This is a genomic window from Stenotrophomonas sp. YJH_SMC_4, assembly GCF_059371575.1.
In genome coordinates this window covers 1-56152 of the sequence record NZ_JCAFUR010000012.1, presented here as the reverse complement: position 1 = coordinate 56152, position 56152 = coordinate 1, and the positions used below count along the sequence as shown (strand labels likewise).

Genomic DNA, 56152 nt, shown 5'->3' with positions numbered 1-56152 from the left:
CAGTGCGGTGGCAGCTGCTGCTGCGGGTTCTCGGCCAGCACGATCCAGCACAGTGCAGCTTCGATCGCGCCTGACGCACCCAGCGTATGGCCGGTCAGGGGCTTGGTCGAACTGGCCCGAATGCCGTTGCCCAGCACCTGCGAAACCGCCAGGCTTTCCATCGCATCGTTGTGCCCGGTGGCGGTGCCATGCAGGTTCACGTAGTCCACTTCATCGGCCGCCCAGCCGGCGCGCTGCAGCGCCTGCTGCAGGGCATCGATGGCACCCAGGCCCTGCGGATCGGGGGCGGACATATGGTGAGCGTCGGCCGATTCGCCCCACCCGGCCAGGCACACCGGACCCGGCTCGCGGGTGAGCAGGAACAGCGCGGCGCCCTCGCCGATGTTGATACCGGAGCGGTGCTGCGAGAACGGATTGCAGCGCAGGGCCGACACCGATTCCAGCGCGCTGAAGCCGGCCACGGTGAAGCGGCACAGCGAGTCCGCGCCGCCTGCGATCACGGCGTCGACGATACCGGCTCGCAGCATGCGTGCAGCCGACATCAGCGCCTTGGCACTGGACGAGCAGGCGGTGGACAGGGTCCACGCGGGCCCCTGAGCGCCGCTGCGCTGGCGCACGAACTGCGCGGCAGTACCCATTTCCTGCTGGGCGTAATCGAAGCCCTGCGGCCACTGGCCCTGTTCGGCGTGGGTGCGCAGGGCCTGCTCGGATTCACCGATGCCCGAGGTGCTGGTGCCCAGCACCACCGCCACGCGCTCGGCGCCATGGCGGGTGATCGCGGCGGCCACCGCCGGAGCGATCTGCGCCAGTGCCACGTCCAGCAGGGCATTGTTGCGGCCGCGCAGGGCCACCGGCAGTTCCTCCAGCGCCGGCAGTGGCGTGCGTACTTCTCCCAGCGCCAGGGTGCGCCCCGGCAACAGGCTGTCGTTGTCACTGAGCCCGCCCGGCACGTCGGCGAACATCGCCGACGCGACAGCGGCGCGGCCATCGCCGAGCGCGCAGACCACGCCCAGGTCGTTCAGGTAGATCGGTGCACTCATCGGTCCTGTCCGGCCATGTCGATCGATTCGATGCGCAGCGCATAGCCTTCGGCACGGTTGTCCAGCTGCACGCTGCCATCGTCCAGGCGCTGCAGTTGCAGCCACACCGTGCCATCGCGCGACAGGCTGCGCTGCTGGCCGTCGTCGCTGACCTGCCAGTCGGACGGCAGCGCGGCGGCGATGGCCGCGGTCGGCCACAGCGCGAACTGCAGGTCATCCAGCACACGCTCGGCACGTACCTGCGGCGGCAGCCACGGCGCGCGCTGCTGGGTCAGCTGCTGGCCGTCCCACTGCAGGCGCACGCCGGTCTGGCCCATCGCCTGCACCGCCAGCTGCACCTGCTGCGCGTCGGCCTCCAGCAGCGCGTCGAGGTCGCGCTCATGGCTGCCGAAGCGGAAATGCAGCTGCTGTTGCAGGGCCAGCGGCGCCGGCAGGCTGGCCGGCGACAGCCGCAGCGGCGGCAGCTCCACCTGGGGCTTGGGCATGCGCCCGGCACAGGCGGCCAGCAGCAGGCACAGCAGCAGGGCCGCAGTACGGAAGATCAGGCGCTGCACAATTCCTCCAGCACGCGCATGCGGCGACCACTTTCATCGGCCACATACGGATTCTTGGTGTCCCAGGCGTAACCGGCCAGGATGGAGCTGATCATGTCGCGCACTTCGGGTTGCTGCTGCGGGTGGTAGATGATCTTCTGGAAGCCGCCCTGGTACCAGCTTTCCACGAAGCGGCGGAAGGTCTTCACGCCGGCGCGCAGCGGGATCGAGAATTCAGCTTCCCAGTCGACGGTTTGGCCGGCATAACGGCGCTTGAGGCACTCGCTGGCCAGCTGCGCGGACTTGAAGGCAATGGTCACACCGGACGAGAACACCGGGTCGAGGAACTCGCCGGCGTTGCCCAGCAACGCGTAGCCGGGGCCCCACAGCGAGCTGACATTGGCCGAGTAACCCGTGATGCGGCGCACCGGCAGCACCGCCCATTCGGCATTGGCCAGCAGGCGGGTCAGGTTGGGGTCCTCGCCGACGATGGCCTGCAGCTTCTGCAGGTCGTCGCCTTCGTAGCGCTCGAAGAACGACGGCTCGGCGACCACGCCCAGCGAGCAGCAGCCGTTGGAGAATGGAATCGTCCAGTACCAGACGTCGATGTGTTCGGGATGGGTGGTGATCAGGATCTTGTTGCGGTCGAAGTCGGCTTCGGCCGGAATGTTGTCGCGCACGTGGCAGAAGATCGCGCCGCGCACCGGGAAATTGGATGGCGATTCGAGCTGCAGCAGGCGCGGCAGCAGGCGCGCGAAGCCCGATGCGTCGAGGATGAAATCGGCCTCGATGCGGTATTCGCTGCCATCCGGGCGGCGCACGCTCACCGCAGGCTGTTCACCGGGTTCGACCGACAGCACTTCATCACCGAAACGCAGCGTGGTTCCCATGCGCTCGGCGCCGCGTGCCAACACGTTGTCGAAGTCGGCGCGCTGCACCTGGTAGGTGGTACCCCAGCCCGGCGAGAACTTCTTCCGGAAGTCGAAGGCAGTACGCGCTTCACCGTGCACGAAGGCCGCGCCGTTCTTGTACTGGAAGCCAGCCTCGACCACATCCTGCAGCAGCCCGGCTGCTTCGATGTACTCCATGCTCTGCGGCAGCAGGCTTTCGCCGATGGAGAAGCGCGGGAACTGCTGGCGCTCCAGCATCAGCACCTGTCGGCCCTGCTGGCGCAGCATCGCCGCGGCCACGGAGCCGGCCGGGCCTGCGCCGATGATCAGGATTTCAGTGCGTTCGACAGCATCCACAGCAGTACTCATCGGGGCGTCCTTGTTGCTCGATCAGGGGAAAGAAGAAAAGCGGAAGGCGGACTCAGGCCGGCGGCAGGTCATGCGGTGGCGGCCGGAACAGTGGCGAGATCAGCCAGACCAGGCCGATGCCGAACAGCAGGGTCAGGCCGAACGCGCGCAGCGCCGGGGTCTGCGACAGGCCCAGCAGGCCGAACGACAGCCAGGTGCTGGCCGCACCCACGCAGACCGCCAGCCATGCGCTGGCATCGCCACGGTGTTCGATCAGGAAGATGCCGTAGTCGATGCCCATGCCCAGCAGCAGCATCAGCGCCAGCACGTTGAACAGCTGCAGCGGCTGGCCGAACAGGCCCAGCAGGCCCAGGGTCAGTGCGCCGGCAATCAGGGTGGGGGCAAATACGCGCCAGGCCTGGCGGCGGTAGCGCAGCCACAGCGCACCGAACACCAGTGCGATGCCGACCAGCAGCAGCCCGCCCATCAGCTTGCGGTAGTGGCCCAGCAGCTTGGAGAAATCGGAGGTGCGGTCTACCCAGCGCACGCCGGGCAGGCCTTCGGCGGCACCCTCCAGCGTGGCCAGGGCATCGGCGCGCGACAGGTCATCGACCATCACCACGCTGATCATCTGCCCACCGACTTCACCCACCCACAGGTGGCGGAACGGCTGCGAGGCCGGCGAGGCAAGGAAGGCTTCGGCGGTGAGCGGCGCGGCGGCGAACTGCGGTCGCTGCAGCGGCTCGCCCACCGCCTCGGACACGGCCGACAGCACGCCGGGTTCCACCTTCGCGGTCAGCGCAGCATCGGCCTGCTGGCGCGCCGGCGACGGCAGCCAATCGCTGATCGCGCGATAGCCACCAATGCGCTTGTCGGTGGCCAATACACGCAGGCGCTCGGTCAGTGCTTCCTCGCGCTGCAGCAGCTGCGCCGCATCGGCGCCCTGCACCAGGTAGAACTGTGCCGGGCTGGGCATGCCCAGCAACTGGCTCAGGCGGATCTGCTGCGCCATCAACGCCGGCGGCGAGGACTGCAGGCTGCGCAGGTCGTCGTTGCTCTGCAGGCGCACGATGCCGATGGCAGACAGTGCCAGCGCGACCACCACGAAGACCGTCACCGCGCGGCGGCCATGCAGCCGCGGGAAACGCTCCAGCGTATTGCCCAGCCACTGCGAGAAGCGGGTCTGGCGGATCTCGCCACCGTCGAGCCACGGGAACCAGAAGATCACCGTGAGGAAAGCTGCGGCCAGGCCCACCACCGAGAACAGTGCCATCTGGCGCAGGCCGGGGAACGGGGCCAGGCCCAATGCCAGGTAGGCCAGCGCACTGGTCAGCAGGGCCAGCCACAGGCCGGGCAGCAGATGCCGCAGCAGTTTCCAGCGACGATCGGCCGGTTCGGCCTGGCGCGAGGCGAACCAGTGAATGCCGTAATCCTCGGCCACGCCCACCAGCGACGCACCAAACACCAGGGTCAGCACGTGCACCTTGCCGAACACCAGCACGGTCACCGCCAGCGCCACGCCACAGCCGATCAGCAGCGAGGCGGCCACCAGCAGGATCGGGCGCAGCGAGCGGAATGCCAGCCACACCAGCAGCAGCACCGCCGCCAGCGACCCCCAACCGATGGTGTTGATCTCCTGGTTGGCCTGCACCGCGGCGGCCTCGGCATGCAGCGGCACGCCGGCATGCAGGATTTCAAGCTCAGGCGCCGCCGCCGTGGCGGCCTGCCCGGCACGTTCCAGCAGGCCATCGAGGTGGCGCTCGCCATCCAGCTGGAACGCCGAGCCGGGCGTATCGAACTGCAGCACGGCCCAATGCCTGCCCTCGGCTTCAAGCAGGCCGTCATCGCCCAACCGCAGGCCCGAACCCTGCGCCTGCTGCTGCCACCACTGCGGCCACAGCGACAACGGATCCTGGCGCCATTCAGTCAATCGCGGCGCACCCATCGGGCCATACAGCGCAGCCAGCGCCTGCTCGGCCAACACGCCCGGTTCGCTGCCCTGCAACTGCTCGCGCTGGGCCGGTGTCAGCAGGCGGTCGCGGTACGGCGCGTAGAACGCGCGCGCCTCGTCAAACCAGCCTTCGATCGAGCCGCTGGGTACCAGCAAGGCGTGGTCGGCATCCTTGGCCATGGCCGCCGCAAAGGCCGCCTGCGCGCGCTTGGCAGCCGCGCTGTCCTTGCTGCCGAGCAGCACCACGACCTGCCGCGAACTGCCATCGGCAATGCGCCGGGTGACGTCGCTCAACAGGCGGTCGTGCGCATCCTGCGGCAGCAGGGCGAGGATGTCGGTGTCGATCCGCGATTGCTGGCTCCACAGCTGCCACTGCTGTGCGCCCAGCGCCAGCAGCACCAGCAGCCAGGCAATGCCCAGCCAGTGCCACCAGCGCCGCAACCGGTCCGGTGCGTTCGATGCCACGGCCTCACTCAAAGCGGCGGGCCTCGTCGGCATTGAGCGTGGCCGGCGCCTCGCTCAACGCGCTGAACTGGATCTGCGTGCGGTCCTTGTTGGCCTCGACGATCTCGACCTGGCGCACGTAGCGGTCGCCCTGCAGGGTCAGCGATTCGAAGGCCTTGGCCAGCATCGCCGACTTCGGCGTCAGGCGCAGCCGCCAGCCCTGCCCTTCACGGCTGGCCGCCACGTTGAACTGGCTGGACAGTGCCTGCACGTCGCCACTCATCAACGCGAACATGATCGCATTCACCGAACGCATCGCCGGCTGCTGCCGCGCGTCCAGTTCGACGCGGGTGCTGCCATCACGCTGCCGGCTGAGGATGCGATCGGCGGTGACCACTACTTCCGAGGGGAACGGCTTGAGCGTGGTCCAGATCACGCCGCGCTGGCGCGCGACCACGAACCGGCCCTGCGAGCGCAGCGGGTTCATGAAGCCACTCACCTGCTTTTCCTGGCTGAACTGGCCACGCAGCACATCCGGCCGCGCCACCGCCTGGGTAATCGCATCGATGGCGGGGTCGGCCGCCTGCACGCGCGGCGCGGCAACGAGCATCAGCGCGCACAGCAGCACGCTCGGAAAACGGGCAAGCATAGTCACGGCGCAGGCACTCCCAGGCGTTCCCACAGTACCGGCGGGCACTGGTACAGCATTTCCTTGCTGGCCGCGTCCACCGCGACCTGGATGGTCATCGCCCGGGTCAGCACCTGGCCGCTTTCCGCATCGAGGATTTCGTACTCGATCTTCAGCCGGTTCTCCCATTCCACGATGCGCGCGACCACGCGCAGCGCCTGGTTGAACAGCAGCGGGCGCACGTACTTCACCCGCGCATCGACCACCGGCCACAGGTAGCCCGATTCGAGCATCTGCGGGTAGTCGTAGTCGTAGCGACCGAGCAGCGCGCAGCGCGCGATCTCGAAGTACTTGAAGTAGTTGCCATGCCAGACCACGTTCATCGGATCGCAGTCATGGAAGGCGGGGGTCAACGCAATCTCGCCAACCCGTTCGATAGCCTCATTCACCGGCATACAGCTCCCAACGTTGCGCGCGGATCTCCACCAGCAGTTCCCGCAGTTCGCGATCCAGCGCGCGGTCTTCCTCGACCAGGGCGATGCGCTGCCCCAGGTCGGCGTACATGTCGGCCAGACTGCCATGCAGCTGCGCATTCAGGCCAACCCGTTCGCGCAGGGCCAGGCCCTGGCGCGCGGCGATCAGCATTGCCGCCACCACCTGTTCGGTCAGCTCGATCACCCGCAGGCAGTCGCGCGCGGCGATGGTGCCCATGCTGACCTTGTCCTGGTTGTGGCATTCGGTGGAACGCGAGAACACGCTGGCCGGCATGGTCTGCTTCAGCGCTTCGGCAGTCCAGGCCGACACGCTGATCTGCAGTGCCTTCAGGCCATGGTTGATGGCCGCGCGCGGACCGGTGGCCGCCGACAGGTTGGCCGGCAGGCCATGGTTGTAACGGGCGTCCACCACCAGCGCCAGCTGCCGGTCGAGCAGATCGGCAACGTTGGCCACGGTGTTCTTCAGGGTGTCCATCGCCAGCGCGATGTGGCCCCCGTAGAAGTGGCCGCCATGCAGGATGCGCTCGCCGTCGGCGTCGATCAGCGGGTTGTCGTTGGCGCTGTTCAGTTCGGTCTCGATCAGCTGGCGCAGGAACGGCAGGCTGTCCTCCAGCACGCCGATCACATGCGGTGCGCAGCGCAGCGAGTAGCGATCCTGCAGGCGCTGTTCATTGCGCGGCGGGCGCTCGCTGTGCAGGTCGCTGCGCAGGCGCGCGGCGATGCGGCCCTGGCCCGGGTGCGGCTTGGCGGCGAACAGGGTTTCGTCGAAGTGGTGCGCGTTGCCGTCGCTGGCCAGCACGTTGAACGCGGTCAGGCGCGTAGCCATGCGTGCCAGGTAGTCGGCGCGCTGCCAGGCCAGGCAGGCCAGGCCGGTCATCACCGCGGTGCCGTTCATGATCGCCAGGCCTTCCTTCGGCCGCAGCTTCAGCGGGGTCATGCCGATCTTCGCCAGCACGTCCGCCGCCGGCTGCACGCGGCCGTCGTGCAGCACCTCGCGCTCGCCGCACAGCACCGCCGCCACGTAGGACAGCGGCGTCAGGTCGCCACTGGCACCGACCGAGCCTTCGGCCGGAATCATCGGCAGCACGTCGTGCCGCAGCAGCGTGGCCAGGCCTTCCAGCAACGGCAGGCTCACACCGGACATGCCGCGCACCAGAGAGGCCAGGCGCGCCGCCAGCACCGCACGGGTCTCGACCGGGTCCAGGTAACGGCCCAGGCCGCAGCCATGGTAGGTGTACAGGTGGTGCGGCAGTTCAGCCACCAGTGCCGGTGGGATGTTCACCGTGCACGAATCGCCATAGCCGGTGGTCACACCGTAGATCACGCCATCCTCGCGCAGCAGGCGGTCGAGGAAGTCGGCACCACGCTGGATGTGGGCGCGGAATGCCGGCGCGTCGCTCAGTGCGGCCTCGCACTGGCGCTGGGCCAGGGCAACCACGTCTTCGATGGTCAACGGTGCATCGCCAAAGCGGCACGCGGGTACGGCGTCAGTCGTCATGCGGAGCCTGATCCCAGAAGGGGAAGAAATTGAACCAGTCCAACGGGGACTGGATGACCTGGAGTTCCAGCCAGCGCGCGAAGCGCTGTGCCTGTTCGGCCAGTGCCGCATCGCGTGAGCCGCGCGGCAGCACGATGCGTTCGGCGAACTGTTCGAATGCCACGCGGTAGCCCTCGCCCTGGTGCAGGCAGGCCATGGTGTAGACCGGGCAGCCCAGTGCGGCGGCGAGCACATAGGCACCGATCGGGAACGGGGCGCGGTGGCCAAGGAACTCGGCGGTGACGCTGCGTCCGCCCTGCACCGGCGTGCGGTCGCCGACGATGGCGACGAAGCCCCCCGCCGCGACGCGCTCGGCCAGCATCACTGCCGTGGCCGGGCCCATTTCGGTTACCTGCACCAGTTCCACCGCCGCCAGCGGGTCCAGCCGTTGCAGCAGGCGGTTGAAGCGCTGCGCATGCGCGGTGTGCACCAGCACGGTGATGCGGAACCCCGGCACCTGTTCGGCCAGCACCTGGCACAGTTCCAGGCAGCCGATGTGCGCGGTCAGGATCAGCCCGCCTTCGCGGCGCGCGATCTTCTCCAGCACCAGGTCGCGATGCAGGTGGATGCGTTCGGCCGGATAGCGCCCGCCCAGGCCGAGGATCTTGTCCAGCATCGTGTCGGCGAAGGCGAAGAAGTGGCGCAGGCTGTCGCGCCGGGTCGGCGCACGGCCCAGCACACCGCTGTGTGCCTGCAGGCGCTGGAGGTACTGCATGGAGGCCTGGCGGCCGACGCGGTTGCCCAGCCAGTGGCAGGCCACCACCGGCCACACGCACAGTCGGAACGGCCAGCGCCCGAACCAGCGGTGCACCCAGCACAGGAACAACACGCCGGCCACCGACGTCGATTCGCCGATGTCGGCCCAGTGCGGAGCGCCCTGCGCGGCCGCCATCTCAGCGCTGCCCCCGCAGGCGGCGCCACAGCAGGCGCGGCGCGCGCCAGAGCATGCCGAAGAACAGGCGGGTATGCATGCGGCTGATGCGCACGTTGTCACGCCACACATCGAAGTGCGACACGCCATCGGCGGGATAGGTCACGCGCGTGGCCAGGTGCTCGACCGGCAGCTGTCGCCAGTACAGGCGCACCATCACCTCGGTATCGAAATCCATGCGGCGGCCGATGGTCTCTTCACCGATCAGGCGCAGCACCGGCGGCAGCGGATACACGCGGAAGCCGCACATGGTGTCGCGCAGGTGCAGCGACAGCGTGTTGATCCAGACCCAGATATGGGTCGCGTAGCGTCCGTACAGGCGCGCCTTCGGAACACTGGCGTCGTAGGCCGGGATGCCGCAGATCACCGCACCCGGGTGCGTACGCGCCGCCTCGACGAAACGCGGCAGGTCGGCGGTATCGTGCTGGCCGTCGGCATCGATCTGCAGCACGTGGCTGTAGCCACGCGCAGCGGCCTCGGCAAAGCCGGCCAGCATCGCCCCACCCTTGCCCTGGTTGATGTCCAGGCGCAGCAGGTCGACGCCCTGGCGCTGTGCCAGCGAACGCAGCACCGTCGCGCACGGTTCATGCGAGCCATCGTCGACCAGCAGGCACGGCAGCCCGGCGGCCTGCACGCCGTCGACCACCGCCGCGATGGCGTGCTCGTGGTCATAGACGGGAATCACCACCAGTGGCGCGAACGCGGCACCGGCAACGGCCGGGTCAGTCCGCATCGGCGAAAACCACCTTGCCGCTGGCATGCACACCGTGGCTGGAGGTGTAGCGGAAGGCCAGCACATTGCGCGTGGCATCCCAGTCCAGCTGCAGGGTCAGCTCATCGCCCGGGCGGGCCACGTGCTGGAACTTCACCGCATCCATGCGCAGGAATCCGGCCGGCATGCTGAACGCCTGGCGGCCAAAACGCACGGCCCAGTCCAGCTGCGCCACGCCGGGCAGGATCGCCGCCTGCGGGAAGTGGCCCTGGAACGGCCTCAGCGCCGGGTCGAGGGTCATGCGCAACGTAGCGCTGGCAGCATCGCGCTGAACCCAGACCGGCACCGGCATGAGCGGCTGGAACAGCGCCGCCAGTGCCGCCTGGGTGACCTTACCTTGTGCATTGATCGGCAGCGCCTTCACCAGGCGCCAGCGGCGCGGCCGGGTGACCGCGTCATGCGCCTGTGCCAGGCGCGCGCCAAGGCGCTGGCCCAGCGCGCGGCGCGCGGCGTCACCGCCCTCCAGCAGCGCCAGGCTGGCCGGTACCACCACCGCTGCCAGCTGCTCACGCTGTCCTGGCAGGACCAGTACTCTCACATCGTCCACTTCGGTGTCTTCGCGCAGCGCGCGTTCCAGCGCATCCAGCGAAACGCGGCGCTCCTCGATCTTGACGATGCGGTCGGCACGGCCCAGCAGGCGGAAGCGGCCATCGGCCAACGCTTCCACGCGGTCCTGGGTGCGCCACCAGTCGAGGGTTTCCAGATGCGCCGAGGCGACGGCCAGGCAGCCATCCTCGATGCGCCACTGCACGCCCGGCAACGGCTGCCACGGTGGCAGGTCGGTATCCCAGCGGCGCCAGGCGATACCCCCGGTTTCGCTGCTGCCGTAAACCTCGGTCGGTGCCACGCCCAGCCATTGCCGTACCTGGCGTGCGGCTTCTTCGGGCAGCGGGCCACCGGAGGAGAACACCGCGCGCAGGCGGCCGTGCAGGCTGGCCCAGTCGAGCTGCTCGGGCAGGCGCTTGAGGTGGGCTGGCGTCGCCACCAGCACCGTGTCGGTACCGGCCAGCGCGCCCACCAGGTCTTCGTGGAAGAACCGGCGCGGATGGATCAGGCGGCCGGCGGCCAGCGGCCACAGCACCCGGAACAGCAGGCCGTAGATGTGCTGGTGGGACACCGTGCCATGCACCTGCACGCCTTCCAGCTGCGCGCCGAACGCAGCCTGCAGCGCATCCACCTCGCGCGCCAGCTGGTCCATGCGCTTGTTGATCGCACTGGGCTGGCCCGTGCTGCCGGAGGTGAACACGCACAGCTCGCAGGCGCGCTCGTCCAGCACCTGCAGTTCGCCGTCCACGCCAACGGTGGGGGCAACCAGCGCTCGGTAGTCGGCGGAAACATCGCCGGCAAAACCGCTCACCTGTGGCTGCAGCGCCTGCAGCGTGGCCGGCAGGTTGTCGGCAGCCAGGAACACCCGCTTGCCGGCATGCCAGGCGCCGAACAGCGCAGCAGCGAAGGCCACCGCATCATCGAAGTACAGGGCCCAGTCACGGCCATCGGCAGCAGCAAAGGCCGCACGCCAGGCCAGCACCCGCTGGCGGAAGCGGGCATGGTCGATCACCTCGCCATCGCACACGCCGATGCTGCGCTGCGGCTGCGGGTCCACCAGCAGCCGGTCCAGGGCAATCCACTCAGCCATGCGCGTGCGCTGCCTTGACCCGACGCCGCACCAGCCACTCACCTGCAAACAACACGCCCATCATCACGTACGCCAACAATCCGTTGTAGAGCATCCAGACCCGGTCCGACGCGTAAAGCGCGGTCAGCAGGGCCAGGCTGCCGTTGAGAACGAAGAAGCCACACCACACCTGGGTGACGCGGCGGGTATAGGCCACCGCGAACGCCGGCAGGTCCGGCTCCTGCAACCGCGCCAGGCGTTCCACCAGCGGCGGGCCGAAGCGCAGGCTGGTGCCGAACACCGCCAGCATCACCATGTTGACCAGCGCCGGATACAGCTTCAGCGGCAGGGCCTGGTTCAGCACGGTGGCCAACACGGCCAGCAGGCCGGTTCCCGCGGCGGCGGCCCACCACAGCGGCTGGCGCGTACTCAGCGCACGCAGCAAGGCCAGGGTGAACAGCAGCAGCGACAGCCAGCGTGGCTCGAAACGGCCCATCGCCAGGTACACCAGCACCGGGTAGGCCAGCGAGATCGCAGCCACCACGACCGTGCGTGCGCGTGCCATGGCGGAGCCGCCGGCGCTGCGGTCAGGCGGCTGCCTGGTCCGGCAGCAACCCATGCACGACATCGACGATGTCCTGCACGGTGCGCACGGCCTTGAACGCTTCCGGCTGCAGATTGCGGCCCAGCAGCGGCTTGAGCTGCACGATCAGGTCGACCGCATCGATGCTGTCGATATCCAGGTCGTCGTACAGGCGTGCCTCGGGGGTGATCCGAGCGGTTTCGATCTCGAAGCTGTCGGTCAGGATGCTGACGATGCGTTCGAACAGTTCATTCTTGGTCATGGCAATTCCTGGCGCCGTTACGACTGGCGGGCGGCGACGAACTCGCCGAGCGCGCGCACGCTGGAGAAATGGCGACGGGTTTCTTCCGAATCGGCCGAGAGGCTGACACCGTACTTCTTCTGCAGCGCCAGGCCCAACTCCAGCGCGTCGATCGAATCCAGGCCGAGGCCCTCGACGAACAGCGGCGCGGTCGGATCGATGTCCTCCGGCGTGATGTCCTCCAGCGAAAGGGAGGAAATGATCAATTCCTTGATCTCGTGCTCAAGTGCTTGCACGGGGCGGCTCTCCAGACAGGTCGAAATAACGAGAAAGGTGCTCGGTAACGCGGCGTGCCGCCAAGGCATCCCCCCTTGGCGAGTCGTCTTCGGCCAAGAAAGGCGCGATCGGGATATCTTCGCCGATCTGCAGCCGAACGTGAAAGCGACGTGAGGGGACACGATACCACTTCTGTCCCTTGGTCAGGGTTGGCGGGCTGCAGGTGATCCGCACCGGGGTGACGTCGATGCGGCCCCGTACGGCGATGTTGGCGGCCCCGCGCTGCAGGCGCGGCGGCTGCCCGGGCACGCTGCGGGTGCCCTCCGGGAAGATGACCAGGGTGCCGCCGGCATGCACCGCGGCCACGCAGTCATCGACCAGGCCGGCGCCATCGTCATTGGAAATGTAGCCGGCGGCCCGTACCGGACCGCGCATGAACGGGTTGCAGGCCACGGCCCGCTTGACCACGCAGTCGGCGTTGGGAAGCAGCGAGATCAGGCAGACCACGTCGATCAGGGTCGGGTGGTTGGCCAGCACCAGCAGGCCGTCACGCTGCAGGCGTTCACCGCCCTCGATCTCGTAGGTCATCACCCCCAGCCCGCGCATCAGTCGCAGATGGCTGGCGAACGCGACCTGGACCACGCGCCGGGCGCGCCGGCGACGGGCCACCGGGTCCCGCATCAGCAGCAGTACCGGCATCACCAGGACGCCGAGCAGCAGCCCGCCCAGGCCAAACGCAACAAAGCTCAGGCCGGTGCCAAACACCCGCCAGGCGTGGTCGAGGCGGCGCGGCAGCTCACTCACGGCGGCCCCAGCGCCAGCGCTGGCCATGGGCCACGTGCTCCAGCGCTGGCGCGCCGGACAACAGGAAGCGATGCAGGTCCAGCGCGTGCGGCAGCAGGCCGGGCACAGTGCTGGCCTGGCCGTCGGCCGGCTGCCACTGCAGCGCCAGCGTCGGCCGGCCCTCTGCTGGCGCGGTCAAACGCCAGCACCAGGCGAAGAACGGGTCGGGTTCGTCGGCGAACGTCGCGTAAACCTCCGGTAGCGGCGACTCGTAGACCACCACCCGTACCTCGCGGGCGCCATCGGCAAGCAGGGCGACGGCCTCCAGGCACGCGGCTTCGACCGTTGCCTGGCCAGCAGCCAATGCCAGGTAGTTGCCGCGATGGCCGCGGGCGATTGAATACAGCGCGGCGATCGCGTTGTGCACCGACAGGCCAAATCCGGTGGGCGACAACGGCTGGTCGCCGACCAGCGCCCCCAGCAGGTCCATCGAACGTGCGACGTCGCCATGGCGGCTGGCGAACACCAGCGGCACGTCGCTGTCGGCCCCCTGCCCGTCCTCGCACCAGCACGCGGTCTGGATCGCCATGCGGCCCAACCGCTCGATGCGACGGCGTTGCATTGCCGGAACCTCTGCCAGTGCCGGCGTATCCCCGCCGTGCGGCAGGTACGGCGCTTCGGCCCAGCCCAGCCACTGGCTACGCTCGCTCAGGCCGGGCGCCCACGCGGCCCAGTCGACGATGGAGAATTCAATCATTTAGCGTTGGTGCTTCAACGGGAGAACGATAGGCACGAGCCATTACGGCGACGCGCGGCGGCCCCCCATTCCTGCAGCCGTGCGTCCGTCCAGGACGTCGCCGGCTGCCCCCCTGGCTGCCGGAAAGGAGCGCACGCTAGCACGTCCCGCCCGGGGTGTGCAGGTTTCACATTCCCCAACACGGGGCCCGGCACCGGCGGGCCCCGCCTTCAACCCATCAGTGGTAACCGGTGTCGGCGTGCACCTTGCCGCGGAACACCCGGTACGACCACGCCGTATAGCCGAGGATGACCGGCAGCAGAATGACCAGCCCGACCAGGGTGAAGCCCAGCGAGGAGGCCGGCGCGGCGGCCTGCCACAGGGTCATCGACGGCGGCAGCAGGTACGGCCACATGCCCAGCACCAGGCCAAGGAAACCAAGCACGAACAGCGCCAGGCTGAGCAGGAACGGCGGCAGGTCGCGGCGCGGATGGGTCGCACTGCGCCACAGCGCGGCGGCCACCGCCAGGGTCAACAGCGGCACCGGCGACAGCCACCAGAAGTTGCCGTCGCTGAACCAGCGCGCCATCAGCCGCGAATCGAGGAACGGCAGCCAGCTGCTGACCAGGCCCATCGCTGCGATCACCGCCACCACCAGCGGCCGGGTCATCTGCCGTGCCAGCGCCTGCACGCGGCCTTCGGTCTTCAGGATCAGCCAGGTGCTGCCCAGCAGTGCATAGCCGGCCACCAGCGCAGCACCGGTCAGCATCGCGAACGGGCTGAACCAGGCGAACGGCCCGCCCTGATAGACACCGTCCACCAGCGGGATGCCCTGCACCAGGGTGCCGAGTATCACGCCCTGGGCAAACGTGGCCAGCAGCGAACCGAGGCCGAACGCCACGCTCCACAGCCGGCGCGATCGATGCGCCTTGAAGCGGAACTCGAACGCCACGCCGCGGAACACCAGCGCCACCACCAGCAGCAGCACCGGCAGGTACAGCGCCGACAGCAGCACCGCATAGGCCTTCGGGAACGCCGCCAGCAGGCCGGCGCCACCCAGCACCAGCCAGGTCTCGTTGCCGTCCCAGATCGGCGCGGCGGTGTTCATCATCAGGTCCAACTGTTCCTCGTCCTCGGCGAACGGGGCGAGGATGCCGATGCCGAGCACGAAACCGTCCAGCACCACGTACATCAGCACGCCGAAGCCGATCACCGCGAACCACGCCACCGGCAGCCAGGTCATCAGGTCCATGTCAGCGCTCCTCCAGCGGTTCGTCTGCCGCCGACAGCGGGCGTGCCGGGGTGTGGCTGCCGTGGTCCAGCGACGGCCCATCATCATGTGGCCGCGGTCCGTGGCGCAGGATCTTCACCAGGTACCAGATGCCCCAGCCGAACACGAAGGCGTAGCCGACCACGTAGACACCCAGCGACAGCGCGGTCATCCACGCGCTCTGCGGGCCGACCGCATCAGCAGTGCGCAGCACGCCATACACCACCCACGGCTGGCGGCCCATCTCGGTGACGAACCACCCGGACAGCAGCGCGATGAAGCCGCTGGGCAGCATCCAGTTCCAGCCGCGCAGCAGCCACGGCGAATCCAGCAGCTTCCTGCGCCACAACTGGAACGCCGACACCCAGGCCAGCAGCAGCATCAGCGTGCCCAGCCCGACCATGATCCGGAAGGCGAAGAACACCGGCGTCACCGGCGGCCGCTCGCTGGACGGTACCGAAGTGAGCGGGTCGAAGGTGCCGTCCAGGCTGTGGGTGAGGATCACGCTGCCCAGCTTCGGAATGGCAACTTCGAAATCATTGCGCTCTTCCTTCTCGTTCGGCAGCGCGAACACCACCAGCGGTACGCCCTCGCCCTCCTTGGTTTCATGCCAGTGCGCTTCCATCGCCGCGATCTTCATCGGCTGGTGCTTGAGCGTGTTCAGGCCATGCATGTCGCCGACGAAAATCTGCACCGGCACGGTCAGTGCCGCGAACGCCACCGCTGCGATCAACATGCGCCGGCCCGCTTCCACGTGCGTGCCCTTGCGCAGGTACCACGCGCCGACGCCACCGATCACGAAACAGGTGGTGATGAACGAACCCAGCGCCATGTGCGCCAGCCGGTACGGGAACGAAGGATTGAACACCACCTGCCACCAGTCCACCGGATGCACCACGCCGTTGACCATCTCGTAGCCGGCCGGCGTATGCAGCCAGCTGTTGGACGACAGGATCCAGAACGTGGAGAACAGCGTGCCCAGCGCCACCATGCAGGTGGACAGGAAATGCAGGCGCGGCGAGACGCGGCCCCAGCCGAACATCATCACGCCGAGGAAGCTGGCTTCCAGGAAGAACGCGGTCAGCACTTCGTAGGTCAGCAGCGGGCCGATGACCGTGCCGGCCACCTCGCTCAGCCGTGGCCAGTTGGTTCCGAACTGGAAGGCCATGACGATGCCGCTGACCACGCCCATGCCGAACGACACCGCGAAGATCTTCTGCCAGAAGAAATACAGCTCGCGCCACACGGGCAACTTCGTGCGCAGCCAGCGCCATTCGATGAAGGCCAGCCAGCTGGCCGTGCCAATGGTGAAGGCGGGGAACAGCACATGGAAACTGATGACGAATCCGAACTGGATCCGGGACAACAACAACGCGTCCAAGGGACGCCTCCTGCCTGTGACCGGTGGGATACCGGACCACTTTAGGAGGATTTCGTTAAGACGGGATGCGACCGGGTGACGCGCTGCTTCACTTTGTCGCAGGTGAAGCTGGGTGACAGGATGAATGGGCTACAGGGGCTTCAGCAGGGTCAAGGGCGGCTCCTTGGCGATTCGCAGGGCCCGGGGTACCAGTGCAGTCAAGCAGGCCGCCATCACCAGCACGACAGCGCTCGATATCGAGAACCACGGTGAACCGGTGATGCCGTCCTGCGGCGACCCTACCCACTGCAACGACAACGCGCCGAGCAGGGTGCCCAGCGTGGTGAACAGTGAAACCTCGAACATGATTTCGGCAAAGATCACGGATCCGCGAGCACCCAATGTCCGTCGAACCCCAATGGAGTGCCGGCGCTGATCAAGCCACGCGCCCACAACTCCAGAAACGCCGGCCATCAGCACACCGAGAACAACGGCGGTCATGACCGCGAGCACGGTCGTAGCGAAGCGATCAGCTTTGACGTAGGCGTCGCGATAACCCGCCAGCGTCTCGACACCGGCTGGATGCATGATCCGATAAGGCCGCTGCAGCGCATCGGCGGTGCGATCAAGCGATGAGCGATCAACCTCCGACTTCCACTTCGCCAGATGATAGCGACTGGCGCCCATGGGAAGGCCCGGGAGCAGCACCCACTGCGAGTCCCGCTCATTGCCGCCTGGCGCCGGTCCAGCAACAGACGCAAATACGCCCACGATGACCCGGCTGCTGCCGGGGCCGAAATACAGGTGGCGGCCAACAGCATTCTCCGTTCCGAACAGATGGGCAGCCAGCGATTCACTGATCAGCACCACCGGAGCGCCTTCAACCATGTCCTCCTCCATGGCATCGCGCCCCATGACGATTCCCGCGCCCAGCATCGCCAGCAAGCCAGAGCTTGCAGTTACAACGGGAACGCGATCACATCCAGCAACGTCTGCCGTGCCCGCGTTCATCGAATGCACCATGGCCGACTCACTGGTGCATACGCCGTATCGATGGGCTCTTCCCCCGAACGGAACAGCGTCGCTCACAACCGTGTTCTGAACACCGGGCAGCCGGATCGCGGACAGGTCTGCCCGCAGCACTGCCGCATCCGCGCCGTCTTCGACATCAGAGACTCTGACCACACCAATCGATGCTGCCTCCCGGATGCTCCCGGCGTTCAATCTGGCGAAGCTGTCCAGCGCAGATTGCAGTGCGAACGCACATGCCAGGCTTGCAAGCGCTGCCTGCACTGCAAGCAGTGCGGCGCTTCCCAAATGTCGTCGGGTCTCCCTCATCGAGTCGAACATTTCAGGCAGCCCCCTTCGCGAAGGCACTCGACAGGGAGCTGACCCTGCAGATTTCAAACGACGGGACCAATGAACAGAGCAACGTCGTGACGACTCCCAGGCCAGCGGCCATCAGCATTGCCCCAGCATGCATCGCCGTTATCGCGCTGGGCAGAACGTCTCCCGCAGCAACCACCCGGATTCCCAGCGTGTAGGTGACGACAGCGAGCACACTGCTTGCGGCTCCCGCCGCGATGGATTCCCACATGAGCTGGATGAACACGTCCCGACGTCGCGCTCCCAGTGCACGTCGTATCGCGAGCTCCCGCCGACGGCGCCCCAGACTGAAGCTCAGCAGCGCCGCCGCGTTGACGATGCACACACCGAGAAGGATCAGTGACAGCCGAAGCTGCATCCTGGCCCGCTCCGGAACCAATCCCAGCCTGTCCAGCCACTCCATCAACGGCCAGAGTGCCACCTGCTGGGTGCCTGGTTCGATCCGAAGGCCCTTTGTCTGTGCATAGGCATCCAGATTCGCCCGGTAGGCGGCGACATCATCCGCGGTGGGCAGCCACGCCCACAATTGAAGCCATGACACGTTGGCTCCTGCAGGGTCCGTGTCCTGGTCACCCCCCCAGATCGCCGTCCCGTCCACAACAGTCAGCCTGTCCGCGATTGCGGTCTCAACCGGCAGGTAGATCTCGTCAGGTTCCACAAACGGCCGCCGTGTGAGATCTCCCTGAAACATCGGCACCGGATGCCAGTCCTCCGCGACACCCACAACAGTGTAGGTGCGCCTGCCCAGTTCCAACCGATGACCAACACAGTCCTGCGCACACTCGCGCTCGGCGAGCGCACGCGACAGGACCACTATACGACTCGCAGCATGCCCCTCCTCGGCGGTCCATGCGCGCCCTTCAACAACAGCAATGCCAAGAACACTGAACACTTCGGACGTTGCGAACCTCGCACGCAGCCTTGCGCTGGCGGCTCCCGGCCGGGAGAGCGTCACCGCCCCGCCCGCCATGGCGGCCTGCTTCCACGACCTCCCCTGGCCCAGAAGCGCCTTCGCATCCGGCCAGGTCAGTGCCTGTCCCGGATCCGGGGAACCACTGCGCAGAGCATCTGGACGCGCATCAAGGTACGGGCGGAACAATGCGGAGCTCCGGCCTGGCGCGGGATCCGACGATGCCTGGAGAACAATGGAGAGCATCACGGTCGTGATCCCCACCCCCGCACCCAGCATGAGAGCGATTGCCAGATGAGTGCCGATCCGTTGCTTGAATCGGATCAACGACATCCTGATGTAATAACCGTGCACGTACCCTCCTTGGCTTTTGCAGAGCCCTCAACTTCAACTCGACGGAACTCCCCGTAGAAGAAGTTGCTCTCCTTCTTTCAGCTCACCTATTCCAGCCATGTATGGACTGCAGGCGCAGAAGGTGAGGCTTTCGTCCTCTTGGTACACCAAGATCTCGCCCATCCTGCTGTCGAAAAGCTCCCGGCATGCATGAACAAGGGCTGGAAAATCCCCAAGATCCACCTTGGGTCGCCCCCTTGGGAAACTCAATGCGAACGCTTCTCCGTGATAACTACATACTATTGGGATGCCTTGCGGCTGTTCGACGAAGAACGGATGCCACTGCTGCTCCCCTTCTGCGACATCAGAATCACCATTCCACCGGAAGTAGGACCAGACTGACTTCTGTACGGATTTTTCCAGACGCGACATATCAGGCATTCGATGACCGAACCCAAAAGCGAACCGTGGCGTTCTGACGTCTGGGATACGCTCGGAAAGAAGCTTCCACTGCACATTCAAGGGGAGAAGTGATCTACTCACTCCGCGAGGGCCAATTCCGTGTGCCAGTGCGTGCGCTCGCGACAGAACCGAACCCAAAGCCGTGTGTGCCCAGTTCTCATGCAGCCCGAACGCACGAAGACGCTTTCCAATCTCGGTGCAAGAGAGATCGAAGACTCTGTTGATGATATAGGCGGACCACATGTTAGGAATCGATTTTTCCACTACAGGTTCAATGATCTCAGCCTCCTGAACGCACCAACTTCGAGTCAGCTCATCCAGATGGATCACACTTACACCCTGGACATCTCTCAGCACGGCTGCGACGACGTCCTCCGGATCGGAATGGATGACAATGGTTGGAATCTTCATGCGACGCTCTCCAGCGTATCCCTTAGCACTTTCTGACTGTACTTGTCCCTGATCTCATCCTGAATTTCATCCACGACCGCCATCAGCTGCATCGAAGGTGGGGACTCCAGTACAAATAGCGTCGATATCTTCCGTTCGATGAAGAATCCTCCTGCCACTTGCATCAGTCGTCGCTTCATTCTCCTCCCTGCCTCTTCTCCAATCCCAGCACCGAGGCCAACCAACCTGCCGAGAAGATGATGGATGGCGTAGTAGACAAAGACCGCGTGCGCCAGTGAATGGTTCGGAATGAAGTTACCTGACCATGGCGAAACCGGGCGAACTCTGATTGCACCTGACATGAACTTCCCATGCACCTCTTCATAGGCGGAGAGGTACGAGTGGATGGACTCATGAAGAATTGCCTCTGCACAAATATCCACGGTCATTTCCGGCCTGTGGACATTGAGGATTCGGATACAACCTGCATGAATCGGCCGATACTCGGATCCAAGATTCAGAGGTGAGGCCTGATCACCCCACTCGATCGACTTCCTCACGAACACACGCCTTGTGAATGTTCGAATCAGGAGACCCAGATGTGGAGTGGCTTCGTCCACCAGCCTTATGGCTGCTTCCAGCTTCTCTTGGATTACGGCAAGCTCTTCTGATGAGATGCTCAGGAATGGATTGCAGAAGGTTCCGCTCTCTGGCTCGTGTCGACGCGCCAGCCCACTATCCACGTCCAGAGCGATCACATCTCCCACCTTTGCGCGCTCGACCTTCTCTAATCCGGATTCATGCCGCCTGAGCACCCACTCCCCAAGGGGGCTTTCAACTCCCTTCCCTTGGTGACGTTCGCCCATTTCGCTATGGATGGGAGCAACTGGACACTCCGCCATTGCGGCGAGCTGAAGCGCTTCGATGGTCGTGACAGGCCTTCCATCTGCATCTTCATGGGAGACTCCATGTGGATCATCCATGAATCCAGAAACCCACGGGGAGCCAAGCAACCTTCTTCTCGCCGCTGGATCCAACTGCTTGAATGTTCTTTCAAAATCCTCAACACGCTCTTGATTCTCAAGCCGCTCATCTCTGAATTTTGAAAGATCCTCGCCCAAACGACGCGGAGTCATTTCAAACCATGCGTCCAGCAGCACCGAGCAAACGTCAACCGTTCTGCATGGATCTTCAATTGCTCTCCTGAGATCCTCTATGGAAGTTCTCATCAACCTCTCCTTGGTGACGGACGGCCACCCCCGTGGGCGACCGTCCGCGTTCTTAGACGTTGAACTTCTGGGCGTCAGGAACTACGTGCGCAAGCTGGAGATCTTCTGCATCACCTGACGAGTAGTGACCGCAGTGGGTACCACCGCTTGAGTAGTTGGTACATTGAACACCCGCGATCTCGTTGTCGGCGGTTCCTTCTTGCAACCCCGCCGCACTGACGAGAGTGATGTCCAGCACAGAGGCGTTCTGGATCTGCGTGAGATCGTTGGACGCACTTTCCTGCGACGCAGATGCGATTCCGGATAGACCAAGCATTGCAATGAGTGCCGGAGGAAGAAGCACGGACTTGCAGATCTTCGACATTATTCAGCTCCTTTGAAGTTGATACTGCTGGATATGGCCGTGAGCTTGCGCGACTCCTGGCCAGCGTCAGCGATTGCTGACGATTTAGACTTTTCCAGCAGAGTCATCGACATCAATAGCAGCAGAATCCTTTGCAACTATCCTCAGTGCGGGGATCTTTTCGTAGCGTCTGGAGATGACGCAATCCGTCGGATACGGGGGATTCACCGAATCAGCGACATTGGGAATGGCGGAGGAAAATTCACGCCGGATACGACTGACAATCGATTAATTCCAGAAGTACCAGGCCGCTGCAGCCAACAGCGCGCCAAACAACAGCACCTGCACCACCACATAGCCCACGCCACTGTCGCGCGACTCAGCGGCAATGCGCTTCTGCAGCGCCTCACTCACATCCGGCGTTTCTTCCCGCTGCACCTGCTCACGCAACGCCTGCGCCAGCGCGCGCTCTTCCGCATCGCGAGGGTCGGTCGGTCGGTTCACAGCAGTTCTCCGGCGGCGGCACGCCGCGTCAGTTCCTGCTTCAGGACCTGGCGCGCACGGTGAAGGTGGCTCTTGATGGTACCGCGCGCCAGCCCGGTCACCTGCTCGATTTCGGCCAGATCGAAATCCTCCAGGTAGTGCAGGCCGACGATCAGGCGCTGCGGCGCGCTCAGCCGTTCCAGTGCCACGCCGAGCTGGCGCCCGGCCTGCAGCGCCTCGCTCAACTCGGCGGGCCCGGGGCCTTCATCGCCGATCCCCAGTTCCTCCGGCACCTCCACCGCCACCATCCATTGCGCCTCCAGCCGCCGCCGGCGCAGGTGCTGTAGTGCAGTGGTGTAGGCCACCCGCGAAACCCAGGTACGCAACGAAGATTCAAAGCGGAACCGGTACAGCTGGCGGAACACGGCCAGGAAGGTTTCCTGCAGCAGGTCAGCCACCTGGTCGCGGTCGCCCACCATGCGTCCGATCACATGCGCGCAGGTGCGCTGGTGGGCTTCAACCAGCTGCGCGAAGGCCGACTGCGAGCCATCGATGATGGCTCGCACCAGGGCTTGGTCCGCGTCCAGCGGTGCGGCGGGTGCCGCCGTCGCCGCTGCATCGTGACGGCGACGGCCCCGCAGTGCCGACAATGCCTCGCCGAACAGGCTCATCTACGGGGCGCCCCCTGTGCCCGTGGCATGTTCCGGCTCAGCCCTTGCGGACGGCGGGACGGGTGAAGTGCCAGGCCAGCAGCTGGCCGAGGCCGGCGCTGCCGACCAGTGCGGCGGCGGCGCCGAAGGTCAGGTCACGGGCACCCATCGCTTCCAGCAGGGCCATGGCCAGCGCCAGGCAGACCAGGCTGATGCCCCAGCGCAGCGCGCCCTGGCGGCGGCGCTCTTCTTCCAGCACGGCCAGCGAGCGGATCACTTCCTCGGGCACGTGCGGGGCCACCAGCTTGCTACGCGCGCGGGCATCGGCAATGGCGTGGATCGCGTAGGCGATGCAGATGAAGAGGGTGATCGGGATCAGTTCCTGCATGGTCGGGCTCCTGTTCGGTGGATGATGCGGGTTCAGGAGAATGGATGCGCGAGGCCGGCCAGCGGTTGCACTACTTTGCCAATCCCGCTGCCATGACCTGTGGCCCCTGCCCCCGGCCCTTGCGGCTGCTACGCTTGGCCGGTTTTCCTCTACTGGTGCCGTCCGCCCATGTCCCGAGTGCTGCCCCTGTCCCTCCTGCTGTCGGCCGTGCTGGCCGCACCGGCCGCGCATGCCGCGCCGACGCCGATCACCATCGAACAGGCCATGGCCGACCCGGACTGGATCGGCCCGCCGGTCGAGAAGGCCTGGTGGTCGTGGAACAGCCAGCAGGTGGAGTACCAGCTCAAGCGCAACGGCAGCCCGGTGCGCGATACCTTCCGCCAGCCGGTGGCCGGTGGCGTGGCCGCGCAGGTGGCCGATGACCAGCGCGGCACCCTGGACGTGGCCGAGCCGGTCTACGACCGCAGCCGCAGCCGCAGCGCCTTCGTGCGCAATGGCGACGTGTTCGTGCGCGACCTGCGCAGCGGCGCGCTGACGCAGCTGACCCGCAGCAACGAGCGCGCGGGCAACGTGAACTTTGCCGCCGACAATGGCGTGATCTGGCGCGTCGGCCAGAACTGGTTCCACTGGGCCGCCGCCAGCGGCGTGCAGCAGGTGGCCAGCCTGAAGGCCGAAAAGGATCCGCGTACACCGCCGAAGGCCGACGTGCTGCGCGACCAGCAGCTGCGCACGCTGGAAACCCTTCGCCGCGACCGTGACCAGCGCGAAGCACTGAAGGACCAGGACCAGCGCTGGCGCCAGGCTGACCCGACCCGCGCGCCGGGCCCGGTGTACCTGGGCGCCGACGTGGAGATCGCCGACAGCGTGCTGTCGCCTGACCTGACCCACCTGGTCGTGGTGACCAAGCCGAAGGACTTCGATGACGGCCGTGGCGGCAAGATGCCGCTGTACGTGACCGAGTCGGGCTACGAGGAAACCGAGGACACCCGCACCCGCGTCGGCCGTAACGGCTTCGAGCCGCACACGCTGTGGTACGTGGACGTGCGCACCGGCAAGGCCGAGAAGGTTTCGCTGGCCGGCCTGCCGGGCATCAGCACCGATCCGCTGGCCGAGCTGCGCCGCAAGGCCGGCAAGGACGCGCTGAAGGGCGAGCGCAGCCTGCAGGTGATGAGCGACTTCATGGGCGGTGGCATCCGCTGGAGCCCCGATGGCCAGCAGGCCGCGGTGATGCTGCGTGCCAACGACAACAAGGACCGCTGGATCATCAGCGTCAACGCCGCCGACGGCCGCGTGCAGAACCGCCATCGCCTGACCGACAACGCCTGGATCAACTGGGGCTTCAATGATTTCGGCTGGATGGCCGATGGCCGCACGCTGTGGCTGCTGTCGGAGGAATCGGGCTTCTCGCACCTGTATACCCAGTCCGGTACGGGCAAGCCGCAGGCGCTGACCAGCGGCAAGTGGGAAACCTCGGCGCCGGTGCTGTCGGCCGACGGCAAGGGTTTCTACTTCCTGTGCAACCAGCAGGCGCCGCATGACTACGAAGTCTGCGCGGTCGACACCGGCAGCCGCCAAGTGCGCGAGCTGACCAGCCTCAACGGCGTGGAAGACTTCTCGCTGTCGCCGGACGGCCAGCAGCTGCTGGTGCGCTACTCCGGCGCCTACCTGCCGGCGCAGCTGGCCGTGGTACCGAGCACCGGCGCAGGCCAGGCCCGCGTGCTGACCGACACCCGCACTGCCGAGTTCAAAGCGCGCCAGTGGATCCAGCCGAAGCTGGTGGCGGTGCCGTCCAAGCATGGCGCCGGCGTGGTCTGGGCCAAGTACTACGAGCCCGAAAACAAGGAACCGGGGAAGAAGTACCCGATCGTGATGTTCGTGCACGGCGCCGGCTACCTGCAGAACGTGCACCAGCGCTACCCGGCCTACTTCCGCGAGCAGATGTTCCACAACCTGCTGGTGCAGAAGGGCTACATCGTGCTGGACATGGATTACCGCGGCAGCGAGGGCTACGGCCGCGACTGGCGTACGGCGATCTACCGCAACATGGGCCACCCGGAACTGGAAGACTACAAGGACGGCCTGGACTGGCTGGTCGACACCCAGCAGGGTGACCGCGACCATGCCGGCATCTACGGTGGTTCCTACGGCGGCTTCATGACCTTCATGGCCCTGTTCCGCTCGCCGGGCACGTTCAAGGCCGGCGCCGCGCTGCGCCCGGTGGTGGATTGGCACCAGTACAACCACGGCTATACCAGCAACATCCTCAATACCCCGGACATCGATCCGGAGGCGTACCGCGTGTCCTCGCCGATCGAATACGCGCAGAACCTGCAGGACAACCTGCTGATCGCCCACGGCATGATGGATGACAACGTGTTCTTCCAGGACTCGGTGAACCTCACCCAGCGCCTGCTCGAACTGCACAAGGACAACTGGTCGATCGCACCGTACCCGCTGGAGCGCCACGGCTATGTGCGCGCCGATTCCTGGCTGGACCAGTACAAGCGCATCCTCAAGCTGTTCGAGCAGAACCTGAAGTGAGCAACGCCGCGGCCACGATCCACATCGTGGCCGCGGTCATCCTGGATGACCGCGGCCGGGCGCTGGTGGTACGCAAGCACGGCGCCAGCCGCTTCATCCAACCGGGCGGCAAGCCCGAACCCGGCGAAGCGCCGCTGCAGGCGCTGGCCCGCGAACTGGACGAAGAACTCGGTGTGCAGTTGTGCGCCGATACCGCCATCGCGCTGGGCACCTTCGAGGATTGGGCGGTGAACGAACCCGGCCATCGGGTGCAGGCACAGGCCTGGTGGGTGCGGGTGGACGGCACGCCACAGGCATGTGCCGAGATCGCCGAACTGGCCTGGGTGCCACTGCAGCCGCCGCATGGCCAGCCCTTGGCACCGTTGAGCGAACACCATATCCTGCCGGCCGTCGCCACCCGGGTGACGGCCCGCTGATCGCGCGGGCACCGATTGCAAGGACACCGGATGTCAATGTCGATCCCGCCGATTCCCTCGCTGGTCCAGCCGACCTATCACGCCTGGGTGCGCCCGATCGCACACGCTTCGTTCTGGCTGTCGCTGCTGCTCACGGTGTACTTCGTGATGCAGGGGCTGCTGCTGTGGCCGCTGCACAACCTTCCGATCTGGCATCTGGTTGAGAGGGAAGTACAAGACCAGCACCTGCACAGCCTGACCTGGCTGTTGGCGCATCCGGTGGCCGCGTCGATGATTGCCGCGCTGCTGTGCCTGGCCTCGACGCTGGCCAGCTGGGGCCTGCTGCGCGAGCGCAGCTGGGGCCTGTGGAGCTTTGTGGTGATCCTGCTGCTGAGCGCATTGGCCAACTTTGCGATCGCCGGCTGGTTGGACGTGTTCATGCGTGATGTCATCCCGTTTCTCTCCGACGACGCCGTCCTGCAGCAGGAACTCCATCTGAAACGCTGGTTGATCACGCTGACCGTGGTGGCCATGTCATTGGTGCTCCTCGGCCTGCAGGGCTGGCTGGCCTGGCGCCTGTTGCGGCCGGACATCCGCTCGCGCTTCCACTGAGCCACCCCCTTTCCCGCACGACAAGGACCGTCGCTTGCGCTTTTCGACCCTTCTCCCCGCATTGCTGCTGTTGACTGCGCTGCCTGCCGGCGCCGATGCGCTGCAATGTGGCGAATACCGCAGCGCCGATGGCGGCATGGCGCTGGTGTTCACCACTCCCGGCAGCGGCTACCACCACGATGATGGCAGCGAGCCGCAGCCGCTGTGGGTTGATCGCGGTGCGGCACAGACGCGGTTGGTCATGCTCGACGATGGCGTGGCGCAGCCGATCCGGATCAGCGCCGATGGGCAGCGCATCGAGCACGACGGGGTGGTGCTCTACACCCTGCGCCAGTCCCGCACCTGCGCCAGCGAGCCCAGCGCGATGGACGGCAGCTGCCGCGCCGCCGGCAGCCACTGCGTTGCACGGCTGCCCACGGCCTCACCCGGCCAGGCCCAGCGTGCGTGCAGCGAAGGCGTTGGCGCGGGCTGCTCGGCGCTGCTGCGCCAGCTTCGCGATGGAACAACTGTAGTCGGCAGCGATGACACCAGCCCCGCGCGCTTCGAACGCCCGCCCATCTGCCGCGAACACACGCCCGGCCATGACCCACAGGCCTGCGAGACGCTGACCGGCGATGCGCTGGCCGCCGCCATGCAGAAGGTCGGTGAACGCCTGCAACAGGAAGACGAAGACATGCCGGATTCACCGCTTCCGGCCGCTGCACGCGATCGCCTGCAGCAGTTGTGCCTGCAGCAACGTGGTGGCCGCTTCTGCGTCGAAGTAGCCGCACAGCAGCTGATCGCGCTGGAGCCCGCATTGGCGGTGCAGGCGCTGCAGGTGGTCTGCGATGCCGGCCGCACCAGCGCCTGCGAACGCATCGCACCGCTGCGCGGTCCCGGCGCTGACCTGCGCCTCGTCCCGGCCCAGCAGGTGCCCTGCGGCCGCTACCAGGCCGATGGAGGCGTGATCGACAGGCTCGACTTCGGCGATGGCACCCGGGCCCGCCTGCAGAACGGCGCCATCCACCTGCAGCAGAACGGCGAAACCCTTGTGCTGCGCCAGTTCGGCAACGGCGATCTGCTCGGCATGGATGCGCAGACCGCCTACCAGCGTTACCAGCCCGTGCCCGGCACGGCAGAATGTACGCCCCCGCGCGAGGGCCCTGGTTCGCCGTAGCGCCTGGAGTTTCCCGTTCGATCGTCAAGGAGACGACATGCATTCACCCGCACCGCGCCGCCGCTGGCTGGCCTGGGCGTTGCTGCTGGCCGCACCGACGGCCGCCGCACAGTCACCACAATGCGGTCTGTTCAAGGCCGACGAAGGCAGCAGCACGCTGCGCATCAGCTCACCCAACCGTGGCGAGCAGAAGCACTTCGGCAGTGCACCGTCTCCGGTCGCGTTCCAGCAGATCGACGGGAAGCTGCAACTGGTGAACCTGGAGTACGGCCTGCCCAGCCCGCTGCAGGTACGTGATCGTGGCCGCACGGTCGAGGTGGATGGCACGACCTACATCCTGCTGACCCCCGAACAGTGCGCCGCCGCAGCCACGCCGGCTGAAGGCAGCTGCCTGGCCAATGCCGTGGCCTGCCTGGACAACCGTCACGAAGCCACTCCGGCCGCGCTGGAAGCAGGGTGCCGGGAAGGCGTGCCCGGCATGTGCCTGCAACTGGCTGATCGTTGGCATGAGGAGGCTAAACCTGTCGTCGAAGCCGATCCTGTCCAGCAGAAGGCGGCCCTCGACGCCGCCCTGTCCGGTATCAGGCTCCCCGCTGCCTGTGACAACGGTGGCTTCGAACAGGAAACCCCGGCATGTGCCGCCGCGCTCGAGGCCGACCCCGCAGTGCAGGCGCAGCTGGTCAAGGCCGCGATGACGGCAGCCATGACCGAAGCCATGGTGACGATGACGGCGCCGACCGTGCCGGTGATCATTCCGGCTGAGCGGCGGCAACAGTTGTTGCGGCTGTGCCGCGAGGTAGCGCATGGCGGCTTCTGCGAGCGGGTGGCCGAACTGTCCTGGGACGCGGGAGATCCCCTGCTGGCGGTGCAGGCGCTGGCTGCGGCCTGCACACCGGGCAACGACACCGCCACCTGCGAGCGTCTGCCGGCGTTGCAGGCGCTGGGCGCATCATTGCGACCGCAACCGGCAACGGCCCTGCCCTGCGGCAACTACCGGGCCGATGGCGGTCTGATGGACACGCTGGACTTCGGTGACAACGGCTTGGTCGGCGTTGGCTGGAACAGCCATCTCCGCGCCCGCGTCGAAGAGGGCGACATCCGCATCCGCCACGACAGGGGCGGCGACTTCGTGCTGCGTCCGCTGCCTGGCGGCCAGCTGCTGGGCCTGGATACCTGGACCCGCTTCCAGGTGTTCACCCCAACTGGCGATGGCCCGGGCCGCTGCAGTGCACCGAAGCAGTACACCGTGCTGCCGCTACCCCAGGATTGCCCGCAGGCGCTCGCTGCCGGCGGGGCGGAAGCCTGCTGCGCGCAGGGCAGGCTGCAGGGCTGCAACATGCTCGGCAACCGCCTTGCGCTGTCCGGGCACTGGCTGCAGGCCGCCGAGCACTACACCACGGTCTGCCGCGCCGGCGTCCGCGAGGGCTGCGAGAACCTGGTCACGGCCCAGGGCAACGATGCCGAGGTGGATGCACATGCACTGCTGGACCGGCTGTGCAAGGCCGACCGCAGTGGCCTGCACGTGGCCTGCGACGTGCTCGGCACCCAGAACTGGGAACTGATCGATCTGGGCCGCGCGCTGCAGAAGGCGGCCGATGACGCGGCATCAGACGACACCCCGCCGCCACGCCATTCCAACCGCAAGCGCTGAGCCGGCCAGGGCCTGTCCGCAGCTTCGGGCGGGCCCTGCGGTAAAGTACGCGCCATGAACGAATTCGAGCGCGTGCGCGCCTACCTCACCGACCTGCAGGACCGCATCTGTGCGGCGATCGAGGCCGTCGATGGCCGGGCCCGCTTCCAGGAAGACCTGTGGCAGCGTGCCGAGGGCGGCGGTGGGCGCACCCGCGTGCTGCGCGACGGCGCGGTGTTCGAGCAGGCCGGTATCGGCTTTTCCGATGTGTCCGGCAGCCGCCTGCCGCCGTCGGCCTCGGCCAACCGCCCGGAACTGGCCGGCGCCTCCTGGCGCGCCACCGGCGTGTCGCTGGTGTTCCACCCGCTCAACCCCTACGTGCCGACCACCCATGCCAACGTGCGCTTCTTCCAGGCACAGCGCGATGGTGAAGTGGTGGCCAGCTGGTTCGGCGGCGGCTTCGACCTGACCCCGTTCTATCCGTTCGACGAGGACGTGCAGCACTGGCACCAGGTGGCACGCGATCTGTGTGCGCCGTTCGGCGACGAACGCTATGCCGCGCACAAGCGCTGGTGTGATGAGTACTTCTTCCTGCGCCACCGCAATGAAACGCGCGGCGTCGGCGGGCTGTTCTTCGACGACCTGCACGGCGACTTCGAGCGCGACTTCGCTTATCTGCGTGCGGTCGGCGATGGTTTCCTCGACGCCTACCTGCCGATCGTGCAGCAGCGCAAGGACGCCCTCTATGGCGAGCGCGAACGCGAGTTCCAGCTGTACCGCCGCGGCCGCTACGTGGAGTTCAACCTGGTCTACGACCGCGGCACGCTGTTCGGCCTGCAGAGCGGCGGCCGCAGCGAGAGCATCCTGATGAGCCTGCCGCCACGGGTGCGCTGGGAGTACGGCTTCGCGCCGGAAGCGGGCAGCGCCGAGGCGCGCCTGGCCGACTATCTGGTGCCGCGCGACTGGCTGTGATCTTCCGGCGCCACGCCTGACCCGTGGCGCCCTCTCCTGCCTGTGGTGCGCCCCGCACCGGACAGGCCCTGCTCACTTCCTTCAAGGATGACCCCATGCCCGCTGCTGTTTCCCCCCGCCCCCGCGCTGCGGGCTGGCGCTCCCTGCTGTTGCTTGCATTGGCCTCGGCCAGCCTGCCGGCCGCCGCTCAGTCGATGGCCTGCGGCACCTACAAGGACAGCAACGGCAACACCACGCTGACCCTGGAGAGCGAAGGCCACGGCTTCCTGTCCGGCCCCTACCAGGCCACCGAGGAGCTGCGCATCGCCCGCCAGGAAGACGTGCTCGGTACCGGCAACCTGTCCACGGGCCAGCTGGAAAACTGGTACTTCTCGGACAACGACCGCACGATCAGCACGCCCTATCGCGAGTTCACCCGTGAGCACGCCGCCGCCTGCAAGACGATGCCGCAGCCCGTCGAGGGCGGTTGCGTGATGAACACCTCCGAGTGCCTGGAGGCGCTGCCAGAGGCCGCACCCGTGAAACTGCACGCCTGGTGCGCCGAGGGCGTGGGCGCAGCCTGCATGCGCCTGCTGGAGACCTACCAGCAGCAGGCCAAGGACGCAGCGCCCAGAAAGGAAGATCCGCCGATTCCCGAGATCTGCAGGGAGGAGCTGCCCTCGTTCGACGCCGAGGGTTGCATGACGGCAGCCAAGGAGATTGCCTCGGAAATGATGGGCAAGGCCCTGCTCGGCCTGCAGCATTCCGTGGATGCGCCTCTGCCACCTGCACAGCTTGATGAGCTGATCGACCTTTGCCGCGTGCAACAGGGCGAAACGTTCTGCGCCGACACCGCCGAAACCTTGTGGAGCAGTGGCCGCCTGCAGGAGGCCCGCGATGCGCTGCAGCGATCCTGTGCACAGCGCGCGGATGCCCCGGCCTGCGGTCCGGCCAAAGACCTTGCCGTTCTCGCCAGCGCCCCCGCGGCAGCGCTCACGCCGGTGCCGGCCGCCGCACTGCCCTGTGGCAGCTTTGAAGCCGAGCGCAGCGTGCTGTCGCAGCTGCGTTTCCTCGAGGGTGGTGTGGTTGAGGCCGGTGGCCGCGAACAGCCACTGCGGACAAGCCTGCGCGATGGCCGCATCCTCATACACCGCGATATCGGCAGCGACTTCGTTCTTCAGCTGCTGCAGAACGGCAACCTGGTCGGTATCGACAGCGGCAATCGATTCGCCTACTACGAGCGCAAACCGGCGGCCGGCACTACCCGCTGCACACCGTGAATGATGCCCTGTAGCGTCGAGCCCATGCTCGGTGCTGCACGATCAGGTGCCCTTCCGCGGAAGGATGGTGATGTGCCCGGTCGTCTCCAGCAGGGCGATCTGCACATCCTCGATCCGCAGGCCACCCTGCTGGCGCAACGCAGCATCGAAATCGGCCCGGCTGATCAGTTCGCGGCGGAGAACACCCTCCAAAAGCCGGCCATCGCGCGCGATTACGGTAGGTTCTCCTTCGATCATCCGCTCCATGCGTCGATTCCGGGTGGTCAGCCAGCCCACCCCATAGTTGAGCAGGATGAGGGTCGCGGCCAGCAGCAGGCCGCCGCCCAGCGAGGTATCGGTGCCCAGCAGCGCGTTCTGCACCGCATTGCCCAGCAGCACGATCAACAGCACGTCGAAGGGCGTGATCTGCCCTAGAGCCCGCTTGCCGCCAAGCCGGACCATGCCCAGCACCACGACATAGACCACCACCGCGCGCAGGATGAACTCCCACCAGGGCATTGCCAGTGCAAATATATCGGGCATGGTCTTCCCCTGTGGAACGGTAGCCCAGCCTAGCACCAAGGATCTGACCCCATCCCTGGTGCTGCGGCGGCACAAATAAAAAGCCCCGCTGACCAGGGGGAGGTCAACGGGGCCGGGGAACGGGCACTTGGGGAGGAGTCCCCGTTCCGAGATCTGCTCCAGGGGATGGGAGAGATCCACAACAGGCGTTGCGCCTGTCGAGAGTTATAGAAGCACTCCGAACACTAACGGTTCGTGAAGGGGCCCAATTTAATGAACCTCGATCAGGACAACATTCATGATCGAGTCAGAAACCTCTGACGAATGAACGAATTCACGTCGTTTTCGGCCTGAAATACCCTCAGTGCGCTTCGTCCCAGTTGTTGCCGACGCCGGTATCGACCACCAGCGGCACCCGCAGTTTGGCCGCTTGCGACATGCGCTCGACCACCTGCAAACGCAAGTCTTCAACGAAACTGCTTTCGGTTTCGAACACCAGTTCATCGTGCACCTGCAGGATCATCCGTGCCGGTGCGCCGCTGTCACGCAGCCACTGGTCCACGTCCACCATCGCGCGTTTGATGATGTCGGCGGCGGTGCCCTGCATCGGCGCGTTGATCGCCGCGCGTTCGGCACCGGCGCGCAGGCCCTGGTTACGTGCATGAATGTCGTTCAGGTACAGGCGACGACCAAACAGGGTTTCCACATAGCCCTGGTCGCGGGCCTGCTGGCGCATCCGCTCCATGAAATCGCGCACGCCCGGGTAGCGGCTGAAGTACAGCGCCACGTAATCCTGCGCCTGGCCGCGGTCGATGCCCAGGTTGCGGGCCAGGCCGAAGGCGCTCATGCCGTACATCAGCCCGAAGTTGATCGCCTTGGCGGCGCGGCGCTCGTTCGGCGTCACTTCCTCCAGCGTACGCCCGAACACCTCGGCGGCGGTGGCACGGTGCACGTCGGCACCCTGCTCGAAGGCGCGCACCAGGCCCGGGTCCTCGGACAGGTGGGCCATGATCCGCAGCTCGATCTGCGAGTAATCGGCGGCCAGCAGCTGGAAGCCCTCCGGGGCGATGAACGCGCGGCGGATGCGGCGACCATCCTCGGTGCGGATCGGGATGTTCTGCAGGTTCGGGTCCGACGAGGACAGGCGGCCGGTGGCGGCTCCGGACTGGTGATAGCTGGTATGCACGCGGCCGGTGTCCGGGTTGACCATCTCCGGCAGCTTGTCGGTGTAGGTGCTGCGCAGCTTGGCCAGCCCGCGGTACTCCAGGATCACGCGCGGCAGCTCGTGCTGGTCGGCAATCGCCTCCAGCGCCTCTTCATTGGTGCTGGGCTGGCCCTTGGGGGTCTTCACCACCGCCGGCAGCTTCAACTCGTCGAACAGCACCGCCTGCAGCTGCTTGGGCGAATCCAGGTTGAAGCTGCGCCCGGCCAGCTCGGTGGCTTTCTGCTGCGCGGCCAGCATGCGCGAAGACAGGTCCTGGCTCTGCCGGCGCAGTTCGTCGGTGTCGACCCGCACGCCGTTGGCTTCGATGCTGGCCAGCACCGGCACCAGCGGCATCTCGATGCCGCGGTAAACGCTGTCCAGCGCCGGCTCGGCCAGCAGCTGCGGCTGCAGCGCGTGATGCAGGCGCAGGGTGATGTCGGCGTCCTCGGCGGCGTAGCGGCTGGCCTCGTCGATGCCCACCTGCGAGAACGGAATCTGCTTGGCGCCCTTGCCGGCCACCTCCTCGAACTTGATGGTGCTGTAGCCCAGGTAGCGCAGCGCCAGCGAATCCATGTCGTGGCGGGTAGCGGTGGAATTGAGCACGAAGCTCTCGAGCATGGTGTCGTCGTGGTAGCCCTGCACCTGCACGCCGTGGCGGCGCAGCACGTGCAGGTCGTACTTGCCGTGCTGGCCCAGCTTCTTCTTCGCCGGGTCCTGCAGCACCGGGCGCAGCGCGTCCAGCACCTGCTGCATCGGCAGCTGGGCCGGCGCACCCGGGTAATCGTGGCCGACCGGAATGTAGGCGGCCTTGCCCGGTTCGACCGCCAGGCTGATGCCGACCAGGCGCGCACGCATCGCGTCCAGCGCATCGGTTTCGGTATCGAAGCTGATCAGGTCGGCCTGCTGCAGGCGTTCGACCCAGGCCTGCAGCTGCTCGGCGCTCAGCACGGTCTCGTATTCACCCGGCGCGGACAGTGCCGGATCCAGCGTGCCGGCGGCGGGCGCCTCGACGCTGCCACGCGCGAAGCCGGCCGCAGTGCCGCGCAGGCTCGGGGTCGCCTCGCTGGCGGCCACCGGTGCCGGCACCGGCGCACCCAGCTCCTTCAGCGCCTGGGTGAAGCCGTAGCGCGCATACAGCTCGGTCAGCTCCGGCACGTCCTGCTCGCGCAGGGCCAGCGTGGTCGGGCTGGCGTCCAGCGCCAGGTCGGTGCGGATGGTCACCAGCTCGCGGTTCAGCGGCAGACGCTCCAGCGCGGCGCGCAGGTTTTCGCCGATCTTGCCCTTCATGGTGGGCGCGGCCGCCATCACCCCATCCAGGTGCTGGTACTCGGCCAGCCACTTGGCAGCGGTCTTCGGCCCGCACTTCTCGACGCCCGGCACGTTGTCGACCGCGTCGCCCATCAGCGCCAGCAGGTCGATGATCTGGTCGGCGCGCACGCCGAATTTCTCCATCACCGCCGCATCCGAATCCATGCGGCTGCCGGTCATGGTGTTGACCAGCTCGATGCCCGGGCGCACCAGCTGGGCGAAGTCCTTGTCGCCGGTGGAAATGGTCACCTTCAGGTCCTGCGCCAGGCCCTGGAGGGCCAGCGTGCCGATCACATCGTCGGCTTCCACGCCGGGGACGCGCAGGATGCTGATGCCCAGCGCCTCGACGATGCGGCACATCGGCTCGACCTGGCTGCGCAGCTCATCGGGCATCGGCGGGCGGTTGGCCTTGTACTGGTCGTACAGGTCGTCACGGAAGGTCTTGCCGGGCGCATCGACCACGAACGCGACGTAGGCCGGGCGTTCCTTCAGCGTCGAACGCAGCATGTTGACCACGCCGAACAGTGCGCCAGTGGGTTCACCCTGTGCATTGGACAGGGGCGGCAGCGCGTGGAACGCGCGGTACAGGTAACTGGACCCGTCGATCAGGACTAATCTGCTCATGGGCCGATTCTACGCGCCCGTGCCTGCACCGCGACGACACGGCACGCACCTGGCGATGGGGCATAATCAGGGCTCTCTCCAGGCAAAGGCCCCCGCCGATGAAGACCCTGATGCTGGCTTCCCTGCTCCTGCTCGCTGGCTGCGCCAGCATGGGTGGCGCAGGTGCTCCCCCGGTGGACGTCAAGGGCGCCGATGTCTCCAAGCGCACCATGGACAACGGCGATGTCATCGAGGAATACCGTGTGTCCGGCCAGCTGCGCATGGTCAAGGTGACGCCATCGCGCGGTGCTCCGTTCTACATGTACGACAAGAACGGCGATGGCCGTTTCGACAACGACAAGGACGGTGTGTCGCCGGTGTACTGGAAGCTGTACAGCTGGTGATGTGACCGGGGTCGGATCCCTCTCCACAGGAAAGGGCTCTGACCCCTCAAGGCCATCGGCACGGCCCATCCACGCATGGCGTGGATCTACCGGGACAACGAACGTGGATCCACGCCATGCGTGGGTGACCGCCTATCAGTAGATCCACGCCATGCGTGGATCCGCCCCCCGATCCCCGACAAAAAACAACGCCGGCGCGCATCCTGCGGCCGGCGTCGGGTCCCCTCCCCGGGAACGCTTGAATCAGTGGGTGTGGATCAGCGGATGACCAGCACCGGCAGCGTGCTGCGTGCCAGCACTTCGGCAGTCTGGCTGCCCAGCAGCACGCGGGTCACGCCACGGCGGCCGTGCGAGGTCATCACGATCAGGTCGCTGTTGCGCTCGCCGGCGGTCTCGATGATGCCGTCAGCTGCGTAGCGGTCCAGCACGTGCACCGGATTGGCGGTGATGCCCTGCTCGGCCGCCTTGGCCAGCGCCGGCTGCAGCACCTTCTGCGCGCCTTCCTCGCGGTCGGCCTTGTACTCGGGGCTGTTCATGTAGCCCACGCTCCAGCCCATGGCGTCGTACATGCCGACGGCCCACGGCTCGGAGACAGTCACGATATCGACCTCGGCGTTGAGGTCCTTGGCCAGCTCCAGGCCCTTGGCCAGGCCCTTGTCGGCCAGCTCGGATCCGTCGGTGGCAATCAGGATGCGCTTGTACATGGTGGGGCTCCGTAGCGATCTGCCAGATGGGAACGACACCATTGCACACCGGATGTGCAGGCCGTGCCTTGAGCAGAATCAATCCGGCGCCGCGCATTGGCGTGTGCGCACCGCCCGCTTGCACGCACCGGTCGGGCGGCGCATGCTCGGCGGGCGGCGCACTGCCGCGCCCAAGGACGACCGACATGCAGGACAACAAGCCGCCCGTCTGGAGTTCCCAGAAGTCCATCATGGTCGCCGCGATCATCGCCTTGGCGGTGCTGTTCGGCGGCTACCAGATCGGCAAGGACATGGCGCTGCGCGACAACGCCCGGCAGTCAGCCGGCCGATAACCTGCTGCCGTAGAGTCGAGCTTGCTCGACTCTACAGCGCCCCTACCTTCAGGCGATCTGCACCACGCGTGCGTTCTGGCACAGCGGATAGCTGCCCACGAATCCGGCAATCGCATCACGCATCGCTTCGAACGATTCGCCGTACATGTACAGCGCGGTTTCGGTCGGGCCCTGCCACCAGCTGCAGATCTCGCCCAGGCCGTCGATGTTCTCCGACAGCTGTTCGAACACGTGGTTGGAATCGCACTGCTCGTAGACTTCGTCCGGCAGGTTCAGGCCATCCAGGTAGATGCCCAGCCCCTCGGTCACGCCGAAGCTGCGGTCGGCTTCACCCGCGCCCTGCAGCTGCGAACCCTTCGGTGCACCCAGCTGTTCCAGCAGGTCGATCAGCTTCGGCACGCCGGCCGCATCGACCAGGGCAACTTCGATATCACCGTATTCGACCTCGCCGAGATCGGACATCGCGGTGCCGCCGCCAGTCAGCTCGCCCACCTGGGCCGCCTGCAGCAGCGCATCGAGCGGATCCTCGAACAGTTCGTGGCGATGCTCCGGCTGCAGCCGGGCGTTCAACTTCACGGTCACGTGCAGCGTGGGTTCGGTCATGGAGGCGTTCCTGGAAGATGTCGCCGCCTATTGTAGGACCGAGCCGTGCCCGGCTGCGTCTCCCTGACCAAAGCCACTCCCTCTGTCTGTCAGCCGAGCTGATAATGCGCGGCGCAAGGACACCATTCCAACAGGGGGAATACATGAAGTCGATCATTGCACCGGCACTGCTGTTGTTGCTCACCGGCTGCGGCATCCGCACCGAAGTGGTGCGCGTGAACGTGCCCGACATCCGGGTGAATCCGGAACAGGGTCCGGTGGTAGTGGTTGCGTCGGTGCGCGACAACCGCCCCCAGTACTTCCCACAGGTGCAATCGGCAGCACGCGCAAAGAACATCGGCGGTGTCATCCGTGCCGGCAATGGTGTACTGGTGGAACTGGAGACGTCCACGGCCTCGGACAAGGCCCGCGAGATCATGATCCAGGCCCTGCGCAACATGGGTTACCGGACTGCAGACAACTGCGAAGCGTCGTGCACGCGCCTGGAGGCTACGCTGACCGATCTTTCGGTAAGTTCTCCGGTGAATGTTTGGCGCGCAGCGACGTACACCCAGCAGATGCTTGCAGACATCGCGGTGCAGGTGACGGCGCGCAAGGACGGGCAGACGCGCACCTTCACGGCTTCCGGCCACGGAGCAAACATCTTCCAGGTGGCCTCGCGGGAGAACTGGGAGATCGCACTGGAGCGCGCGGTAAAGAGTTTCACCAGCAGCCTGCAGCAGTCGATGTCCGAACAGGATGCGGCGGCCGGTTCAAAGGCGCAGGACTGACGCTCGGCTCTTCAGAGCTGGCGGTCAGCGCAGGAACGGGGTCACCTTGCGCTTGAGCAGCTCCACCAGCACCGGGTCCATGTACTCGTAGTCGTCCGGAATATCCAGGCAGATCACCCGCTTGCCGTTCATCCATGTCTTGTAGCGGCTGGACAGGCGGTTGCGGTGCGCCTTCTCCATCACGAACACCAGGTCCGCCCACTGCAGCAGCTCCGGGCTGAGCACTTCATCCGCGTCGGCCAGCAACCCGGCCGATGCGGTTTCGATGCCCGGCCACTCGGCGAATAACTGCTCGGCCGTCGGGCTGCGCAGGCGGTTCTGGCTGCAGAGGAAGAGCACGTTGCGGGTCATGAGCGCAGCCTAATCGGGGGTCGGACTCCTTTTCCAACGGAGAAGGCTCCGCCCCCAACCACGTGCATTCCGCGATGGGGTCAGAGCCCTCCCTGCGGGAGGGATCCGACCCCCCGACGGTGATCAGATCACCGTCAGGTTGGCGTAGGCCATCACCAGCCACTTGCTGCCGGCGTCGGCAAACTCGACCTGCACGCGGGCGTGGGCGCCGCTGCCTTCGTAGTCGGTCACCATGCCTTCGCCGAACTTGGGATGGGTGACCAGCGCGCCGAGCTTGACTGGCGGCGCCTCGATCGAGGCATGGCCCATCACCCGGCTGGCGCCCATCGAGGCCGGCCGCGAGACCTGCACCTTCGGGCGCACTTCGTGCAGCAGCTCGCGCGGAATCTCGCGCAGGAAGCGCGACGGCAGGCTGTAGTTGTCCTGACCATGGATGCGGCGCGATTCGGCATAGCTCAGCACCAGCTTCTGGCGCGCGCGGGTGATGCCGACGTAGGCCAGGCGGCGCTCTTCTTCCAGCCGCCCGCTTTCCTCCAGCGAACGTGCACTCGGGAACAGGCCGTCTTCCATGCCTGCCAGGAACACCAGCGGAAATTCCAGGCCCTTGGCCGAATGCAGGGTCATCAGCTGCACGCCGTCCTCGCCGGCCTGCGCCTGGCCTTCACCGGCCTCCAGCGCGGCGTAGGCCAGGAACGCGACCAGCTCGTCCATGTCCTCGCCCACTTCCTCGATGTCGTCGGCGCGGCGCACGAAGCGCGAAGCGACCGAGACCAGTTCGTCGAGGTTGTCGGTGCGCGATTCCGAATCCAGCGAATTGCGGCTTTCTTTGCTCCAGTGCTCGCGCAGCTGCGAGCGGGCCAACACGTGGTCCACGCGCTCGGCCAGGGTCATGTGCACGGTCTGCGCCTGCAGCTCGTTGACCAGCCCCAGGAAGCCGGCCAGTGCATTGCGCGCGCGTGCGGCCAGCGCGTTGCCCTGGGTGACCAGCATCGTTGCTTCCCACAGCGAGATGCCCTGCGCGCGCGCCTCGCGGCGCACTTCGTCCAGCGTGCGGTCGCCGATGCCCCGGGTAGGCGTGTTGACCGCGCGCTCGAAGGCGGCGTCATCGTTGCGGTTGGACAGCAGGCGCAGGTAAGCCAGCGCGTCCTTGATTTCGGCCCGTTCGAAGAAGCGCATGCCGCCGTACACGCGATAGGGCACCTGTTCGCTCAGCAGCGCCTCTTCAAGCGCGCGCGACTGTGCGTTGCTGCGGTAGAGCACGGCCACTTCGGTGTAGCTGCCACCATCGCGTACCCACTGGCGGGCACGCTCGACGATGTAGCGCGCCTCGTCCATCTCGTTGTACGCCGCGTACAGGTCGATCGGTTCTCCGTCGCCACTGTCGGTCCACAGCTGCTTGCCGATGCGATCCGGGTTGTGCGCGATCACCGCATTGGCAGCGCCGAGGATGTTGGCAGTGGAGCGATAGTTCTGTTCCAGGCGGATGGTCTGCGCACCTGGGAAATCACGCAGGAAGCCCTGCACGTTCTCGACCTTGGCGCCGCGCCAGCCGTAGATGGCCTGGTCATCGTCGCCGACCACGAACACGTGGCCGGAATCGCCGGCCAGCACGCGCACGAAGGCGTACTGGATGGCATTGGTATCCTGGAACTCGTCCACCAGGATCTCGCGGAAGCGGGCACGGTAGTGCGACAGCAGCGCCGGGTTGTCGCGCAGCAGTTCATGCGCGCGCAGCAGCAGCTCGGCGAAGTCGACCAGGCCGGCGCGGTCGCAGCGTGCCTGGTATTCGATATAGGCCTGGCGCATGGTTTCCAGCCACGCATCATGCGGCTCGGGCTGGATGTGCTGCGGGCGACGGCCCTCGTCCTTCTGCGCGTTGATCCACCACGCGATCTGCTTGGCCGGGTACTTGCCGTCGTCCAGCTCCAGCGCCTGCACCACGCGCTTGACCAGCCGCAGCTGGTCGTCCGAGTCCATCACCTGGAAGCCTTCAGGCAGCTTCGCGTCCTGCCAGTGCAGGCGCAGCAGGCGGTTGGCCAGGCCGTGGAAGGTACCGATCCACATGCCACGGCTGCCGTTGGGCAGCTGGGCGTCGATGCGGTGGCGCATTTCGCCGGCCGCCTTGTTGGTGAAGGTCACCGCGAAAATGCCGTGGGTCGGCACGCCTTCGACTTCATGCAGCCAGGCGATGCGGTGGGTGAGTACGCGGGTCTTGCCGGAACCGGCACCGGCCAGCACCAGGTGGTGGCCGGGGGGAGCGGAGACGGCTTCGCGCTGGGCCGGGTTCAGGCCATCAAGCAGGTGGGAGACATCCATGCCCCCATTTTACGGCATCGCCGTCGCGGCTCCTGCGACCACCTGGGTGGCCAGTGCCTGCGCCTGCTGACGCAGTTCAGGCACCGCCAGACTTTCCCACAGGCTGCCGATGCGCAGGCTGCCGAGCACGCCCAGCCGCGCCTGCGGTTGGCCACCGGCGGCACATAGGCGATCGCCCGGCACCGTGCTGTCCAGGCCCAGCCCATGCGGGCCGGGGCGGGCCAGGCCATCGGCCTGCAGCTGCTGCAGCAGCGGGTTGCGCAGCGCACTGGCGCGGGTTTCCACGCCGGTAGCGTTGATCACGCCGCTGATCGTCCACTGCTGTTCATTGCCGGTGGCATCGCGACCCGACAGCCGCAGGGCATCGCCTTCGCGGCCGACGCGTTGCAGGCGGGATCGGTGGATACGCAGTTGGCCGCTTTCGATCAGCGCCTGCAGCTGTGCGTCGACCTCTTCGGCGATGCGGTGGCGATGCACATCCCAGTAGCGCACCACATGGCGCAGGAAGCGGCGCTGGTCGGCCGCGTCGAGGCTGCACCACAGCGCCTGCCCGTGCGGACGGATACGGTCCATCACGCCCTGCCACGGCAGGCCGTCGGCCTGTGCCTGGCGTGCGAACCCACGCAACGCGCGCAGGCGCTGGCGCAGGTTCATCGGCAGCAGCGTGGCCGGGTCGAACGTGGGCAGGCCACCATGCGCATGCGGCAACGGCAGCAGGCCGTGGCGCGAGATCACATGCAGCGGGCCGGTGTGGCCGGCGGCGACCAATGCCAACACGGTGTCGGCCATGCTCAGGCCGGACCCGACGATGGCCACGGCCTGCTCGCCGGCCAGGGTGCGCACGCCGTCGTAGTCCCAGGCCTCGATCACGTCATCGGCTGGCAGTGCCTCGGCACCGGCCACCGGCAGCGGCCGCATGCTGTTGCCGGTGGCCAGCACCGCCTGCGCGGCGTGCAGCGTGCTGCCATCGCCGAGTGTCAGCTGGTAGCCATGGTCATCCGGCTGCAGGCCCAGCACCGGCTGCGCAATCACCTGCAGCTGTGCCGGGTTGGTCGCAGCAGCCTCCTGCAGGCGCTGCTGCAGGTAGGCAGCAAAGTAGTGGCGGCACACGTAGCGCTCGCCCAGCGCCTCGCGCGCCTCGCCCGGGTAGGCATTGGCGGCCATCAGGTAGTCGAGGAAATCGCCGGGCTGGTCGGCAAACGCACTCATCTTCGCCGCCGGCACGTTCAGCAGGTGCTCCGGCCACGGCGTGGCATAGGCGATGCCCTGGGCCAGCTGCGAGGCGGGTTCGAAGATGGCCAGCGCCAGCGGCGCATTCGCCTGGCGCAATACCTGGATCGCCACCAGCACCCCGGCCGCACCACCACCGATGATCGCCAGGTCCAGTTCGCCATTACGCGGTGAATCAGTCATGTGCCGATTGTAGGCCATCGGCGATGACAGGCAGGATTGCCGGAATGGGCGGCCGGCATTGCTTCACATCAACGCATCGGCCAGCCGTGCAATACCTTCGCGGCTGCGCCGCCACGTGGGACGGCTGCGCCACTGCTGCAGGTCCAGCTGCCGCGACTCGCGCAGGTAGCCATCCTCGATCGCGCACAGCTGCTGCACCAGCGCGCGGTCGTAGCAGATCAGGCCGATCTCGGCATTCAGCGCGAACGAGCGGATATCCATGTTGATCGAGCCGAGCACGGCGATGTCCTCATCCACGCTCATGTGCTTGGCGTGCAGGAACTGCGGCTCGTACAGCGCGATGCGCACGCCACAGCGCAGCAGCTCATCGTAGTAGGCCTCCTGCGCCCACGACGTCAGCCGCTGGTTGTTGCTGGCAGACAGGATCAGCTGCACCTGCACGCCGGACAACGCCGCAATGCGCAAGGCGCTGAGCGTGGCTTCGTCCGGCACGAAGTACGGGGTGACCATCACCAGCCGGCGTCGCGCCAGGTGGATCAGCGCGGCTACCGCGTCGCGCGCGTTGCTGTACGGGTAGGCCGGGCCGCTGGGCAGCAGCTGGGTGGCGATGTCGTCGCCGCATTCGGGCACATCGGTGATCACATCCAGGCGCTGGCCGGTCTCCATGTACCAGTCGCTGGCGAATACGGCTTCCAGATGCGCCACCGCCGGGCCGCGCACGCGCGCCACCAGCTCGCGGTTCGGGTGGCCCGGCACGAACTGCGGGCCCGCCAGGTTCTGCGAACCGACATAGGCCACTTCGTTGTCGATCACCGCGATCTTGCGGTGGTTGCGCAGGTCCATGCGCCCGCTGCGGCGCCAGCGCAGGCCACCGGGCAGCATCGCGCGCACTTCGATGTCGCGCGCCTGCAGGCGCTTGCGATAGGCGCGCAGGCCACGCTTGGCGCCCACCGCATCGAGCAGCACGCGGCACTGCACGCCACGCGCGGCGGCACGCTGCAAGGCCTCGACAATGGCCTCGCCGACCGCGTCATCGAACATCAGGTAGTACAGCAGGTGCACGCGGTCTTCGGCCTGGTCGATGTCGGCGATCAGCGTGTGCAGCGACTCGTCGTAGTCGGTAAGCAGATCGACGGCGTTGCCGTGCACCGGCATGAAATCGCCCTGGCGCTGCACCAGCGGCACGATCTCGGCGCTGGCGGTGTCGGGCTGTGGGGTCCAGCGCAGGCGATGCTGCAGCGCCTGCTCCTCGCGGATCACCTGCGAGGCCTCGGCCTGGCGGCGGATGCGCTCGCGCGACAGCCACGGGTGGCCGAACAGCAGGTACAGCGGCAGGCCCAGCAGCGGTACGAAGCCGACCAGCAGCAGCCAGCTGCGCGCCGCGCCGGGCGTGGTGCGGGTGGGAATCCAGCACAGCGCGACCAGCCGGATCAGCCAGTCGATCAGCAGCAGGTAGGAACCCAGCAACCACTCGAACAGCATCGTGTCGCCCGTCGGGAGGTGATGGGCCATTCTGCCCACCGGCCTTTGTAGAGTCGAGCCGCGCTCGACTGCGTTGAAGCAGCGTGCCAACCAAGGTTGGCACCTACCGGGGGCGGGGACCGCGTGTCGACCAAGGTCGACACCTACCGGGCACGGGGACAGCATGTCGGCCAAGGTTGGCATCTACCGAGCACGGGGACAGCGTGTCGGCCAAGGTTGGCAGCCACCGGGTGTGGGAACGTGCCGACCAACGGTCGGCACCCACCACCTGGATGCCAGACATGAAAAAACCCGCCACAAGGGCGGGTTTCTTCGCGGGGACCAGCAATCCTTGCGGATTACTTGATCTTGCCTTCCTTGTACAGGACGTGCTTGCGCACGACCGGATCGTACTTCAGGAATTCCATCTTCCCCGGGGTGTTCTTCTTGTTCTTGTCGGTCGTGTAGAAGTGGCCGGTACCGGCCGAGGAAATCATACGGACCTTATCGCGCTTGCCTGCCATGATGCTTTACTCCTCAGACCTTTTCGCCGCGCGCACGCAGCTCAGCCAGAACGGAATCAATGCCGTTCTTGTCGATGGTGCGCAGTGCATGCGCGGAAACACGAAGCTTGACCCAGCGGTTCTCGCTGGCCACCCAGAAACGGCGCTCGTGCAGATTCGGCAGGAAACGACGACGGGTCTTGTTGTTGGCGTGCGAGACGTTGTTACCCGTCTGCACTCGCTTGCCGGAAACCTGGCATACGCGGGACATTGCGCACCTCGATAGTAGTAGTTGTCAGCCCGTAGCCCGGGAGACGGCGGCCTCGATGGTTGCCCACCACACGTCAAGAGAATCAAAGGGTTACGCTGGCGTTGGGCGGCCGGGGACGTGCTCCCGGGGGCGCCGCCCGGTAGAAAACCGGACACAGCGAGCCGCGCATTATGCACGGGTTCAAGCACTTGCGCAAGTTACCCACAGGCTGCGGCTGAACCGGCAGGGCCGGGAGCCCGCCAACCGGCATACTGCTCCGGTTCACTGCGGAGCTTTCCATGCGGCTGCTGGCCCTGACCTACGGAACCGAAGGCGATACGCGTCCCCTGGCCATGCTCTGCCATGGCCTGATCGGCGCAGGCCACGAGGTGACACTGCTTGCCGATGGCGGCACCCTGGGCAGCGCGCAGGCACTGGATGTGCCCCATGCGGCTCTTGAAGGTGACATCCATGACGAAGTGGTCGCGCTGGTCTCGCGTGGCAACGGTGTTGCCGCCGCCAGTAGCGGGCTGGCACGGATGGCGCTGCAGCATGTCAGCGGCTGGATGCGCCAGGCCGATGCCGCTGCCGAAGGCTGCGATGCGATTCTGACCGGTGGCCTGGCGGCCTTTGTCGGCATGAGCGTGGGCGAACGCCGCGGAATGCCGGTCATCGGCACCGGCATGATCCCGCTGACCCCGACGCGGGCCCTCCGCTCTCCGTTCCTGCCACCGGGACGCTCGCCGGGCTGGTTGAACCGCGCCAGCTATGGGCTGGTCAACGGCCTGATCTGGCGCCAGTTCCGTCGGCCGATCAACGCAGCCCGCAAGCAGCTGGGGCAATCGCCGCGCCGCTCGCTGTGGCCCGGCCTGCCGATGCTCTATGGCATCTCGCCGCAGCTGCTGCCGCCACCGGCGGATTGGCCGGCCGACCACATCGTCTGTGGCCAATGGCGCCTTCCCGATGCGCCCTGGATACCCCCGGCCGATCTGCAGGCCTTCCTCGATGCCGGTCCGCCGCCGGTGTATCTGGGCTTCGGCAGCATGACCGGCTTTGATCGCGAGCGCGTGTTGCCGGCCCTGCTGCAGGCGCTGGCGCCACGCCGGGTGCTGCTGTTTCCTGGCTGGGTGGGACTGCCTGCGATGCGCTTGCCCGATTCGGTCTTCGTACTGGGGCCGACTCCACACGAAGCGCTGTTCCCGCGTTGCGCATTCGCCATCCACCACGGTGGCAGCGGCACCACGCATTCGGCCTGCCGCGCCGGCATTCCCTCGCTGGTGATGCCGTTCGCCGCCGATCAGTTCTTCTGGGCTGATCGTCTGTATCGGTTGGGCGTGGCACCGGCACCGTTGTCACCGAAGCGGCTGGACGCAGCAACGCTGGCGGCAGCCATCACCTTCGTTGAAACCGACGCAACACGCGCACGCGCGGCGGCCCTGGGCGTGGCGATGCGCCATGAGGACGGGGTGGCCTGTGGCGTTGCAATGATCGAGCGATGGTTGCGGCCGGTGTGACAGCGGCCAGGCCTCAGCGCAGGTGCGGAATCACCTGCGCCAGCAGGTGCGCATCCTTCAACGCGCCATGCAGGCCGCGCTGGCTGGGAATGCGCAGGCGCTGCAGCACATCATCCAGCTTGTTGCCCTGACCCGGCCAGCGTCCCCGCGCAAGCTTCAGGCTGCAGGTGATGCGGCAGTGCTGGGCCAGCGTGCCGGGGATGCCGGACAGGCGCAGCTCGTTGTCCAGGAAGCCCACATCGAAGGTAGCGTTGTGCGCGACCATCTCGCTGCCGCGCAGGAACTCCAGCAGTTCGGCCGCCTTGCTGGAGAACAGCGGCTTGCCCACCAGCATCGCATCGCTGATGCCGTGCACGCGCTGTGCGCCCCAATCCACCTTGCGCTGCGGCTGCAGGTAGGTGTGGAACTGGCGGCCGGTGAGCTGGCCATCGATCAGTTCGACGGCACCGATTTCGATCACCCGGTGCCCCAGGCGGTGGGAGATGCCGGTGGTTTCGGTATCCAGTGCAACGATGCGGCTCATCAGGGTGTGCGTTCTCCAGTACGTGCACGCCGATTCTCGCACGCGGCCGATGCACTCACCCCAACGCTTCCACCACCCAATCGATGAACACCCGCAGCCGCTGGCTCATGTGCCGGTTCGGCGGGAACATCACGTGCATCGGCATCGGCGGCAGCTGCCAGTCCTGCAACACCGGCAGCAGCTCGCCGCGCGCCACGTGCGGCTCGGCCATGTAGCTGGGCAGCGCCACCACGCCCAACCCCGCCAACGCAGCGGCCAGATAGGCGTTTCCATCATCGAAGCCGACCGTATAGCGGCCCTGCACCTCAACGCGTTCATCGCCGCGCTGTGCAACGAACACGCGTGCGCGGCCACTGCGCGGGCTGAGGAAGCCGACCATGTGGTGGTCGGGTCCTTCCAGCGCGCGCGGGTCGGTCGGCAGGCCGAAACGCTGCACATAGCCCGGACTGGCGTGGAAACCGATCGGCAGCGCGCCGAGCGGTCGCGCCACCAGTGCCGGGTCGGCCGGGGTGCCACCACGGATCACGCAGTCGACGTTGTCGGCGATGACATCGACTTCGCGGTCACTCACGCCGATGTCCAGCTGGATCTCCGGGTAGCGCGCCTGGAAATCCGGCAGCGCCGGCACCAGCCGCAGCCGCGCGTAGGGCCCGGGCACATCCACGCGCAGCCGCCCGCGTGGCTGGCTGGCCGCGTCACCCAGCCCGCCCTCCACTTCTTCCAGCTCGGCCAGCAGGCGGGCGACGCGCGGGTAGTAGGCCGCGCCGTCGGCGGTGACGCTGACCCGGCGCGTGGTGCGGTTGAGCAGGCGCAGCCGCAGGTGTGCCTCCAGCTGCTGCACCAGCTGGGTGACCGTGGTTCGGCTGATCTGCAGCGTGTGCGCGGCGCGGGTGAAGCTGCCGGTTTCCACAACCCGGGCAAAGGCCCGCATTGCCTCGAAACGGTCCATGGCGGGCCATGATTGTTTGGAATTGGCAATCAATCTAGGCCGATCATCGCGGTTTATCCAGACAGCACTGACGCGGAGGATGGCGTTCTCTCCCACGGATCTTCCCCATGTCACAGCGTGATGTCGTTTTCCCCACCGGCCGCCAGGCCTTGTACGAGCGCAACCGCTACTCGCCTGCGATCCGTTCCAACGGCTTCCTGTTCGTATCCGGCCAGGTCGGCAGCCGTGAGGACGGCTCGCCCGAGCCGAATTTCGAAACCCAAGTGCGCCGCGCGTTCGAGAATCTCAATGCGGTGCTGGCCGCCGCCGGCTGCACCTTCGATGACGTGATCGACGTGACCGTGTTCCTGGTCGATCCGGAAACCAACTTCGAGAAGGCCTGGGCGATCGTGCCCGAGTACTGGGGCGAGGCGCCGCACCCGACCCTGACCGGCATCGGCGTGACCTGGCTGTATGGGTTCCAGTTCGAGATCAAGGTGATCGCGAAGCTGCCTGCAGACCGGTAGTGCCGGCCGCTGGCCGGCAGCAAGGTGTCGGGGTCAGAGCCCTTTCCGGCGGAAAGGGATCCGACCCCGCGCCCGGCCCAGCTGAACGGGAGATTCCGACGTATTCCCGAAGCGGCCATTGATATTGTATCCGGCGAAAACCGCTTGCTAGCCTCCCTTCCATGCGCCGGATCACCCGCCAACTGCGTACGTACCTGCTGATGCTGCTGATGGCGGCATTCGTGGTCGTGCCGGTGGCCGACGCGCTGGCCTGCACGGTGGAGCCGCACGCCAGCACGGTGCACGTGGAGTCCACACCGGATGCCGATGGCGATACCGACGGCAAGCATGTTGGTGCCTGTGGCCACAACCACTGCCACCACTCCAACCTGAGCCTGCCGGCCAGTACCCTCGCCGCCTTCGGTGCGCCGCTGCCGGCGCGCTGGATGAATGCCGGCGACGCGGCGACCTATGCGGTCGCCCAGGATGAATTGACGCGTCCCCCCCGGGCGTGAGTTGAGCGCGTCCCGCGATTGCGGGCTCCCGTTTCACTCACAACCGGAATCCCCCTATGTCGATCCTGACACCTCGGTCGCCGCGCGCGGCCGGGCTGGTCGTCGCTGTGTTGCTGGGCCTGGCCCCGGCGGCATCGGTGATGGCGCAAGCCGCCCCTTCCTACGACGCCCTGCTTGAACGCCTGGACCAGCTGCCCGGCACCCGTGTGGGTGCGGCGCTGGCCGAGGCCGCCGACGCGCGCGCCGACCAGGCCCGTGCATTGCCCAACCCTTCCCTCTCCTACTCCGCTGAAAATGCCTGGGGCACCGGCTCCTATGGCGGCATGGGCAAGGCCGATACCGTGCTCACTTTGTCCCAGCCGCTGGAGGTCTGGGGCCAGCGTGGCGCGCGCGTCCGTGCCGCCCGGGCCGAAGCACAGGCCGCCAACCTGCGTGGTGCCCAAAGCCGCAGCGACGTGGCCAGCCAGCTGGCGGTGGTCTACGCACAGGCGGAAAGTGCACTGCGCCGCTACACCCTGGCCGAAGAAGCACTGACCCTCACCCGCGCTGACGCCAACGCCGTCAACGCGTTGGTCAAGCAGGGCCGCGAACCGCAGCTGCGTGCGGTGCAGGCGCAGAGCGAGGTGGCCAACGCCAGCGCAGCGCTGGATGAAGCGCAGGCGTTCCGCGATGCCGCGCTGGCCCGCCTGGCCGGTGCTGCACTGCTGGATGCACCGGTGCAGTCGATCAACGACAGCCTGCTCGACCGTGCGCCGCCGCTGCCGCGCGGTGCCACCGACGTGGCGCTGGCGGTGCGCATTGCCGAAGCCGAAGCCGATGCGGCGGGCAAGCTGGTCGAGGTGGAACGCAAGCGCGCCCTGCCCGACCTCAGTGTCACCGCCGCGCAGACCCGCTTCCGCGAAGGCGGCGAGCGCGCCTACAACCTCGGGGTCAGCCTCAGCATCCCGTTGTTCGACCGCAACCGCGGTGGCATCCGCGCCGCCAATGCCGACCAGCGCGCGGCCGAAGCACGCCTGGACCAGCAGCGCCGCGACAGCGAGGCCGAGCGCCTCTCTGCGGTGGCCGGGTTGAAGGCCGCCAGTAGCCGTACCCGCGCCGCTGATGAAAGCGTGGTCGCCGCCGAAGAGGCATATCGCCTGGCCCGCATTGGCTTCGACGCCGGACGCATCTCGCAGCTGGAACTGCGCAGCACGCGCAGCGCCCTCATCGCCGCCCGCGGCACCGCCGTGGATGCGCGCCTGTCGCGCGTCGCCGCGGAAATCGATCTTGCCCGCCTGGAAGGGCGCGCACCCTTTGTGGAGGCTCCATGACTCTCTCCCGTACTTTCCCGCTGATCGGCGGCGTGCTGCTGACCGTCCTGCTGGCTGGCTGCGCCGGCAACGCGCAGACGCCTGCCAATGAAAACCCCGCTGCGGCCAAGGCCGGCACCGACGATGGCCACGGCCATGCCGCCGGCAGCAAGGAAGCCAAGGCAGAAACCGCGAAGGCGCCTGCTGACGCCGACGAAGGCGTAGTGCAGCTGACCCCGGAGCAGATCAAGGCCTCCGGTATTGAAGTGGTCGCGATCGGTCGCGGTGGCGGTGGCTCCACGCGCCTGTCCGGCCGGGTCGAACCGTCGGTCGGTGCACGCGCCTCGGTGGCGTCGACCGTGACCGGCCGCGTCGAGCGCGTGCTGGTCGCGCCGGGCACCGCGGTGAAGCAGAACCAGGCGCTGGCGATCGTGGTCAGCGGCGAAGCGGCGGTGTTCCGCGCCAATGCGCTGGCCGCAGCGGCCGAAGCCGAGGCCGCGCGTCTGGCCTATGGCCGCGACAAGGCGCTGGTCGACCAGGGCGTGGTCGCCCGCCAGGAGATGGAAGCCTCGCGTGCACGTTCGCTGGCGGCACAGGCCCAGGCTGCTGCCGCGCAGGCCCAGGCCGCCGCCAACGGTGCGCCCGATGCCAGCGGTCGCGTGCGCATCACCAGCCCGGTGGCCGGCATCGTCGGCAACGTGCAGGTCACGCCGGGCGGCGTGGTCGCCGCCGGCAGCGCGGTGGCCGACGTCGCCGACCCGACGATGAACGAGCTGGTGTTCACCGCACCGCCCGCGCTGGCCGCGCAGGTCACGCCCGGCATGAAGCTGGAAGTCGGCGTGCCGGGTGGCAGCTTCACCGCCACCGTCACCGGTTCGGCCGCCGATGTGCGCCAGCAGGGCGGCGTCGCGGTCATCCGTGCCACGCCGGTGGATGCGTCGCTGCCGCCGGCCGGTTCGCCGGTATCGGCCGTAGTGGTCACCGAAGGCCAGGACGGCTCGCTCAGCGTCCCGGCCGATGCAGTGCAGAACGTCGATGGCAGCAGCGCGGTGTTCGTCGCCGTCGAAGGCGGCTTCAAGGCGCAGCCGGTGCTGGCTGGGCGCCGTGCCGGTGACCGCATCGAGATCCTCGGTGGCCTGACCGGCAGCGAGCGCATCGTCGGTGCCAATGCCTTCCTGCTCAAGGCCGAACTGGCCAAGGGCGAAGCCGAGCACGGCCACTGAGGAGGCGACCATGTTCAAGCTGATCATTGAAAAAGCGGTGCGCCACCGATGGCTGGTGGTGTTCATGGCGGCGCTGATCGCCGCGGTGGGCCTGTTCCAGCTGGGCAAGCTGCCGATCGACGCGGTGCCGGACATCACCAACCGCCAGGTGCAGATCAACACGGTGGCACCGGCGCTGACGCCGGAGCAGATCGAGCGGCAGGTGACCTATCCGCTGGAAACCGCGCTGGCCGGCATTCCCGGCCTGACCACCACGCGTTCGCTGTCGCGCAATGGCTTCTCGCAGGTGACCGCGATCTTCACCGATGCGACCGACATCTACTTCGCGCGCCAGCAGGTGGCCGAACGCATGCGCGAGGCATCGGAAGACCTGCCCGATGGTGCGTCGCCAATGCTGTCGCCGGTCACCACCGGCCTCGGCGAGGTGCTGATGTGGACGGTGGACTTCACCGCGTTCGATCCGGCCAGGCTGGCCAAGCCCGGTGAAGCGGGCTGGCAGGCCGGCGAGGTCTACCGCACGCCGGAAGGCAATCTGCTGCGCACGCCGGAAGAACGTGCCACCTACCTGCGTACCGTGCAGGACTGGATCATCGCGCCGCAGATGCGTTCCAGCCCGGGGCTGGCCGGCGTCGATACGGTCGGTGGCTACGTCAAGGAATATGGCGTGCATCCGGACAGCGCCCGGCTGGCCGCGCACGGCCTCGGCTTGGCCGATCTGGTCACCGCCCTGCAGCGTTCCAACGTGCAGGCCGGTGCCGGTTTCGTGCAGCGTGCCGGCGAAGGACTGGTGGTGCGTGCCGATGGCCTGGCGCTGACCACCGAGGATCTGGCACAGGCCCCGGTGGCGACCCGCAATGGCGTGGTGGTGGTGCGCGTGGCCGATGTGGCCGAGGTCGAGCTGAGCCGCGCGCCGCGCCTGGGTGCGGCCAGCCGCAACGGCCATGAAGCCGTACTGGGTACCGCGCTGATGATTGCCGGCGGCAACAGCCGCACCGTGGCGCAGGCCGCTGCGGCGCGCCTGGAACAGGTGAACAAATCGCTGCCGGCCGACATCGTGGCCGCGCCGGTGCTGGACCGCAGCGTGCTGGTCAATTCCACCATCAAGACCGTGGCCAGGAACCTCACCGAGGGCGCGCTGCTGGTGGTGGTGGTGCTGTTCCTGCTGCTGGGCAACCTGCGTGCAGCAACGATCACCGCGCTGGTGATTCCACTGTCGTTCCTGTTCGCAGTGATCGGCATGAACCGCTTCGGCATCAGCGGCAACCTGATGAGCCTGGGTGCGCTGGACTTCGGCATCCTGGTGGACGGTGCGGTGATCGTGGTCGAGTCGACGCTGCTGATGCTGGGCCAGCGCCGCGCCGAACTGGGCCGTGCATTGACCGCGATGGAGCGGCTGCGCGTGGCTGCCGATTCGGCGATGAAGATGGCGCGTCCAGCTGCGTTCGGACAGTTGATCATCCTGCTGGTGTTCGCGCCGATCCTCACCCTGGAAGGCGTGGAGGGCAAGACGTTCCACCCGATGGCAGCGACCTTCATGCTGGCCCTGGTCGGTGCCTTCATCTTCTCCTTCACCTTCGTGCCGGCGATGGCCGCGCTGCTGGTGCGCGAGCCGAAGGTGAAGGACGGCGATACGCATGCCGAAGATGGCGAGCACGAGACGAAGCTGATCCGCGTGCTGCGTGCGCGCATCGAGCCGATGGTGCGCAAGGCCGTGGCGCATCCGCGCACGGTGCTGGCAGCTGCGGTGATGATGGTGGTGGTGGGCATCGGCGCGTTCTCGCTGCTGGGCCGCGAGTTCATGCCGACGCTGGACGAAGGCAACGTGGCGATGCAGGCCCTGCGCGTGCCGTCGACCTCGCTGGAGCAGTCGCTGGCGATGCAGCTGGCGCTGGAGAAAGCGATCGCCACGCAGCCGGAAGTGGAGACCGTGTTCTCGCGTACCGGTACCGCCGAGGCGGCCATCGACCCGATGCCGACCAACATCTCCGACAGCGTGATCGTGCTGAAGCCGCGCAAGGACTGGCCCGATCCGAAGCTGGCCAAGGACGCACTGGTGGCGCGCTTCGAAAAGCTGGCCGGGCAGCAGCTGGGCAACAGCTTCGAGTTCAGCCAGCCGATCGAACTGCGCTTCAACGAGCTGATTTCCGGCGTGCGTACCGACCTGGCAGTGATGATCTTCGGCGATGACTTCAGCCAGCTGCAGAAGGTGGCCGACCAGGTGGCGCTGAAGCTGCGTGCGGTGAACGGCGCGGCCGACGTGCGGGTGGAACAGATCTCCGGCCTGCCTACGCTCAACGTGGCGATCGACCACGTGGCGGCGGCGCAGTACGGCCTGACTGCCGCGGATGTGAGTGATGCACTGTCCACCGGCATTGGCGGCACGGCGGCCGGCAAGATCTTCGAAGGTGATCGCCGCTTCAACGTAGTGGTGCGCCTGGACGATGCCTCGCGCAACGATCCGGACCAGCTGGCCTCGCTGCCGATCGCCACGCCTTCGGGGCTGGTGATTCCGCTGTCGTCGGTCGCGCGCATCACGGTCAGCGAAGGACCGAACCAGATCAGCCGCAACAACGGCAGCCGCCGCGTGGTAGTGCAGGCCAACGTGCGTGGCCGTGATCTGGGCGGCTTCGTGGGTGAAGCACAGGCGGCGGTGGCAGACGTGGCGCTGCCGCCGGGTGCGTACCTGACCTGGGGCGGTCAGTTCGAGAACCTGCAGCGCGCGGAGAAGCGACTGGCAACGGTGGTGCCGGTGGTGTTCCTGCTGATCGGCAGCCTGCTGTTCATGGCCCTGCGCAGCGGCAAGGAAGCCATTCTGGTGTTCAGCTGCGTGCCGCTGGCGCTGGTCGGCGGCATCCTCGCGCTGCTGCTGCGTGGCATGCCGTTCTCGGTATCGGCGGCGGTCGGCTTCATCGCCGTCTCCGGCGTGGCCACCTTGAACGGCCTGGTGCTGATGCAGGCGATCCGCGAACGCCTGGATGCCGGTGACCTGCCGCTGCAGGCAGCGATCAACGGTGCATCGAGCCGTATCCGTGCGGTGCTGACCACGGCGCTGGTGGCGATCGTCGGCTTCATTCCGATGGCGATTGCCAGCGGTTCCGGTGCGGAAGTGCAGAAGCCGCTGGCGACGGTGGTGATCGGTGGCCTGATCACCGCCACCGTGCTGACCCTGCTGGTGCTGCCGACCTTTGCTGCACGGGTGGCCAAGCCGCGGGCGGTGGGGTGAGCTGAGAGGGGGTCGGAGCCCTTTCCGTGGGAAAGGGATCCGACCCCGTGACCGGGTCGGATTGCCGGCCAGCGGCCGGCACTACCCGGTAGCGGTCAGGCCTTCTTGCGCTCGGCGATGTAGGCCTGGATCTGCTGTTCCAGCACCGGCAGCGGCACCGAGCCCTGCTTGAGCAGGGTGTCGTGGAAGCCCTTGATGTCGAACTTGTCGCCCAGTTCCTTCTCGGCCTGCGCGCGCAGGCGCACGATGGCGATCTCGCCCAGCTTGTAGCTCAGTGCCTGGCCCGGCCAGGAGATGTAGCGGTCCACTTCGGTGGTCACTTCATGCTCGCTCAGCGCGGTGTGGTCACGCAGGTAGGCCAGCGCCTGCTCGCGGGTCCAGCCCTTGCTGTGCACGCCGGTGTCGATCACCAGGCGCGCGGCGCGCCACATCTCATAGGTCAGGCGGCCGAAATCCTCGTACGGGGTTTCGTAGATGCCCATCTCCACGCCCAGCTTCTCGCAGTACAGCGCCCAGCCTTCGCCATAGGCGGAGATGTAGGCGTTGCGGCGGAACTCGGGCAGGTTCTTCTGTTCGGCGGCGATCGCGCCCTGCAGCGCGTGGCCCGGATCGGACTCATGCAGCGTCAGTGCCGGCAGGTTGTACAGCGGGCGCGACGGCAGGTTGTAGGTATTGAGCCAGTAGGTGCCCATGCCACCACGGCCGGCGGTCCAGAACGGCGCGATATCCGGCGGCACCGGCACGATGGTGAAGCGCGCGCGCGGCAGCGTCATGTACTTGCCGAGCTGGCCGTCCGCCCGCTTGGAGATCCACGCGGCACGCGACAGCAGCTCTTCCGGCGTCTTGGCATAGAACTGCGGATCGGTACGCAGGAAGGTCAGGAACTCGGCGAAGCTGCCCTTGAACTTCACCTGCTTGATGATGTCGTTCATTTCCTTCTGGATGCGTGCGACTTCATCCAGGCCGATGCGATGGATCTCGTCCGGCGACAGGTCCAGCGTGGTGTATTCGTGGATCTGCTGCTTGTAGTACGCCTTGCCATCAGGCATCGCTTCGGCGGCCAGGGTGGTGCGCGCCTGCGGCACGTACTCGTTGACGAAGAAGGTGCGCAGCTGCTGGAACGCCGGCACCACCTTGCCGCTGATCGCTTCACGCGCCTGCGCCTGCAGCCTGGCCTGCTCGGCGGCCGGGATGGTGGTGGGCAGCTTCTTGAACGGCGCGTACAACGGCGATCCGGTCGGGTCCTTCAGCTCGGCGACGGTGGCGATGGACACTTCGCGGCCATCGAGCACGGCACGCGGCACGCTGAAGCCACGCTTCAGGCCGGCACGCATGTTCTCGGTCTGCTGGCCGAAGTAACGCGGCACATCGTTCAGCCGTGCGATGTAGTTCTGGTAGTCCTGCACGGTCTTCATCTCGCGCCGGGCCATGAAGGACAGGTTGGACCAGAACGAGGAGTCGGCGTTGAACGGCATCTCGTAGCCGCGCAGGCGCGTCTCTTCGGCCAGGTTGAACACCTGGTCGTGGTAGATCGCGTAGTTGACCTGGTTGTCGGGCGACAGGGTCTTCGGGTCGATCTTCTTCAGCGCGGCGAGGGTCTCGTCCCACACCTTCAGGCGCGCCTGCTGCGCGGCCGGGCCGACATCGGGCATGCGGGTGGCATTGGCCGGCGCGTTTTCGTCCTCGCTGGCCTCACCGCCGCCCTGCTGGCGCCACTTCCATTCCTTCTCGTACAGCGCGCGGAAGGCGGCATCGGCGGGCGATTCGGTGGCCACGCTGGCCGGTGCGGCGGTGGCAGGCGGCGCGGCAAGGGCCACGGCGGGGGCGGACAGGGCAATCAGCAGGGCAACGGCAAGACGGGTTTTCACGAGCACAGGTTCCCGGGAAGGCAGACCCCGATGATGGCACCGCCCACGGCCCACGGCATGGGACGAAGGTCCTGCCTGCAGCGCAGGCAGGACCGGGAACCGGCCGCAGGCCGGGGCCCAGCGCCGGAGGCGCGTGGTAGAGCCGACTGTCAGTCGGCTGCTCTTCCGCCACATGCAGCAAACCCCGCGCTCCGCGCGAAAGTCGACTGACAGTCGACTCTACCCACGGCAGGCAGGGCCGGGAACCGGCCGCAGGCCGGGGCCCCAGC

54 protein-coding genes (1 of these 54 cut by a window edge) are annotated in these 56152 nt (G+C 66.9%); 16 read left to right on the top strand and 38 right to left on the bottom strand.

What is annotated here, in order from left to right:
- The 25 genes from AC5P9F_RS15760 to AC5P9F_RS15640 form a co-directional block, all read right to left on the bottom strand.
- Positions 1–1040 carry the 5' portion of a beta-ketoacyl-[acyl-carrier-protein] synthase family protein gene (locus AC5P9F_RS15760; protein ID WP_005414864.1) on the bottom strand. Its footprint begins 145 nt before the window's first position, so only the first 1040 of its 1185 coding nucleotides appear in the window; the start codon lies at positions 1038–1040; the stop codon falls past the left edge of the window.
- Positions 1037–1594, bottom strand: a complete 558-nt coding sequence (locus AC5P9F_RS15755; RefSeq protein WP_005411599.1) for a DUF3261 domain-containing protein — start codon at positions 1592–1594, stop codon at positions 1037–1039. The genes AC5P9F_RS15760 and AC5P9F_RS15755 overlap by 4 nt, the downstream gene beginning before the upstream one ends.
- Positions 1582–2832: an NAD(P)/FAD-dependent oxidoreductase gene (locus tag AC5P9F_RS15750; protein ID WP_032967071.1), complete on the bottom strand. Its 1251-nt coding sequence runs from the start codon at positions 2830–2832 to the stop codon at positions 1582–1584. Before AC5P9F_RS15750 ends, AC5P9F_RS15755 begins: the two co-directional genes overlap by 13 nt.
- A gap of 52 nt (positions 2833–2884) precedes the next feature.
- Positions 2885–5260, bottom strand: a complete 2376-nt coding sequence (locus tag AC5P9F_RS15745) for an MMPL family transporter (protein WP_049459616.1) — start codon at positions 5258–5260, stop codon at positions 2885–2887.
- Complete coding sequence (locus AC5P9F_RS15740; RefSeq protein ID WP_181453350.1) at positions 5232–5855, bottom strand: LolA family protein; 624 nt, start codon at positions 5853–5855, stop codon at positions 5232–5234. The genes AC5P9F_RS15745 and AC5P9F_RS15740 overlap by 29 nt, the downstream gene beginning before the upstream one ends.
- Positions 5856–5857: 2 nt before the next feature.
- On the bottom strand, positions 5858–6289 hold the full coding sequence (locus AC5P9F_RS15735; RefSeq protein ID WP_005411603.1) for an acyl-CoA thioesterase: 432 nt from the start codon (positions 6287–6289) through the stop codon (positions 5858–5860).
- Positions 6276–7826: an HAL/PAL/TAL family ammonia-lyase gene (locus AC5P9F_RS15730; RefSeq protein ID WP_049417928.1), complete on the bottom strand. Its 1551-nt coding sequence runs from the start codon at positions 7824–7826 to the stop codon at positions 6276–6278. The genes AC5P9F_RS15735 and AC5P9F_RS15730 overlap by 14 nt, the downstream gene beginning before the upstream one ends.
- Positions 7816–8757, bottom strand: coding sequence for a lysophospholipid acyltransferase family protein (locus AC5P9F_RS15725; RefSeq protein ID WP_495231997.1), 942 nt, complete (start codon positions 8755–8757; stop codon positions 7816–7818). Before AC5P9F_RS15725 ends, AC5P9F_RS15730 begins: the two co-directional genes overlap by 11 nt.
- Position 8758: 1 nt before the next feature.
- Positions 8759–9529 carry a glycosyltransferase family 2 protein gene (locus AC5P9F_RS15720; RefSeq protein ID WP_495231996.1) on the bottom strand — a complete coding sequence of 257 codons (771 nt, stop codon included), beginning with the start codon at positions 9527–9529 and terminating at the stop codon, positions 8759–8761.
- Positions 9519–11204 carry an ApeI family dehydratase gene (locus AC5P9F_RS15715; protein ID WP_005411607.1) on the bottom strand — a complete coding sequence of 562 codons (1686 nt, stop codon included), beginning with the start codon at positions 11202–11204 and terminating at the stop codon, positions 9519–9521. Before AC5P9F_RS15715 ends, AC5P9F_RS15720 begins: the two co-directional genes overlap by 11 nt.
- A complete protein-coding gene (locus AC5P9F_RS15710; RefSeq protein ID WP_005414874.1) occupies positions 11197–11748 on the bottom strand; it encodes a COG4648 family protein in 552 nt (183 codons plus the stop codon). The genes AC5P9F_RS15715 and AC5P9F_RS15710 overlap by 8 nt, the downstream gene beginning before the upstream one ends.
- A 22-nt stretch (positions 11749–11770) precedes the next feature.
- Complete coding sequence (locus tag AC5P9F_RS15705; protein WP_005411609.1) at positions 11771–12028, bottom strand: acyl carrier protein; 258 nt, start codon at positions 12026–12028, stop codon at positions 11771–11773.
- 17 nt (positions 12029–12045) lie between these two features.
- Complete coding sequence (locus AC5P9F_RS15700) at positions 12046–12303, bottom strand: phosphopantetheine-binding protein (RefSeq protein ID WP_005411610.1); 258 nt, start codon at positions 12301–12303, stop codon at positions 12046–12048.
- A complete protein-coding gene (locus AC5P9F_RS15695; protein ID WP_005414875.1) occupies positions 12290–13087 on the bottom strand; it encodes a lysophospholipid acyltransferase family protein in 798 nt (265 codons plus the stop codon). Before AC5P9F_RS15695 ends, AC5P9F_RS15700 begins: the two co-directional genes overlap by 14 nt.
- On the bottom strand, positions 13080–13823 hold the full coding sequence (locus tag AC5P9F_RS15690) for a beta-ketoacyl synthase chain length factor (protein ID WP_005411612.1): 744 nt from the start codon (positions 13821–13823) through the stop codon (positions 13080–13082). Before AC5P9F_RS15690 ends, AC5P9F_RS15695 begins: the two co-directional genes overlap by 8 nt.
- Positions 13824–14040: 217 nt before the next feature.
- Positions 14041–15054 (bottom strand): cytochrome d ubiquinol oxidase subunit II, encoded by a 1014-nt coding sequence (cydB, locus tag AC5P9F_RS15685; protein WP_005414876.1) that lies wholly within the window; start codon positions 15052–15054, stop codon positions 14041–14043.
- Position 15055: 1 nt separating this feature from the next.
- Entirely contained in the window at positions 15056–16453 is a 1398-nt protein-coding gene (locus AC5P9F_RS15680; RefSeq protein WP_024957719.1) for a cytochrome ubiquinol oxidase subunit I, read from the bottom strand.
- Between the two features lie 129 nt (positions 16454–16582).
- Complete coding sequence (locus AC5P9F_RS15675) at positions 16583–17782, bottom strand: ABC transporter permease (RefSeq protein ID WP_133050211.1); 1200 nt, start codon at positions 17780–17782, stop codon at positions 16583–16585.
- A gap of 1 nt (position 17783) precedes the next feature.
- Positions 17784–19082, bottom strand: a complete 1299-nt coding sequence (locus AC5P9F_RS15670) for an ABC transporter permease (RefSeq protein WP_105609270.1) — start codon at positions 19080–19082, stop codon at positions 17784–17786.
- Between the two features lie 33 nt (positions 19083–19115).
- Positions 19116–19934 (bottom strand): hypothetical protein, encoded by an 819-nt coding sequence (locus AC5P9F_RS15665; protein ID WP_274849964.1) that lies wholly within the window; start codon positions 19932–19934, stop codon positions 19116–19118.
- Positions 19931–21142 carry a hypothetical protein gene (locus AC5P9F_RS15660; RefSeq protein ID WP_133050209.1) on the bottom strand — a complete coding sequence of 404 codons (1212 nt, stop codon included), beginning with the start codon at positions 21140–21142 and terminating at the stop codon, positions 19931–19933. Before AC5P9F_RS15660 ends, AC5P9F_RS15665 begins: the two co-directional genes overlap by 4 nt.
- A 52-nt stretch (positions 21143–21194) precedes the next feature.
- On the bottom strand, positions 21195–21506 hold the full coding sequence (locus AC5P9F_RS15655) for a hypothetical protein (protein ID WP_049470453.1): 312 nt from the start codon (positions 21504–21506) through the stop codon (positions 21195–21197).
- A gap of 267 nt (positions 21507–21773) precedes the next feature.
- Positions 21774–21989: a hypothetical protein gene (locus tag AC5P9F_RS15650; RefSeq protein WP_049459623.1), complete on the bottom strand. Its 216-nt coding sequence runs from the start codon at positions 21987–21989 to the stop codon at positions 21774–21776.
- Positions 21986–22639: an RNA polymerase sigma factor gene (locus tag AC5P9F_RS15645; RefSeq protein ID WP_227415481.1), complete on the bottom strand. Its 654-nt coding sequence runs from the start codon at positions 22637–22639 to the stop codon at positions 21986–21988. Before AC5P9F_RS15645 ends, AC5P9F_RS15650 begins: the two co-directional genes overlap by 4 nt.
- A gap of 37 nt (positions 22640–22676) precedes the next feature.
- Complete coding sequence (locus AC5P9F_RS15640) at positions 22677–23006, bottom strand: hypothetical protein (RefSeq protein WP_043034435.1); 330 nt, start codon at positions 23004–23006, stop codon at positions 22677–22679.
- Between the two features lie 168 nt (positions 23007–23174).
- Here AC5P9F_RS15640 and AC5P9F_RS15635 point away from each other — a divergent pair, with 168 nt between their 5' ends.
- From AC5P9F_RS15635 to AC5P9F_RS15605, 7 genes are all read left to right on the top strand, one after another.
- Positions 23175–25547 (top strand): S9 family peptidase, encoded by a 2373-nt coding sequence (locus AC5P9F_RS15635; RefSeq protein ID WP_274849965.1) that lies wholly within the window; start codon positions 23175–23177, stop codon positions 25545–25547.
- Positions 25544–25963: an NUDIX hydrolase gene (locus AC5P9F_RS15630; protein WP_012481609.1), complete on the top strand. Its 420-nt coding sequence runs from the start codon at positions 25544–25546 to the stop codon at positions 25961–25963. Before AC5P9F_RS15635 ends, AC5P9F_RS15630 begins: the two co-directional genes overlap by 4 nt.
- Positions 25964–25993: 30 nt before the next feature.
- The gene (locus AC5P9F_RS15625; RefSeq protein ID WP_111118213.1) at positions 25994–26554 is read left to right on the top strand and encodes a hypothetical protein; all 561 of its coding nucleotides are present in this window, start codon (positions 25994–25996) and stop codon (positions 26552–26554) included.
- A 34-nt stretch (positions 26555–26588) separates the two neighbouring features.
- The gene (locus AC5P9F_RS15620; protein WP_274849966.1) at positions 26589–27710 is read left to right on the top strand and encodes a hypothetical protein; all 1122 of its coding nucleotides are present in this window, start codon (positions 26589–26591) and stop codon (positions 27708–27710) included.
- A 37-nt stretch (positions 27711–27747) separates the two neighbouring features.
- Positions 27748–29361 carry a hypothetical protein gene (locus AC5P9F_RS15615; protein WP_274849967.1) on the top strand — a complete coding sequence of 538 codons (1614 nt, stop codon included), beginning with the start codon at positions 27748–27750 and terminating at the stop codon, positions 29359–29361.
- A gap of 54 nt (positions 29362–29415) precedes the next feature.
- A complete protein-coding gene (gene hemF / locus AC5P9F_RS15610; protein WP_274849968.1) occupies positions 29416–30312 on the top strand; it encodes an oxygen-dependent coproporphyrinogen oxidase in 897 nt (298 codons plus the stop codon).
- A 95-nt stretch (positions 30313–30407) separates the two neighbouring features.
- The gene (locus AC5P9F_RS15605) at positions 30408–31571 is read left to right on the top strand and encodes a hypothetical protein (protein WP_495231995.1); all 1164 of its coding nucleotides are present in this window, start codon (positions 30408–30410) and stop codon (positions 31569–31571) included.
- A 42-nt stretch (positions 31572–31613) separates the two neighbouring features.
- On the opposite strand, the gene AC5P9F_RS15600 is transcribed toward AC5P9F_RS15605, so the two are convergent.
- Together AC5P9F_RS15600 and polA are read right to left on the bottom strand one after the other, a co-directional pair.
- Positions 31614–32093 (bottom strand): DUF421 domain-containing protein, encoded by a 480-nt coding sequence (locus tag AC5P9F_RS15600; RefSeq protein WP_005414889.1) that lies wholly within the window; start codon positions 32091–32093, stop codon positions 31614–31616.
- Positions 32094–32433: 340 nt separating this feature from the next.
- Positions 32434–35208: a DNA polymerase I gene (gene polA / locus AC5P9F_RS15595; protein WP_274849970.1), complete on the bottom strand. Its 2775-nt coding sequence runs from the start codon at positions 35206–35208 to the stop codon at positions 32434–32436.
- Between the two features lie 98 nt (positions 35209–35306).
- On the opposite strand from polA, the gene AC5P9F_RS15590 reads away from it, so the two are divergent.
- A complete protein-coding gene (locus tag AC5P9F_RS15590; RefSeq protein WP_005411628.1) occupies positions 35307–35591 on the top strand; it encodes a DUF2782 domain-containing protein in 285 nt (94 codons plus the stop codon).
- Positions 35592–35848: 257 nt separating this feature from the next.
- On the opposite strand, the gene AC5P9F_RS15585 is transcribed toward AC5P9F_RS15590, so the two are convergent.
- Positions 35849–36295, bottom strand: coding sequence for a universal stress protein (locus AC5P9F_RS15585; protein ID WP_005411629.1), 447 nt, complete (start codon positions 36293–36295; stop codon positions 35849–35851).
- Positions 36296–36480: 185 nt separating this feature from the next.
- Between AC5P9F_RS15585 and AC5P9F_RS15580 the strand changes: the two genes are divergently transcribed.
- Complete coding sequence (locus tag AC5P9F_RS15580; protein WP_005411630.1) at positions 36481–36627, top strand: hypothetical protein; 147 nt, start codon at positions 36481–36483, stop codon at positions 36625–36627.
- 48 nt (positions 36628–36675) lie between these two features.
- Here AC5P9F_RS15580 and AC5P9F_RS15575 read toward each other — a convergent pair whose 3' ends face one another.
- Positions 36676–37230 (bottom strand): hypothetical protein, encoded by a 555-nt coding sequence (locus AC5P9F_RS15575; protein ID WP_049417909.1) that lies wholly within the window; start codon positions 37228–37230, stop codon positions 36676–36678.
- A gap of 143 nt (positions 37231–37373) precedes the next feature.
- Here AC5P9F_RS15575 and AC5P9F_RS15570 point away from each other — a divergent pair, with 143 nt between their 5' ends.
- Positions 37374–38000 carry a YajG family lipoprotein gene (locus AC5P9F_RS15570; RefSeq protein WP_060380864.1) on the top strand — a complete coding sequence of 209 codons (627 nt, stop codon included), beginning with the start codon at positions 37374–37376 and terminating at the stop codon, positions 37998–38000.
- 24 nt (positions 38001–38024) lie between these two features.
- Here AC5P9F_RS15570 and AC5P9F_RS15565 read toward each other — a convergent pair whose 3' ends face one another.
- From AC5P9F_RS15565 to rpmB, 6 genes are all read right to left on the bottom strand, one after another.
- Positions 38025–38351 carry a low molecular weight protein tyrosine phosphatase family protein gene (locus AC5P9F_RS15565; RefSeq protein ID WP_099497362.1) on the bottom strand — a complete coding sequence of 109 codons (327 nt, stop codon included), beginning with the start codon at positions 38349–38351 and terminating at the stop codon, positions 38025–38027.
- 123 nt (positions 38352–38474) lie between these two features.
- Complete coding sequence (gene uvrD / locus AC5P9F_RS15560) at positions 38475–40667, bottom strand: DNA helicase II (RefSeq protein ID WP_012481620.1); 2193 nt, start codon at positions 40665–40667, stop codon at positions 38475–38477.
- 9 nt (positions 40668–40676) lie between these two features.
- Complete coding sequence (locus AC5P9F_RS15555; RefSeq protein ID WP_111197064.1) at positions 40677–42098, bottom strand: FAD/NAD(P)-binding protein; 1422 nt, start codon at positions 42096–42098, stop codon at positions 40677–40679.
- A gap of 45 nt (positions 42099–42143) precedes the next feature.
- Complete coding sequence (gene cls / locus AC5P9F_RS15550) at positions 42144–43562, bottom strand: cardiolipin synthase (protein ID WP_005414897.1); 1419 nt, start codon at positions 43560–43562, stop codon at positions 42144–42146.
- A gap of 338 nt (positions 43563–43900) precedes the next feature.
- A complete protein-coding gene (gene rpmG, locus AC5P9F_RS15545) occupies positions 43901–44068 on the bottom strand; it encodes a 50S ribosomal protein L33 (protein ID WP_169411268.1) in 168 nt (55 codons plus the stop codon).
- Between the two features lie 10 nt (positions 44069–44078).
- The gene (gene rpmB, locus AC5P9F_RS15540) at positions 44079–44315 is read right to left on the bottom strand and encodes a 50S ribosomal protein L28 (RefSeq protein WP_005411638.1); all 237 of its coding nucleotides are present in this window, start codon (positions 44313–44315) and stop codon (positions 44079–44081) included.
- Between the two features lie 278 nt (positions 44316–44593).
- Between rpmB and AC5P9F_RS15535 the strand changes: the two genes are divergently transcribed.
- The gene (locus AC5P9F_RS15535) at positions 44594–45808 is read left to right on the top strand and encodes a nucleotide disphospho-sugar-binding domain-containing protein (RefSeq protein ID WP_099497363.1); all 1215 of its coding nucleotides are present in this window, start codon (positions 44594–44596) and stop codon (positions 45806–45808) included.
- 13 nt (positions 45809–45821) lie between these two features.
- Here AC5P9F_RS15535 and dnaQ read toward each other — a convergent pair whose 3' ends face one another.
- Together dnaQ and AC5P9F_RS15525 are read right to left on the bottom strand one after the other, a co-directional pair.
- Entirely contained in the window at positions 45822–46331 is a 510-nt protein-coding gene (gene dnaQ, locus AC5P9F_RS15530) for a DNA polymerase III subunit epsilon (RefSeq protein ID WP_005411640.1), read from the bottom strand.
- A gap of 55 nt (positions 46332–46386) precedes the next feature.
- Positions 46387–47280, bottom strand: a complete 894-nt coding sequence (locus AC5P9F_RS15525; RefSeq protein WP_180872484.1) for a LysR family transcriptional regulator — start codon at positions 47278–47280, stop codon at positions 46387–46389.
- Between the two features lie 107 nt (positions 47281–47387).
- Here AC5P9F_RS15525 and AC5P9F_RS15520 point away from each other — a divergent pair, with 107 nt between their 5' ends.
- From AC5P9F_RS15520 to AC5P9F_RS15500, 5 genes are all read left to right on the top strand, one after another.
- Positions 47388–47786 carry a RidA family protein gene (locus tag AC5P9F_RS15520; protein WP_180872485.1) on the top strand — a complete coding sequence of 133 codons (399 nt, stop codon included), beginning with the start codon at positions 47388–47390 and terminating at the stop codon, positions 47784–47786.
- Positions 47787–47947: 161 nt separating this feature from the next.
- Entirely contained in the window at positions 47948–48280 is a 333-nt protein-coding gene (locus AC5P9F_RS15515; protein ID WP_180872486.1) for a hypothetical protein, read from the top strand.
- A 56-nt stretch (positions 48281–48336) separates the two neighbouring features.
- A complete protein-coding gene (locus tag AC5P9F_RS15510; RefSeq protein WP_043034425.1) occupies positions 48337–49590 on the top strand; it encodes a TolC family protein in 1254 nt (417 codons plus the stop codon).
- Positions 49587–50792: an efflux RND transporter periplasmic adaptor subunit gene (locus AC5P9F_RS15505; RefSeq protein WP_180872488.1), complete on the top strand. Its 1206-nt coding sequence runs from the start codon at positions 49587–49589 to the stop codon at positions 50790–50792. The genes AC5P9F_RS15510 and AC5P9F_RS15505 overlap by 4 nt, the downstream gene beginning before the upstream one ends.
- 10 nt (positions 50793–50802) lie before the next feature.
- Positions 50803–54015, top strand: a complete 3213-nt coding sequence (locus tag AC5P9F_RS15500) for an efflux RND transporter permease subunit (RefSeq protein ID WP_099527216.1) — start codon at positions 50803–50805, stop codon at positions 54013–54015.
- A 95-nt stretch (positions 54016–54110) separates the two neighbouring features.
- On the opposite strand, the gene AC5P9F_RS15495 is transcribed toward AC5P9F_RS15500, so the two are convergent.
- The gene (locus AC5P9F_RS15495; RefSeq protein ID WP_495231994.1) at positions 54111–55883 is read right to left on the bottom strand and encodes a DUF885 domain-containing protein; all 1773 of its coding nucleotides are present in this window, start codon (positions 55881–55883) and stop codon (positions 54111–54113) included.
- Between the last annotated feature and the right edge of the window lie 269 nt (positions 55884–56152).

Bases quoted from the DNA above. Each gene is read 5' to 3' on its own strand.
- AC5P9F_RS15750 (WP_032967071.1), bottom strand. From the start codon at position 2,832: ATGAGTACTGCTGTGGATGCTGTCGAACGCACTGAAATCCTGATCATC.
- AC5P9F_RS15745 (WP_049459616.1), bottom strand. From the start codon at position 5,260: ATGCCGACGAGGCCCGCCGCTTTGAGTGAGGCCGTGGCATCGAACGCA.
- AC5P9F_RS15740 (WP_181453350.1), bottom strand. From the start codon at position 5,855: ATGCTTGCCCGTTTTCCGAGCGTGCTGCTGTGCGCGCTGATGCTCGTT.
- AC5P9F_RS15735 (WP_005411603.1), bottom strand. From the start codon at position 6,289: ATGCCGGTGAATGAGGCTATCGAACGGGTTGGCGAGATTGCGTTGACC.
- AC5P9F_RS15730 (WP_049417928.1), bottom strand. From the start codon at position 7,826: ATGACGACTGACGCCGTACCCGCGTGCCGCTTTGGCGATGCACCGTTG.
- AC5P9F_RS15725 (WP_495231997.1), bottom strand. From the start codon at position 8,757: ATGGCGGCCGCGCAGGGCGCTCCGCACTGGGCCGACATCGGCGAATCG.
- AC5P9F_RS15720 (WP_495231996.1), bottom strand. From the start codon at position 9,529: ATGCGGACTGACCCGGCCGTTGCCGGTGCCGCGTTCGCGCCACTGGTG.
- AC5P9F_RS15715 (WP_005411607.1), bottom strand. From the start codon at position 11,204: ATGGCTGAGTGGATTGCCCTGGACCGGCTGCTGGTGGACCCGCAGCCG.
- AC5P9F_RS15710 (WP_005414874.1), bottom strand. From the start codon at position 11,748: ATGGCACGCGCACGCACGGTCGTGGTGGCTGCGATCTCGCTGGCCTAC.
- AC5P9F_RS15705 (WP_005411609.1), bottom strand. From the start codon at position 12,028: ATGACCAAGAATGAACTGTTCGAACGCATCGTCAGCATCCTGACCGAC.
- AC5P9F_RS15690 (WP_005411612.1), bottom strand. From the start codon at position 13,823: ATGATTGAATTCTCCATCGTCGACTGGGCCGCGTGGGCGCCCGGCCTG.
- cydB (WP_005414876.1), bottom strand. From the start codon at position 15,054: ATGGACCTGATGACCTGGCTGCCGGTGGCGTGGTTCGCGGTGATCGGC.
- AC5P9F_RS15675 (WP_133050211.1), bottom strand. From the start codon at position 17,782: ATGTTCGACTCGATGAGGGAGACCCGACGACATTTGGGAAGCGCCGCA.
- AC5P9F_RS15665 (WP_274849964.1), bottom strand. From the start codon at position 19,934: ATGAAGATTCCAACCATTGTCATCCATTCCGATCCGGAGGACGTCGTC.
- AC5P9F_RS15660 (WP_133050209.1), bottom strand. From the start codon at position 21,142: ATGAGAACTTCCATAGAGGATCTCAGGAGAGCAATTGAAGATCCATGC.
- AC5P9F_RS15655 (WP_049470453.1), bottom strand. From the start codon at position 21,506: ATGTCGAAGATCTGCAAGTCCGTGCTTCTTCCTCCGGCACTCATTGCA.
- AC5P9F_RS15645 (WP_227415481.1), bottom strand. From the start codon at position 22,639: ATGAGCCTGTTCGGCGAGGCATTGTCGGCACTGCGGGGCCGTCGCCGT.
- AC5P9F_RS15640 (WP_043034435.1), bottom strand. From the start codon at position 23,006: ATGCAGGAACTGATCCCGATCACCCTCTTCATCTGCATCGCCTACGCG.
- AC5P9F_RS15635 (WP_274849965.1), top strand. From the start codon at position 23,175: ATGTCCCGAGTGCTGCCCCTGTCCCTCCTGCTGTCGGCCGTGCTGGCC.
- AC5P9F_RS15625 (WP_111118213.1), top strand. From the start codon at position 25,994: ATGTCAATGTCGATCCCGCCGATTCCCTCGCTGGTCCAGCCGACCTAT.
- AC5P9F_RS15615 (WP_274849967.1), top strand. From the start codon at position 27,748: ATGCATTCACCCGCACCGCGCCGCCGCTGGCTGGCCTGGGCGTTGCTG.
- hemF (WP_274849968.1), top strand. From the start codon at position 29,416: ATGAACGAATTCGAGCGCGTGCGCGCCTACCTCACCGACCTGCAGGAC.
- AC5P9F_RS15605 (WP_495231995.1), top strand. From the start codon at position 30,408: ATGCCCGCTGCTGTTTCCCCCCGCCCCCGCGCTGCGGGCTGGCGCTCC.
- AC5P9F_RS15600 (WP_005414889.1), bottom strand. From the start codon at position 32,093: ATGCCCGATATATTTGCACTGGCAATGCCCTGGTGGGAGTTCATCCTG.
- polA (WP_274849970.1), bottom strand. From the start codon at position 35,208: ATGAGCAGATTAGTCCTGATCGACGGGTCCAGTTACCTGTACCGCGCG.
- AC5P9F_RS15590 (WP_005411628.1), top strand. From the start codon at position 35,307: ATGAAGACCCTGATGCTGGCTTCCCTGCTCCTGCTCGCTGGCTGCGCC.
- AC5P9F_RS15585 (WP_005411629.1), bottom strand. From the start codon at position 36,295: ATGTACAAGCGCATCCTGATTGCCACCGACGGATCCGAGCTGGCCGAC.
- AC5P9F_RS15580 (WP_005411630.1), top strand. From the start codon at position 36,481: ATGCAGGACAACAAGCCGCCCGTCTGGAGTTCCCAGAAGTCCATCATG.
- AC5P9F_RS15575 (WP_049417909.1), bottom strand. From the start codon at position 37,230: ATGACCGAACCCACGCTGCACGTGACCGTGAAGTTGAACGCCCGGCTG.
- AC5P9F_RS15570 (WP_060380864.1), top strand. From the start codon at position 37,374: ATGAAGTCGATCATTGCACCGGCACTGCTGTTGTTGCTCACCGGCTGC.
- AC5P9F_RS15565 (WP_099497362.1), bottom strand. From the start codon at position 38,351: ATGACCCGCAACGTGCTCTTCCTCTGCAGCCAGAACCGCCTGCGCAGC.
- uvrD (WP_012481620.1), bottom strand. From the start codon at position 40,667: ATGGATGTCTCCCACCTGCTTGATGGCCTGAACCCGGCCCAGCGCGAA.
- AC5P9F_RS15555 (WP_111197064.1), bottom strand. From the start codon at position 42,098: ATGGCCTACAATCGGCACATGACTGATTCACCGCGTAATGGCGAACTG.
- cls (WP_005414897.1), bottom strand. From the start codon at position 43,562: ATGCTGTTCGAGTGGTTGCTGGGTTCCTACCTGCTGCTGATCGACTGG.
- rpmB (WP_005411638.1), bottom strand. From the start codon at position 44,315: ATGTCCCGCGTATGCCAGGTTTCCGGCAAGCGAGTGCAGACGGGTAAC.
- AC5P9F_RS15535 (WP_099497363.1), top strand. From the start codon at position 44,594: ATGCGGCTGCTGGCCCTGACCTACGGAACCGAAGGCGATACGCGTCCC.
- dnaQ (WP_005411640.1), bottom strand. From the start codon at position 46,331: ATGAGCCGCATCGTTGCACTGGATACCGAAACCACCGGCATCTCCCAC.
- AC5P9F_RS15525 (WP_180872484.1), bottom strand. From the start codon at position 47,280: ATGGACCGTTTCGAGGCAATGCGGGCCTTTGCCCGGGTTGTGGAAACC.
- AC5P9F_RS15520 (WP_180872485.1), top strand. From the start codon at position 47,388: ATGTCACAGCGTGATGTCGTTTTCCCCACCGGCCGCCAGGCCTTGTAC.
- AC5P9F_RS15515 (WP_180872486.1), top strand. From the start codon at position 47,948: ATGCGCCGGATCACCCGCCAACTGCGTACGTACCTGCTGATGCTGCTG.
- AC5P9F_RS15510 (WP_043034425.1), top strand. From the start codon at position 48,337: ATGTCGATCCTGACACCTCGGTCGCCGCGCGCGGCCGGGCTGGTCGTC.
- AC5P9F_RS15505 (WP_180872488.1), top strand. From the start codon at position 49,587: ATGACTCTCTCCCGTACTTTCCCGCTGATCGGCGGCGTGCTGCTGACC.
- AC5P9F_RS15500 (WP_099527216.1), top strand. From the start codon at position 50,803: ATGTTCAAGCTGATCATTGAAAAAGCGGTGCGCCACCGATGGCTGGTG.